This is a genomic window from Vreelandella azerica (genome assembly GCF_013112225.1).
GTDB classification, from domain to species: Bacteria; Pseudomonadota; Gammaproteobacteria; order Pseudomonadales; family Halomonadaceae; genus Vreelandella; species Vreelandella azerica.
In genome coordinates this window covers 747353-804501 of record NZ_JABFHI010000002.1, presented here as the reverse complement: position 1 = coordinate 804501, position 57149 = coordinate 747353, and the positions used below count along the sequence as shown (strand labels likewise).

The 57149-nt window shown below is 53.0% G+C and carries 49 protein-coding genes, 15 pseudogenes and 1 riboswitch (1 of these 65 cut by a window edge); of the genes and pseudogenes, 14 read left to right on the top strand and 50 right to left on the bottom strand.

Annotated features, from left to right (window positions below):
* Positions 1 to 253 precede the first annotated feature (253 nt).
* The 3 genes and pseudogenes from HLB35_RS17850 to HLB35_RS17120 form a co-directional block, all read left to right on the top strand.
* Positions 254 to 505 (top strand): annotated as a pseudogene (locus tag HLB35_RS17850) (AbiEi antitoxin N-terminal domain-containing protein); the annotation flags it as partial.
* A 3-nt stretch (positions 506 to 508) separates the two neighbouring features.
* The gene (locus tag HLB35_RS07850) at positions 509 to 1024 is read left to right on the top strand and encodes a type IV toxin-antitoxin system AbiEi family antitoxin domain-containing protein (RefSeq protein ID WP_268895896.1); all 516 of its coding nucleotides are present in this window, start codon (positions 509 to 511) and stop codon (positions 1022 to 1024) included.
* Positions 1014 to 1523, top strand: coding sequence for a nucleotidyl transferase AbiEii/AbiGii toxin family protein (locus HLB35_RS17120; RefSeq protein ID WP_235937037.1), 510 nt, complete (start codon positions 1014 to 1016; stop codon positions 1521 to 1523). The genes HLB35_RS07850 and HLB35_RS17120 overlap by 11 nt, the downstream gene beginning before the upstream one ends.
* Here the strand turns inward: HLB35_RS17120 and HLB35_RS18830 are convergent.
* Complete coding sequence (locus HLB35_RS18830) at positions 1484 to 1756, bottom strand: RNA-guided endonuclease InsQ/TnpB family protein (protein WP_422822432.1); 273 nt, start codon at positions 1754 to 1756, stop codon at positions 1484 to 1486. The genes HLB35_RS17120 and HLB35_RS18830 overlap by 40 nt on opposite strands.
* A 235-nt stretch (positions 1757 to 1991) precedes the next feature.
* Between HLB35_RS18830 and HLB35_RS07835 the strand changes: the two are divergent.
* Positions 1992 to 2588: pseudogene (locus HLB35_RS07835) on the top strand (AAA family ATPase); the annotation flags it as partial.
* A gap of 123 nt (positions 2589 to 2711) precedes the next feature.
* Here the strand turns inward: HLB35_RS07835 and HLB35_RS07830 are convergent.
* Positions 2712 to 3092 (bottom strand): helix-turn-helix domain-containing protein, encoded by a 381-nt coding sequence (locus HLB35_RS07830; protein WP_171702134.1) that lies wholly within the window; start codon positions 3090 to 3092, stop codon positions 2712 to 2714.
* 4 nt (positions 3093 to 3096) lie between these two features.
* On the bottom strand, positions 3097 to 3399 hold the full coding sequence (locus tag HLB35_RS07825) for a type II toxin-antitoxin system HigB family toxin (protein WP_171702133.1): 303 nt from the start codon (positions 3397 to 3399) through the stop codon (positions 3097 to 3099).
* 234 nt (positions 3400 to 3633) lie between these two features.
* On the opposite strand from HLB35_RS07825, the gene HLB35_RS07820 reads away from it, so the two are divergent.
* The gene (locus HLB35_RS07820) at positions 3634 to 4824 is read left to right on the top strand and encodes an RNA-guided endonuclease TnpB family protein (RefSeq protein WP_216601454.1); all 1191 of its coding nucleotides are present in this window, start codon (positions 3634 to 3636) and stop codon (positions 4822 to 4824) included.
* Between the two features lie 511 nt (positions 4825 to 5335).
* The gene (locus HLB35_RS07815) at positions 5336 to 6901 is read left to right on the top strand and encodes an ATP-binding protein (RefSeq protein WP_171702132.1); all 1566 of its coding nucleotides are present in this window, start codon (positions 5336 to 5338) and stop codon (positions 6899 to 6901) included.
* Here HLB35_RS07815 and HLB35_RS07810 read toward each other — a convergent pair.
* Both HLB35_RS07810 and HLB35_RS07805 read right to left on the bottom strand, forming a co-directional pair.
* Positions 6826 to 7383, bottom strand: coding sequence for a type II toxin-antitoxin system YhaV family toxin (locus HLB35_RS07810; protein ID WP_171702131.1), 558 nt, complete (start codon positions 7381 to 7383; stop codon positions 6826 to 6828). The genes HLB35_RS07815 and HLB35_RS07810 overlap by 76 nt on opposite strands.
* Positions 7380 to 7712 (bottom strand): type II toxin-antitoxin system PrlF family antitoxin, encoded by a 333-nt coding sequence (locus HLB35_RS07805; protein WP_171702130.1) that lies wholly within the window; start codon positions 7710 to 7712, stop codon positions 7380 to 7382. Before HLB35_RS07805 ends, HLB35_RS07810 begins: the two co-directional genes overlap by 4 nt.
* A gap of 260 nt (positions 7713 to 7972) precedes the next feature.
* Between HLB35_RS07805 and HLB35_RS07800 the strand changes: the two are divergent.
* A pseudogene (locus HLB35_RS07800) lies at positions 7973 to 8985 on the top strand (GSU2403 family nucleotidyltransferase fold protein).
* Positions 8986 to 9288: 303 nt separating this feature from the next.
* Here HLB35_RS07800 and HLB35_RS07790 read toward each other — a convergent pair.
* From HLB35_RS07790 to HLB35_RS17115, 4 genes are all read right to left on the bottom strand, one after another.
* Positions 9289 to 10260 carry an ImmA/IrrE family metallo-endopeptidase gene (locus HLB35_RS07790; protein WP_216601434.1) on the bottom strand — a complete coding sequence of 324 codons (972 nt, stop codon included), beginning with the start codon at positions 10258 to 10260 and terminating at the stop codon, positions 9289 to 9291.
* A 73-nt stretch (positions 10261 to 10333) separates the two neighbouring features.
* Complete coding sequence (locus HLB35_RS07785) at positions 10334 to 11218, bottom strand: RNA-guided endonuclease InsQ/TnpB family protein (protein ID WP_235937036.1); 885 nt, start codon at positions 11216 to 11218, stop codon at positions 10334 to 10336.
* 13 nt (positions 11219 to 11231) lie between these two features.
* Positions 11232 to 12034 (bottom strand): IS5 family transposase gene (locus HLB35_RS07780; protein WP_171702127.1). Its coding sequence is split into 2 segments (ribosomal slippage): positions 11232 to 11698 and positions 11698 to 12034, totalling 804 coding nucleotides; the frame shifts between segments, so codons are not numbered across the junction.
* Positions 12035 to 12067: 33 nt separating this feature from the next.
* Positions 12068 to 12460 (bottom strand): hypothetical protein, encoded by a 393-nt coding sequence (locus HLB35_RS17115; RefSeq protein WP_235937035.1) that lies wholly within the window; start codon positions 12458 to 12460, stop codon positions 12068 to 12070.
* A gap of 368 nt (positions 12461 to 12828) precedes the next feature.
* Between HLB35_RS17115 and HLB35_RS07770 the strand changes: the two genes are divergently transcribed.
* Together HLB35_RS07770 and HLB35_RS07765 are read left to right on the top strand one after the other, a co-directional pair.
* Positions 12829 to 13224, top strand: a complete 396-nt coding sequence (locus HLB35_RS07770; protein ID WP_171702126.1) for a hypothetical protein — start codon at positions 12829 to 12831, stop codon at positions 13222 to 13224.
* Positions 13225 to 13235: 11 nt separating this feature from the next.
* On the top strand, positions 13236 to 14237 hold the full coding sequence (locus HLB35_RS07765; protein WP_171702125.1) for a site-specific integrase: 1002 nt from the start codon (positions 13236 to 13238) through the stop codon (positions 14235 to 14237).
* Between the two features lie 171 nt (positions 14238 to 14408).
* On the opposite strand, the gene HLB35_RS07760 is transcribed toward HLB35_RS07765, so the two are convergent.
* From HLB35_RS07760 to HLB35_RS18825, 14 genes and pseudogenes are all read right to left on the bottom strand, one after another.
* Positions 14409 to 15575: a nucleotide sugar dehydrogenase gene (locus HLB35_RS07760; protein WP_171702124.1), complete on the bottom strand. Its 1167-nt coding sequence runs from the start codon at positions 15573 to 15575 to the stop codon at positions 14409 to 14411.
* Positions 15576 to 15596: 21 nt separating this feature from the next.
* Positions 15597 to 16592, bottom strand: a complete 996-nt coding sequence (locus HLB35_RS07755) for an NAD-dependent epimerase (protein WP_171702123.1) — start codon at positions 16590 to 16592, stop codon at positions 15597 to 15599.
* Between the two features lie 25 nt (positions 16593 to 16617).
* A pseudogene (locus HLB35_RS07750) lies at positions 16618 to 17828 on the bottom strand (DegT/DnrJ/EryC1/StrS family aminotransferase).
* A 25-nt stretch (positions 17829 to 17853) separates the two neighbouring features.
* A pseudogene (locus HLB35_RS07745) lies at positions 17854 to 18476 on the bottom strand (acetyltransferase).
* Positions 18424 to 19068 carry a sugar transferase gene (locus HLB35_RS07740; protein WP_328731317.1) on the bottom strand — a complete coding sequence of 215 codons (645 nt, stop codon included), beginning with the start codon at positions 19066 to 19068 and terminating at the stop codon, positions 18424 to 18426. The pseudogene HLB35_RS07745 and the gene HLB35_RS07740 overlap by 53 nt, the downstream one beginning before the upstream one ends.
* Positions 19062 to 19552: pseudogene (locus tag HLB35_RS18305) on the bottom strand (glycosyltransferase). The gene HLB35_RS07740 and the pseudogene HLB35_RS18305 overlap by 7 nt, the downstream one beginning before the upstream one ends.
* Before the next feature lie 146 nt (positions 19553 to 19698).
* Positions 19699 to 20232 carry a glycosyltransferase gene (locus tag HLB35_RS17105; protein ID WP_235937033.1) on the bottom strand — a complete coding sequence of 178 codons (534 nt, stop codon included), beginning with the start codon at positions 20230 to 20232 and terminating at the stop codon, positions 19699 to 19701.
* Positions 20233 to 20387: 155 nt separating this feature from the next.
* Positions 20388 to 21386, bottom strand: a complete 999-nt coding sequence (locus HLB35_RS07730) for an IS5 family transposase (RefSeq protein WP_171702122.1) — start codon at positions 21384 to 21386, stop codon at positions 20388 to 20390.
* Positions 21387 to 21524: 138 nt separating this feature from the next.
* Positions 21525 to 22700: a glycosyltransferase family 4 protein gene (locus tag HLB35_RS07725; protein ID WP_171702121.1), complete on the bottom strand. Its 1176-nt coding sequence runs from the start codon at positions 22698 to 22700 to the stop codon at positions 21525 to 21527.
* 391 nt (positions 22701 to 23091) lie between these two features.
* A pseudogene (tnpC, locus tag HLB35_RS07720) lies at positions 23092 to 24681 on the bottom strand (IS66 family transposase); the annotation flags it as partial.
* A gap of 56 nt (positions 24682 to 24737) precedes the next feature.
* A pseudogene (tnpB, locus tag HLB35_RS07715) lies at positions 24738 to 24944 on the bottom strand (IS66 family insertion sequence element accessory protein TnpB); the annotation flags it as partial.
* Positions 24945 to 25171: 227 nt separating this feature from the next.
* A complete protein-coding gene (gene tnpB / locus HLB35_RS07710) occupies positions 25172 to 25321 on the bottom strand; it encodes an IS66 family insertion sequence element accessory protein TnpB (protein ID WP_171702119.1) in 150 nt (49 codons plus the stop codon).
* A gap of 32 nt (positions 25322 to 25353) precedes the next feature.
* A complete protein-coding gene (tnpA, locus tag HLB35_RS07705; RefSeq protein ID WP_171702118.1) occupies positions 25354 to 25674 on the bottom strand; it encodes an IS66 family insertion sequence element accessory protein TnpA in 321 nt (106 codons plus the stop codon).
* A 356-nt stretch (positions 25675 to 26030) separates the two neighbouring features.
* Positions 26031 to 27145 (bottom strand): annotated as a pseudogene (locus HLB35_RS18825) (ISAs1 family transposase).
* On the opposite strand from HLB35_RS18825, the gene HLB35_RS07685 reads away from it, so the two are divergent.
* Positions 27087 to 28343 carry an ISL3 family transposase gene (locus tag HLB35_RS07685; RefSeq protein WP_171702114.1) on the top strand — a complete coding sequence of 419 codons (1257 nt, stop codon included), beginning with the start codon at positions 27087 to 27089 and terminating at the stop codon, positions 28341 to 28343. The pseudogene HLB35_RS18825 and the gene HLB35_RS07685 sit on opposite strands and share 59 nt — an antisense overlap.
* Positions 28344 to 28559: 216 nt before the next feature.
* On the opposite strand, the pseudogene HLB35_RS07680 reads toward HLB35_RS07685, so the two are convergent.
* Positions 28560 to 29836 (bottom strand): annotated as a pseudogene (locus HLB35_RS07680) (IS1380 family transposase); the annotation flags it as partial.
* Positions 29837 to 29906: 70 nt separating this feature from the next.
* On the opposite strand from HLB35_RS07680, the pseudogene HLB35_RS18820 reads away from it, so the two are divergent.
* Positions 29907 to 30063, top strand: a pseudogene (locus tag HLB35_RS18820) (IS30 family transposase); the annotation flags it as partial.
* Positions 30064 to 30765: 702 nt separating this feature from the next.
* On the opposite strand, the gene HLB35_RS07670 reads toward HLB35_RS18820, so the two are convergent.
* The 24 genes and pseudogenes from HLB35_RS07670 to tnpA (HLB35_RS07565) form a co-directional block, all read right to left on the bottom strand.
* Entirely contained in the window at positions 30766 to 31386 is a 621-nt protein-coding gene (locus HLB35_RS07670; RefSeq protein WP_171702113.1) for an EpsG family protein, read from the bottom strand.
* Positions 31387 to 31545: 159 nt separating this feature from the next.
* Positions 31546 to 32310: a WaaS/CpsH family glycosyltransferase gene (locus HLB35_RS07665; protein ID WP_171702112.1), complete on the bottom strand. Its 765-nt coding sequence runs from the start codon at positions 32308 to 32310 to the stop codon at positions 31546 to 31548.
* Between the two features lie 407 nt (positions 32311 to 32717).
* Positions 32718 to 33731: pseudogene (locus HLB35_RS07660) on the bottom strand (IS630 family transposase).
* Between the two features lie 265 nt (positions 33732 to 33996).
* The gene (locus HLB35_RS07655) at positions 33997 to 34923 is read right to left on the bottom strand and encodes a glycosyltransferase family 2 protein (RefSeq protein WP_171702111.1); all 927 of its coding nucleotides are present in this window, start codon (positions 34921 to 34923) and stop codon (positions 33997 to 33999) included.
* A 234-nt stretch (positions 34924 to 35157) separates the two neighbouring features.
* Positions 35158 to 36675: an O-antigen translocase gene (locus HLB35_RS07650; RefSeq protein ID WP_171702110.1), complete on the bottom strand. Its 1518-nt coding sequence runs from the start codon at positions 36673 to 36675 to the stop codon at positions 35158 to 35160.
* Positions 36675 to 37772: a DegT/DnrJ/EryC1/StrS family aminotransferase gene (locus tag HLB35_RS07645; protein WP_171702109.1), complete on the bottom strand. Its 1098-nt coding sequence runs from the start codon at positions 37770 to 37772 to the stop codon at positions 36675 to 36677. Before HLB35_RS07645 ends, HLB35_RS07650 begins: the two co-directional genes overlap by 1 nt.
* Positions 37769 to 38709: pseudogene (locus tag HLB35_RS07640) on the bottom strand (WxcM-like domain-containing protein). Before HLB35_RS07640 ends, HLB35_RS07645 begins: the two are co-directional and overlap by 4 nt.
* Positions 38710 to 38772: 63 nt before the next feature.
* Positions 38773 to 39318: a dTDP-4-dehydrorhamnose 3,5-epimerase gene (gene rfbC, locus HLB35_RS07635; protein ID WP_171702108.1), complete on the bottom strand. Its 546-nt coding sequence runs from the start codon at positions 39316 to 39318 to the stop codon at positions 38773 to 38775.
* Positions 39319 to 39328: 10 nt separating this feature from the next.
* A complete protein-coding gene (gene rfbA, locus HLB35_RS07630) occupies positions 39329 to 40201 on the bottom strand; it encodes a glucose-1-phosphate thymidylyltransferase RfbA (RefSeq protein WP_171702107.1) in 873 nt (290 codons plus the stop codon).
* Positions 40202 to 41050, bottom strand: coding sequence for a dTDP-4-dehydrorhamnose reductase (gene rfbD / locus HLB35_RS07625; protein ID WP_171702106.1), 849 nt, complete (start codon positions 41048 to 41050; stop codon positions 40202 to 40204).
* Positions 41047 to 42120, bottom strand: coding sequence for a dTDP-glucose 4,6-dehydratase (rfbB, locus tag HLB35_RS07620; RefSeq protein ID WP_171702105.1), 1074 nt, complete (start codon positions 42118 to 42120; stop codon positions 41047 to 41049). Before rfbB ends, rfbD begins: the two co-directional genes overlap by 4 nt.
* A gap of 116 nt (positions 42121 to 42236) precedes the next feature.
* A complete protein-coding gene (locus tag HLB35_RS07615) occupies positions 42237 to 42713 on the bottom strand; it encodes a hypothetical protein (RefSeq protein WP_171702104.1) in 477 nt (158 codons plus the stop codon).
* Positions 42703 to 43014, bottom strand: a complete 312-nt coding sequence (locus tag HLB35_RS07610) for a nucleotidyltransferase domain-containing protein (protein ID WP_171702103.1) — start codon at positions 43012 to 43014, stop codon at positions 42703 to 42705. Before HLB35_RS07610 ends, HLB35_RS07615 begins: the two co-directional genes overlap by 11 nt.
* An 806-nt stretch (positions 43015 to 43820) precedes the next feature.
* Positions 43821 to 44129 (bottom strand): hypothetical protein, encoded by a 309-nt coding sequence (locus HLB35_RS17100; protein ID WP_235937032.1) that lies wholly within the window; start codon positions 44127 to 44129, stop codon positions 43821 to 43823.
* The gene (locus HLB35_RS07605; protein WP_235937031.1) at positions 44129 to 45715 is read right to left on the bottom strand and encodes a GNVR domain-containing protein; all 1587 of its coding nucleotides are present in this window, start codon (positions 45713 to 45715) and stop codon (positions 44129 to 44131) included. Before HLB35_RS07605 ends, HLB35_RS17100 begins: the two co-directional genes overlap by 1 nt.
* On the bottom strand, positions 45703 to 46080 hold the full coding sequence (locus HLB35_RS17095) for a Wzz/FepE/Etk N-terminal domain-containing protein (protein ID WP_235937030.1): 378 nt from the start codon (positions 46078 to 46080) through the stop codon (positions 45703 to 45705). Before HLB35_RS17095 ends, HLB35_RS07605 begins: the two co-directional genes overlap by 13 nt.
* Before the next feature lie 53 nt (positions 46081 to 46133).
* Entirely contained in the window at positions 46134 to 46574 is a 441-nt protein-coding gene (locus tag HLB35_RS07600) for a low molecular weight protein-tyrosine-phosphatase (protein WP_171702102.1), read from the bottom strand.
* Between the two features lie 275 nt (positions 46575 to 46849).
* Positions 46850 to 47583, bottom strand: a pseudogene (locus tag HLB35_RS07595) (MliC family protein).
* 193 nt (positions 47584 to 47776) lie between these two features.
* Positions 47777 to 48139 carry a ribbon-helix-helix domain-containing protein gene (locus HLB35_RS07590; RefSeq protein WP_171702101.1) on the bottom strand — a complete coding sequence of 121 codons (363 nt, stop codon included), beginning with the start codon at positions 48137 to 48139 and terminating at the stop codon, positions 47777 to 47779.
* A 57-nt stretch (positions 48140 to 48196) separates the two neighbouring features.
* Positions 48197 to 48766 (bottom strand): DJ-1/PfpI family protein, encoded by a 570-nt coding sequence (locus HLB35_RS07585; RefSeq protein WP_171702100.1) that lies wholly within the window; start codon positions 48764 to 48766, stop codon positions 48197 to 48199.
* A 204-nt stretch (positions 48767 to 48970) separates the two neighbouring features.
* The gene (locus HLB35_RS07580) at positions 48971 to 50005 is read right to left on the bottom strand and encodes a proline racemase family protein (protein WP_171702099.1); all 1035 of its coding nucleotides are present in this window, start codon (positions 50003 to 50005) and stop codon (positions 48971 to 48973) included.
* 17 nt (positions 50006 to 50022) lie between these two features.
* Entirely contained in the window at positions 50023 to 51204 is a 1182-nt protein-coding gene (locus HLB35_RS07575) for a zinc-binding dehydrogenase (RefSeq protein WP_171702098.1), read from the bottom strand.
* A 175-nt stretch (positions 51205 to 51379) separates the two neighbouring features.
* Positions 51380 to 51613 (bottom strand): type II toxin-antitoxin system Phd/YefM family antitoxin, encoded by a 234-nt coding sequence (locus HLB35_RS07570; RefSeq protein ID WP_171702097.1) that lies wholly within the window; start codon positions 51611 to 51613, stop codon positions 51380 to 51382.
* Between the two features lie 88 nt (positions 51614 to 51701).
* Complete coding sequence (tnpA, locus tag HLB35_RS07565; protein ID WP_171702096.1) at positions 51702 to 52130, bottom strand: IS200/IS605 family transposase; 429 nt, start codon at positions 52128 to 52130, stop codon at positions 51702 to 51704.
* Positions 52131 to 52173: 43 nt separating this feature from the next.
* On the opposite strand from tnpA (HLB35_RS07565), the gene HLB35_RS07560 reads away from it, so the two are divergent.
* The 3 genes from HLB35_RS07560 to HLB35_RS07550 all read left to right on the top strand — a co-directional run bounded on the left by HLB35_RS07560 (position 52174) and on the right by HLB35_RS07550 (position 55251).
* Positions 52174 to 53331: an RNA-guided endonuclease InsQ/TnpB family protein gene (locus tag HLB35_RS07560; RefSeq protein WP_235937029.1), complete on the top strand. Its 1158-nt coding sequence runs from the start codon at positions 52174 to 52176 to the stop codon at positions 53329 to 53331.
* Between the two features lie 105 nt (positions 53332 to 53436).
* Positions 53437 to 53928, top strand: a complete 492-nt coding sequence (locus HLB35_RS07555; protein ID WP_171702095.1) for a methylated-DNA--[protein]-cysteine S-methyltransferase — start codon at positions 53437 to 53439, stop codon at positions 53926 to 53928.
* A 108-nt stretch (positions 53929 to 54036) separates the two neighbouring features.
* A complete protein-coding gene (locus tag HLB35_RS07550; protein ID WP_171702094.1) occupies positions 54037 to 55251 on the top strand; it encodes an MFS transporter in 1215 nt (404 codons plus the stop codon).
* On the opposite strand, the gene HLB35_RS07545 is transcribed toward HLB35_RS07550, so the two are convergent.
* Together HLB35_RS07545 and HLB35_RS07540 are read right to left on the bottom strand one after the other, a co-directional pair.
* On the bottom strand, positions 55223 to 56620 hold the full coding sequence (locus HLB35_RS07545; RefSeq protein ID WP_171702093.1) for an SLC5/6 family protein: 1398 nt from the start codon (positions 56618 to 56620) through the stop codon (positions 55223 to 55225). The genes HLB35_RS07550 and HLB35_RS07545 overlap by 29 nt on opposite strands.
* A riboswitch (TPP riboswitch) is annotated at positions 56610 to 56721 on the bottom strand. (Overlaps the previous gene by 11 nt.)
* A gap of 57 nt (positions 56722 to 56778) precedes the next feature.
* Positions 56779 to 57149 (bottom strand): annotated as a pseudogene (locus HLB35_RS07540) (peroxidase-related enzyme); it runs 213 nt beyond the window's last position.

The window sequence follows — 57149 nt, the reverse complement described above, 5'->3', positions numbered from 1 at the left end:
TTGCGGTTTTTTTGAACCTTTCTGCTTCTTCGCCAACCGGCGCTGCAAGTAGGCCAGCTGCGCTTCGTAGCGTTTCAGGTGACGTGGATTGCCGGATTTTACGCCATCGCTGGTGATGAGCAGATCGCTCAGATCGAGGTCAATACCTACTGTTTTTAGCGTGATCGGGAGTGCTACTGGCGCGAAATCACACAGGCAGCTGATGAAGTAGCGCCCGGCACGGGTGCCGGGTTAAAAGAGTACTCTCGAAGCCGTCCCTCCCGGCTTCATGATTGACTCTGACTGGCTGGAACGCCATGAAATCAGCCGCTTCCTCACGCGCAAATATGTTGATCGGGGCTGGCTGGAGCGCGTGACCCGCGGTGTTTTCCTGCGCCCGGCGCCAGGCACAGGAAAACCCGATACAATCGACTGGAAGATCTGCCTGCTCTCGACACAGCACATCATGGGCTACAATGTCCATATCGGAGGCATGACAGCGCTCGCACAGCAAGGCTATAACCATTATTTGCCACTGGGCGGGAACGCTCCGGTTTGGGTCTATGGCAAAGACATACCGAGCTGGCTGGCCAGGCTACCGCTGAACGCACCTCTAGAAACGCGCACCACGCACCTTTTTTCCGATCCTGCGCTCGGTCTCACCCAGGACGACGCCGCCAGCACTCTGCCCTGGGACTGGCAACTAAGGATGTCATCGCCCGAACGAGCAATCCTGGAAGTCATGGACGAACTGCCCGACCATGAGAGCTTCCACAATCTCGACATGGTGTTTGAAAGCCTGACAACCCTGCGCCCACGCATCCTGACGGCGCTGCTTCACAGTTGCAGGAAGATCAAGGTTACGCGGCTGTTCTTCGTATTTGCTGACCATCACAACCACCAATGGCGCAAACGCCTCGACCCACAGGAGTTCAACCTCGGAAGCGGCGACCGTGCTCTGGTCAAAGGCGGCAGGATACATCCTCGTTACCGCATCATGGTGCCTAAAGAATTTGCGATAACGGAGACAGCCGATGGCGCGTGAAGCTTACGAAGCAAAGATCGCCCTGCTCGTGCACATTCTCCCCTATGTAGCCAAGGAAGACATTTTCGCCCTGAAAGGCGGTACAGCCATCAACCTATTTTACCGCGATCTGCCACGCCTGTCGGTCGATATCGACCTGACCTATATACCGGTCAAAGACCGTACCGAAAGTCTTGCCGAGATCAATGAAGTGATGGACCGCATTGCCACTGCCATCGAGCACGGCATCAGAGGCGCACAGACACAACGCATCAAAGGCGGTGGCGGTGGTGCCACCCGCGTACTAGCAAGGCTTAGAGGTTTGACATCCTCCCATCCCTTCGCGCTGACGCGATTCAGGAAGAGGATTCCCTTTCGGGTGACCACTGGTCGCCCGGTGGTCTGGTTCCTGCTGCTGGCGGCCCTACTGCACCACTCACTTCACAGGCGCTACGGGCGTCGTCCCGCCCTGATCAGGTCTTACTGGTTCGAGGCTTCGAGTAGATCGAGGCCTCGGTGAAGTACGTTGATAGCTCCCACGACATCGGCGTTTTCGGCGTAACCGCAGTGCGTGCAAAGAAAACTCGCCTGAGTCTTGCGGTTGTCTGCCGACTTGTACAAGCAGGCTGGGCAGGTCTGGCTCGTGTGATGCGGTGGCACCGCCACAAACAGGCCCCCGGTCCATGCCATCTTGTACTCAAGCTGGCGCCGAATCTCGTACCAGCCTTGGTCGAGGATCGATGCCTCTGGCATCATTAACGAGACCGGATATACGTGTGCAGTCGTACCTACCGCTCATCGTGCCTAGTGCTTGCAAACGCGGAGGACTCCATATACGTCAACAGACCCTAACCCGGCAACCTTTCAGATGTGAAAAAACGCATGCAAAGGTTTGATCTTAAAAGTATTGCCAGAAGCCTATTTGATTGCCGGATGAATAAGCTAGTATGTATCGAGCCGTTTCCTTCTCTGAGCCTCAGGAAATTCTATGTCCTCGGTCCAACATCGCAAACTGCCTATCGGAATTCAGACCTTTTCGGATATACGTGAAGGGGGCTACTACTATGTCGATAAAACGCCGTTCATAGAGACACTGGTCAACCAGAACAAGTATTACTTTCTCTCCCGCCCGCGCAGGTTTGGCAAGAGCCTGCTGCTCGATACTCTGCGCTGCTTGTTCGAGGGCCGCCAGTCGCTGTTCGAGGGACTCCACATCCACGACGACTGGGATTGGCAACAGACTCACCCAGTGATCCGTCTGAGCTTTGGCGATGGCATGCTCACCAGTCGCGATGCTCTCGACATCCACACCCACGAACTACTCAATGCTCAAGCTGAGGCGCAAGGCGTCTCTCTACGCAACACCTCCATTGCTGGCCGCTTTCGGGAGCTGATTCACCAAACCCACCGGCGCCATGGCCAACGGGCAGTGGTGCTGATCGACGAGTACGACAAACCGATTTTGAATAATATCCTCGATACCGACCGGGCGTGTGAACTGCGCGAGGGGCTGAAAAATCTCTACAGTGTGATCAAGGACGCTGATCCTCACCTGCATCTGGTGCTGATCACTGGGGTCTGTAAGCGCGACGTACAGTGGTCATGTACAAAACCTAGCGTAATATAAATAACCTGTCAAAAAGAGGCGCTACGCGCCTCGCGCTTTCCTTCCTCGCACTGAAAGTACGAGGTTTGACTCGCATTTTGATCAGGCGGAGTGAGTATCGCGTGGAGGCTTGATTAAGCTTTCAGCCGGAATACCGAACATCTCGTGTAGCTTCCAGACCATGATCAGGGTCAGGTTGCGCTTACCGTTGAGTATCTCGTAAACACGGTTGCGCTTGCCGATGGCTGGCTCCAGATCTTTAGCGGTAAGTCCCTCCTGCTCCATGCGGAACTTGATCGCCTCAATGGGATCAGGCAAGTCCACAGGGAATTGCTTTGCTTCGTAAGCTTCGACCAGGGTCAGTAGAATATCGAAGCGGTCGCCGTCCTCGGTGCCGGGTTCGGGCTCGTTGTCGAAATATGTGGATACCTCGCGCAGCACAGCCTTGTAGTCGGCCTCAGTGTGAATCGGGCGAATATTCATAGGATCACTCCACTTCAACTGTCTCGGCGTCCACTTTGTCATAATCAGCGTGGGTGCCGATGAACTTGATATAGACCGCACCGAATCGATAGGCAACGCTCACGATGAGTCGGTAGTCGTTGCCTTTGATGTCGAATACGACGCGCTTATTACCCAATATGCTAGCTTTTGGATATCTCGCCTTGATGTCATGCGAACTTCGCCACTCGGCGTGCTTTACTTCGTCGACCCAGGCCTCCAGCGAGCCTTTGGCGTCAGGATGCTGTTCCCAGAAATCCTTTAGATTTTTTGTCGATATTATTCTCATGTAGCCCCCTATACAGAGGCATACTATCCCAATTTGGGACTAACATCAACCCCGATTTAATCAAGAAACTCCATAGTCTCGTAGTCAGTACGCACCACCAGTGATGGCGGTGCTCTGCTGCTCCGCGGAGCGCTCGACAGCGGACTATATCGGACGTTGATCAAGTGCGCGTCAAACCTCGTACTTTGAGTGCGAGGAAGGATAGCGCGAGGCGCGTAGCGCCTCTTGGTTGACATGCTATATTTACTGCGTTATATCATAAACGTGACAACCGTACATCGCGCCTACCGTTATCGGTTTTATCCCACGTCTGAGCAAGCCGAGCAGCTTGCCCGGACGTTTGGCTGTGTGCGGTACGTTTACAACCACTTCCTCCGCCAGCGCACCAATGCCTGGTTCGAGCGTCAGGAACGCATGAACTATAACGCCACGGCCAAAGCGCTCACTGTTCTCAAGAAACAACCGGAAACGGCGTTTCTGGCCGAAGTATCCAATGTCTGCTTGCAGCAGTCGCTCCGACATCTGGATCGCGCGTTTAGCAACTTCTTTAAAGGCCAGGCGCGCTATCCAACTTTCAAGAAAAAGCAGCGCAAACAGTCCGCGACGTATATGGCCAACGGCTTTCGCTGGCGCGATGGTCAGCTGTGGCTGGCCAAGCACAAAGATCCACTAAGCATTCGTTGGAGCCGGTATTTTTCCGGTCAGCCGACCAGCATTACTGTCAGCTGTGACACTGCTGGCCGTTACCACGTTAGTTTCTTGGTGGAAGAAGCGGCCACACCGCTGCCCGTGACACCGAAGATGGTGGGTATCGACCTGGGGCTGACGCACCGCGTCATCACCAGCGATGGCGATAAAGTCTCCAATCCCCGCTTCCTGCGGCTTACTGAGCGCAAGCTGGCGCGGGCGCAACGAAACCTGTCCCGTAAACAGAAAGGCTCGAATAACCGTGCTAAAGCGCGGCATCGGGTGGCCAAGGCGCATGCCAAATTGGCCGATCAGCGCCGCGATGCCACCCATAAACTTTCTACGCAGCTTATTCACGAGAACCAAGTTATTGCTGCCGAAAGTTTACAGATCAAAAACATGCTGAAAAACCGCAAGCTGGCCAAGGCCATTAGCGACGTGAGCTGGCATCAACTCACGCAACAACTGGCGTACAAGGCTGAGCGGTACGGGCGCGATTTCGTCCAAATCGACAAATGGTATCCCAGCTCAAAACGCTGCTTTCACTGTGGCCATATCGCCGAGAAGATGCCGCTCAACGTGCGTACCTGGGATTGTCCAGGCTGCGGCACCCAAGGTATCGACCGCGACGTGAACGCCGCCTGCAATATTTTGCAATCGGGCAAAGCCATTCTGGCGGGAGCTGACAAGCTCCGCCAGCATGAAAAAAAAACTACCGTGGGGCTCACGGGAGGTTAAGCCTGTGGAGCTTATGTAAGACCGGCGGTGCTATCACCAAGGGCAACGGGCTGTGAAGCAGGAACCTGGAAGGCGACAACCAGGGAATCCCCTTCCTTTCCGCCGTAGGCGGCAGCTTCCTAAGAAGCTGAGGGAGGGGAGGAGGTCAACTCAGCTCTGAGCCGCTGCAGGTGACGCTTCAGCCACCGGGTAATGATCTTGTCGATCCGTTCCTTATTCGGGTCGGCCTGAATAATCGCAACTACCCGATCCACGGCCTGTTGCACCCCTTTTCTATCCGTCGACGCATTCTCGATGCTGAACACACCGCTCAACGGTGTCTGACGTTAGTTCAGTTCTTCATCAGTATAACGTCCCTCATCAACAAAATAGTAACCCGGCAACCTTTCAGATGTGAAAAAACGCATGCAAAGGTTTGATCTTAAAAGTATTGCCAGAAGCCTATTTGATTGCCGGATGAATAAGCTAGTATGTATCGAGCCGTTTCCTTCTCTGAGCCTCAGGAAATCCTATGTCCTCGGTCCAACATCGCAAACTGCCTATCGGAATTCAGACCTTTTCGGATATACGTGAAGGGGGCTACTACTATGTCGATAAAACGCCGTTCATAGAGACACTGGTCAACCAGAACAAGTATTACTTTCTCTCCCGCCCGCGCAGGTTTGGCAAGAGCCTGCTGCTCGACACTCTGCGCTGCTTGTTCGAGGGCCGCCAGTCGCTGTTCGAGGGACTCCACATCCACGACGACTGGGATTGGCAGCAGACTCACCCAGTGATTCGTCTGAGCTTTGGCGATGGCATGCTCACCAGCCGCGATGCTCTCGACATTCACACCCACGAACTACTCAATGCTCAAGCTGAGGCGCAAGGCGTCTCTCTACGCAACACCTCCATTGCTGGCCGCTTTCGGGAGCTGATTCACCAAACCCACCGGCGCCATGGTAAACGGGCAGTGGTGCTGATCGACGAATACGACAAACCGATTCTGGATAATATCCTCGATACCGACCGGGCGTGTGAACTGCGCGAGGGGCTGAAAAATCTCTACAGCGTGATCAAGGACGCTGATCCTCACCTGCATCTGGTGCTGATCACTGGGGTGTCCAAGTTCAGCAAAGTAAGCCTCTTCTCGGGGCTGAACAATCTTAACGACATCACCTTGGATGCCCCCTTCAGCACGATCTGCGGCTATACCGATGCCGACATTGACACGGTATTTGCCCAGGAGCTGCCCGGCCTGGATCGTGACACCATCCGCACCTGGTACAACGGCTACCGCTGGGGCAGTCCTGATGTGACATCGGTCTACAACCCCTTTGATGTGCTGCTGTTGCTGCAAAAGCGTAAGTTCGGTCCCTACTGGTTCGAAAGTGCCACGCCCACTTTCCTGGTGAATATCCTCAAGCAGCGTGGGGTCTTCACGCCTCAGCTGGATCAGTGGGAGACAGAGTACGAGCTCCTCAATCAGTTCGACGTCGATGACATCAGCACCGACGCCCTGCTGTTCCAGACCGGCTACCTGACTATCAAGGATGTTCAGGAGCCTATGCTGGGATACCGTCAGTACACTCTGGGCTTTCCCAACCGTGAGGTAGAGACCAGCCTGAACCACGCCTTGTTGCCGTCATTGGGAATGAAAAACGCTCCTCACCAGCGCCGTACACTATACAAACACTTGCATCGCCATGACCTGGTGGGCCTGGAAGCCCATCTAAGGGCACTCTACGCCGGCTTGCCCCATGATTGGTACCGCAACAACCCGATTGCCAAATATGAAGGCCACTACGCGAGCATCTTCTACAGCCACTTCGCCGCTCTGGGGCTCGCCGTCACCGTAGAGGACGCTAGCCACCACGGCCGGGTGGACATGACCGTCGACTTCGGCGGGCACCTTTACCTGTTCGAGTTCAAGGTGGTAGAGCAGCTGCCCGAAGGAAAAGCGCTTGCGCAGATTAAGGCCAAAGGCTATGCCGATAAGCACCTCGCCAGTGGTAAGCCTCTTCATTTGATCGGCGTTGAGTTTTCCAGCATTGAGCGCCAAATAGTGGCGTTTGACGTGGAAACGCTGCTGCCTTGACTGCTTGAAAAAACTGAACAAATAATTCTGAAATTACTCCGCGATGCATGCCATAGTGAGTCCCAGCTATCGGGTGGGTTGCCAGCGTCCAGCATCTTACGAAAAACGGCGTAAGCGTCCTGTTTGCTGCCATACGCCCGTTTGGTGGATTCATCATTGACCCACGCGTAGATCAGGATTTTACTCGCCGTATCAAACCGAAAAAAAAGCCGGTACTGCTGGTAAAACTTGGCGCGGTACCAGTGAGCTCGGTCACTGCCCAGTGTATTTCCCTGCCGGAACGCTGGGTTAGTGGGGTCCCTTGGAATATCCTCAAGCGCCAGCTTGGTAATCGCTGCCAATCGCTTGGCGGGCGCTTTCTTCTGATACCCGCCAGGGTCTTTGGCTTTCTGCTGCTGAACACGCTCGGTCAAGGCCGCCACTTGTTCCAGAAACAACGGATGGGCAAAGAGCGTCCATCCGTTAATGTTAAGCGGACTCATTCGTCATCATCATCTGGCAGAGCTTCGTCGAGATTTACTACCATGCCCTTGGTCAGCCGTTGAGCTTCAGCAAAGGTGTCCGCGGTCACCGGGCGAATCAGGCCAGGGTTTCTTAGCGTGTCACGCCCCAGAAAGGCCAGAAACTCACTAATCACTGGGTCTTCCGCCCGAGTCTCACCTGCCCTAGTCAGCACTACCTCGCCGTTCTCTCGAACCGAATAATGAATGCGGTCACGCTTACCCAGATTCAGTACACGGCGGATCGAGGCCGGCACGGTGGTTTGGTACCGATCCGTCAGGGTGGAATCATCTTCAATCGCAGGAATCATGTCATCACCTCTCAAAACAATGCACAAAGTAATGCACTTGCATTGTTAGGTCAAGTGTCGCCCGTGACTGCTCCCGCCCGTCGGGCAAGGCTTCCCACGTCTCAGGAGCCTCCGGCTGGGCGATACCGGCACTCTTTAACTAAATCTCCTGGCGTTATTTGATAGATTTAGTTAAATTACCCAGAAGCGCGTCAAACCCCTTCCTGAGTCGCGAAGCGCGAAGCGCGGATGTCAACGCAAAGACACCAGACGGAGGCTATATGGTGTACAGCGCATATCAGCCGGAACAAGCCAAGATCGTGACCAACACCCACCAACTCTTTGGGGCTCTGGAGGCGCTGCGCAGCCAGGCACGCCACGTCGAAGGCTCGATGCACTGGAAGGGCATTGCTGGACGCGAGTACCTATATCGCGCCTACTCCCATGGCAAGAATCACTCCCTCGGCCCACGCTCGGCAGAGACCGAATCCCTCAAGGTGTCGTTCGATGAGCGCAAAGCCACCCATAAGGCCCGAGAAGCCAGTCTCAAAGAGCAACTGTCACTTCATGCGGCTTACGTTCGAGCCAACCGGCTTAACCGCTTCCCTCGGACGGCCGCCCGAGTGATTCGAGCACTACAAGTACAACAGGTGCCCTATCGAATCATCGGTACCAACGCGCTCTATGCCTTTGAAGCCAGGGCTGGTGTCTTAATCGAACCTGAGCACCTGGCTACGGCAGATATTGACGTACTAATGGATGCACGCCAAGGGGTCAGAATTGCTGCACAAGTTAAGCCGGAGGGACTTCTTTCGCTATTAAAACGCACTGACCGGAGTTTTGAGCGGCTCTCGGATGCAGCCTATACCTTCTGCGCTGCCAACCAGAAGGGTTACCGTGTCGACTTCATCACACAGGGCAATAGCGACCCGCTACACATCAACGACTTTGAGCGACTGCTCGACAGTGATGACTTAACGCCGGTCACCATCGAGTCTCTGAAATGGCTGGTGGCCTCCCCCATTTTGAGGCAATCGTCTTCGATGATCGCGGCATGCCGCTACGCTTGGCGACCGTTGACCCGCGCGCATTCGCTCTGCACAAATGGTTTACTAGCCAACGCGCCGATCGCGATCCCGTAAAACGACAGCGGGATGCGGCTCAGGCCCGGCTAGTGGCGTCTCTATTGCACTACAACCTTCGTGACCTAGCGACCACAAAAGCGGTGTCTCGCGCCTTCCCCAATATTGTGCGGCAGGATGCAAGCTCTCAGCTTGATGATTTTGATGTATGAACACCTGCGTTTCTCTATTGTCGTCCTGCACGTCGATAGGCCTCATGGAAGTATGGGCTGTCTCCCCAGGCCTGGACCTGGCAGGGAACCTTGTTGCTACATGTCGTCAAATTTATAGAACAGAAAGCCTGATGCCCGGATAATGGGGTTTCAACACCAACACCATCCGGTCATGGGCTGTCATGGGCTGTCATGGGAATAGTCAATACAGTTTTACACAAGATATCCAGCTTCATCGAGGCTCCTTTTCCTTGGAGTTAAATAGAATCCGTTGTGAAGCCCGCATCACCGTCAGGTTTCTCTTCAGGCCTTGCGCCCAACCTGCCTGTGCAGCCAGCTCTGTTCCCTCTCTAACAGCGTGGTATAAATGTCTGAATTAATAATTTGCCAGCAGATCAGCTCATTACTGACTGTATACATCTCTAGCAAATCAGCAACAGCGTCTTTCAGTACCACGGCGTGCCGCACAGCGTCCGAGGCCACATATCTGGGCAACAAAAGCTCCGCAGCAAATGCTCTTGCTCGTTTTTCCAGACGCTCTGGCGTATTACCATTCAAAACTTCAGCAACAGGCAATGCGCCCTTTCGATCCAAAAGCAAGTGGCAGATTTCATGGGCAAGCGTTGAATTCTCACCATGAACATGAGCCGGTGTGCTTTCAGCAGATTTGTTCACCAAAATTGCGGGGCCATGGAGCCTTCCCCAACAGGCAAGAGCGTCCAGCTTGCTCTCAGGCATTTCAAAGCTCTGGATTTGCACACCCCAGGATTTTAGCAGTTCGGCCGGTTTAACAACGTCACTTTTACCTAGCCCAAGCTGTCGGCGAAGCCAGGCTGCTACCCAATAGCCTTGGTCATAGGGTTTACCAATTTCCATGAAATCCTTAACCAAGGTATTGGCTAACGCGTCCAGTTCATCAGTGGAGTTCTTACTTAGATTACGAATCAAGCCAAAGATCTGAGTTTGCTCCTCTGGAAGAAGCACTCCAACCGTCATCCGAGCGGCTGCAACTAACTCGCTATCTGCGAAAGGCCTACCGGGTTCTTGCTCCCAGAACTGGGCATCGTTTGCAGGATTAAGACACTCCAGAGTTTCAAGAGTTTCAGAAGAAAGCCCTGTTAACAGCGCTGACACTCCCCAATGAAAGGGACTCCTCCCCTCCTGAAGCTTCAACGAGCTACATTGATAGTGAACACATACATCAATGGGAAGAGGGGAAGAGTCATGCATCAGCATACGGTGATTGGGATTGATTTGGCAAAGCGTGTTTTTCAAGTGTGCATCGTCAATACACGTGACTGCTCCCCACCCTAAGCGCTGACGCGCCACGGGCGAGGCTTCCAACTTCTTAGGCAGCAACCGACGCGTGGCCGGATTGACGCATGCCTCCGTTGGCAGGAACCGACAGTCCTTCGGCTCGTAGTTTGATAATGCCCTGCTGGCGAATGTTGATCGCGGCGTTAATGTCACGGTCAATGCCTTTTGTGCCGCAACCAGGGCAATCCCAGGTGCGAATGCTGAGCGGCATCTTATCGACCTTGTGGCCGCAGCCAGCACAGGTCTTGGTGCTGGCAAACCACTGGTCGATTTTGACCAGGTGCTTGCCCTGGGCGTCTGCCTTGTACGCCAGCTTTTGGATCAGGCCGTACCAACTGGCATCGGCAATGTGCTTGGCCAGCTTGCGGTTTTTCAGCATGTTTTTGACTTTCAAGGTCTCCACCACCACCGCTTGGTTATCGTCAATGAGTTGTCGAGACAGCTTGTGCTGGAAGTCAGCACGGGTATTCGCCAGACGCTCGTGCGCCTTGGCGAGCTTGAGCCGTGCTTTCGCACGGCCTTTGCTGCCTTTCTGGCAGCGGGAGAGTGCTTTCTGCTTGCGGCGTAGGTTGGCGCGCGCCTGCTTGAGGAAGCGGGGGTTGGCCGTCTTGTTACCTTCCGAGTCGATGGCCAAGTGTGTCAGCCCCATGTCCACACCCAGTACGGTGCCCACTGTTTGCAGCGATGCTGGGGCTTCCTCTCCGTCATCGACCAGCACCGAGGCGTAGTATTTGCCGGTGGTGGTGCGGGTCAAGGTAATGCTTTTCAGCGTGCCGGTGATGTCACGATGGATACGCGCTTTAATCGGCGTGAGCTTTGGTAGCTTGATCTCGCCCTGACCGAGCTTGATGCCAGTACAGTGATAGCTCGATTGCTTGCCGTGCTTGCGCTTGAACCTCGGATAGCGAGCAGGCAACTTAGAACTCATTTCAAAACTGTCTTTTGAGACGATTAAAACAAATCAGCGAACATCCGATTAACGTGAATGCATAGTGTATATCGGTTCGCCGCTCGTACCGTGTTGCAAGTCGTCTCATCTGCTCCAACCAGGCAAAGGTGCGCTCAACTACCCAGCGATGACGCCCCAAGCGCTGCGTGTCTTCTACACCACGTCTGGCTATACGCGCTTGAATATGCCGTCGGCGACAGGCACGACGACAGCGTGCAAAGTCATAAGCCTTATCGGCGTGAAGCTTGGTGGGCCTTTGACGTGGGCGACCAGATCGACCTGCAACAGGTTTTATCGTATCCAATAGAACAGATAAAGGAATGCTGTCATGCATGTTGGCACCTGATAGAACAACTGCCAAAGGGGTTCCTTGTCGGTCAGTCAGAAGGTGCCGCTTTGTGCCGGGTCGTCCGCGATCCGCTGGGTTTGGCCCAGTGGCAGATCCCCTTTTTTTGCCTTGATGGAAGCACTGTCCATGCAGGCACGGTCCCAGTCGAGTTGTTCGGCTTCCTGTAAATGACTTAGCAACGTCTGGTGAAGCTTTTCCCAGACGCCGGCGTCGTGCCAATCACGCAGTCGTCGCCAACAGGTTACACCGGAACCGCATCCCATTTCCTGTGGCAACATCTCCCAAGGAATGCCTGATTTGAGTACAAACAGAATGCCTGTCAATGCGGCACGATTAGAAATACGTGGCCTACCACCTTCGTGCTTGGGCGGTTCAGGTGGTAAAAGCGGTTCAACAATGTTCCAGAGCTCATCAGGTACGATTTTCTTAGCCATAATGGATCGAGCTTAGGATATTAATGCTTGATTTCAAGGGTTTTGAAATAAGCTCTTAGGGTCAAAGAAGTTCTGGAAAGCCTGATCGAGGTTAATGCAGGCTTGTTGCAAGGCAATCGAGTCAAAATCCTTGAGCCAGTAATACTTGCGGGACTTCTTCGCTACGGCCAGCAGCGGCTTGAGGTCTTTTGTGGCGCGGAGTTTGGTGCCATGCCGCTTGTACTGTGTGCTGATGATATGCAATAGGAACCAGACCACCGGGCGACCGGTGATCACCCGAAAGGGAATCCTCTTCCTGAGTCGCGTCAGCGCGATGGGAGGGGAGGATGTCAAATTGCGTTGGTGGATAATCGTGCGACCGGGTTGACGCATGAGCATCACATCACAGGCCGTAAAGAAGCACGCCAGTATGGCAGCATCGCCCAACTACTCCGGCACCCCGCCGTGCAGTATGCCCGGGTGGTACGCGAACAAGCACCTCAAGACCATATGTTGTCGCTAGGCATCGCGCGGTTAAACGCCCTTCGCCAGGATGATCCAAGTGCGGCGGGATTGGTTGTGGCCTCCAGTATCACTCACGCTGAAGACATCGCACAGCAACTCGAAAGCGCGGGTCACGACGTATGTTTGGTGACCAGCCAAGAGCCGAGTGCTCATGCCCGGCTGGCTGAGTTTCGTGGTGCAACGACGCCGTGGATTGTGTCGGTTGGCATGGTCTCAGAAGGCGTTAACCTTCCCCGACTGCGGGTCTGTTGTTACCTAAGTCACGTCCGCACAGAACAGTTTTTAGACAGGTGCTGGGCCGTATTATGCGTCGCCAGGGCGATGGGGATGCCACCTGCTATTTTTATGCGTTGAATGAAACGCGGTTGCGCCGTTTTGCGCGACGCTTAACCAATGACCTCCCGGATGATCTGGCGAAGGTAATGCCCGTCGGCAACACCGCCAGAGCCACCGACGCGCAAGACACGGCAGCAACAGGCACAAAGGCAACCGCTGATGGCGATGATGACACATCGGCTGACTCACCTGTCGCCACAGGCGATATCGGTGACACGGTGAGTTCAGAGTCTAACGTAGCCATTAGCTTTAATGAGACGACGACGCAACAAGCCGTTGCCATGAGCGCGGATGTCGCCTTTTCTGACGCATTCTTTGAGCGCCTGGTCGCGCTGCAAATAACAGGCTGAGGGAGGTCAATATGCGGAAACGTTCAACGCCACCGTCCACACCGGTATCTCAATCGCATGGCCAAAATACCCAGGGTGAGTTCGCGGTTGATACTGTTGGGCTCTCACGAGATGCGCGACGCTTGCTCTCCGAAAGTGTGTCGCCCAATACCGTGCGGGCGATGCGGGCCGATTTGAAAGTGTATCAGCAAGCTGGGGGCTGTTTACCGGCAACGGAGACAGAGATAGTAAACTACCTGTCGGCGCAAAATGCCCTGGGAAAGGCGCCGGCCACCCTCGTACGCTATGCTAATTCGCTGCACATGTGGCATCGCTATCACGACCTGCCGTCTCCGGTGAAGACCATAGCGGTGCGCAGTGTCATCCGAGGGATCAAGCGCAGCCGCGATATGCGTCAAGCCTCGGCGCCGGCGCTACGACTAAAGGAATTGCATGCGCTGCTGGATAGCCTGGATCGGGAGACGCTGTATGGATTGCGCGATGCCGCCATGTTCGCCCTGGCGTTTTACGGGGCGTGTCGGCGCAGTGAAGTCGTAGCGATCACCGTTGATGATATTGAGTGGCGGCCAGAAGGTATCATCGTGACGGTGCATCACAGCAAAACCAATAAATCGGGCCGTGTGGAAACTAAAAGCATTGTGCGGGCCTCCGAAAAGGCACGCTACTGTCCGGTGCGGCTACTGGAAGCGTGGCTGCAGGCCAGTGACATTCGGCGCGGCGCGATCTTTCGGGCGGTGAGTCTGGCCGGTCGGATAGGCGCGGGACGCTTGTCGGCTCAGAATATCCATGTGCGTATGCAAAAAGCCCTTGAGACAGCCGGGTTGGCGGCCAAAGGCTATAGCCCGCACAGCTTTCGGGCCGGGTTTATTACCGAGGCGCACCTGCGCGGTCGTAGTAATGTGCAAATCAAGCGGGTGTCGGGACATCGCGATCAGCGCACGTTTGAGCAGTATATTCGGATTGCGGATGCCTTCGAAGACAATGCCAACGATTTCTTTTCGTTGGATGAATAGCACCTGACGGCCGGATTCTTTGCTCCGAAACCGAAAATAGGTAGGCGCTAGACACAAAACGGGCCATGCCAATTTTTTCTTGGTATGGCCCGTTCTCGACTCTGGTGAGCTAATGGCTGAACCACTTCATGACATCTTGATAATGTCGTATTTCGCGCGATTATTACCTTTTCAATCGCTTCCGAACAGATCTCGGGTGTAAACCTTGCTCGCGATATCCTCAAGCTCTGGCGCCATACGATTGGAGAGCACCACATCCGCTTCCTGCTTGAAGGCTTCCAGATCGCGCAGCACGCGAGAGCCGAAGAAAGTCTCCTCTTCCAGCGCCGGTTCAAATACGATGACTTCAACGCCCTTGGCTTTGATGCGTTTCATTACCCCTTGCATGGCGCTGGCACGGAAGTTGTCGGAGCCGGTTTTCATGATCAGCCGGTAAACACCCACAATCTTAGGCTGGCGCTTGAGTACCTGCTCGGAAATAAAATCCTTGCGGGTGCGGTTGGCATCCACAATCGCCTGCACCATATTGCTGGGCACATCTTCGTAGTTGGCCAGCAGCTGCTTGGTATCCTTGGGCAGGCAATAACCGCCATAGCCAAAGCTCGGGTTGTTGTAGTGCTTGCCGATGCGCGGGTCCAGCCCTACCCCTTCGATGATCTGGCGAGTATCCAGCCCGTGGGTTTCGGCGTAGGTATCCAGCTCATTGAAGTACGCCACCCGCATGGCCAGGTAAGTATTAGCAAACAGCTTGATGGCCTCTGCCTCAGTGCTGTTAGTAAACAGCACATCAATATCCTGCTTGATGGCGCCCTGCTTCAGCAGTGCCGCAAAGGTTTCCGCCCGATCAGAGCGCTCACCGACAATAATCCGCGATGGGTGGAGGTTATCAAAAAGCGCCTTGCCCTCGCGCAGAAACTCCGGCGAGAAGATCAGGTTGCGGGTGCCAAAGCGCTCGCAGGCCTCAGCGGTATAGCCCACCGGCACGGTGGACTTGATGACCATCACCGCATCAGGATTAATCGCCAACACATCCTCAATCACCGCCTCAACGCTTTGGGTGTTGAAGTAATTGGTTTTAGGATCGTAATCCGTGGGTGTGGCGATAATGACAAAATCAGCATTCTGATAAGCAAGCCGTTTATCCAGCGTCGCAGTAAAACTCAGCTCGCGGTTAGACAGAAAATCACTGATCTCGGTATCTTCAATCGGTGATATACCCTGGTTCAGCAGATCAACCTTCTCCGGCACGATATCCACCGCCACCACGTCATTATGCTGAGCCAGCAACATGGCATTGGAAAGCCCAACGTAGCCGGTGCCGGCAATAGTTACTTTCATCTTGCATCCTTTCATGACAGCTTAAATTTGATAGAAGTTTCGATACCATTCAACAAAGCGAGCGACGCCTTCTTCAATGCCTACCTGTGGCCGATAACCGGTCGCATCAAACAGGGCTTCTGTATCCGCCCAGGTACGTGGCACATCACCTGGCTGCATTCCGCGAAAATCACATTTAGCGTCACAGCCAGTCGCGCGCTCAATCGCCCGGATAAAATCCATCAGTGCTACGGGGCTGCCGTTGCCAATATTATAGAGGGCATAAGGTGCTGTGCTAGTATCTGGCGCCGAAGTACTGTTGCCTGAGGCAGGTATAACGTCGAGGATCCGCACTACTCCCTCGACGATATCATCGATATAGGTAAAGTCGCGTTGCATATCGCCGTGGTTATTTACCTGTATAGGCTTACCTTCCAGTAGCGCTTGAGTAAACTTGAACGGCGCCATATCCGGTCGGCCCCATGGGCCATAAACAGTGAAAAATCGCAGGCCAGTTGTAGGCAGTTCGTACAGGTGCGAATAAGTATGCGCCATCAACTCATTGGCTTTCTTGGTCGCAGCATACAGGCTGATGGGGTGATCGACGGCATCGTGAGTCGCAAAGGGTACCTTTTCGTTCATGCCATAAACCGAACTGGAGGAAGCGTAAACCAAATGCTCAATGCTATGACGACGACACCCCTCTAGGACATTCAGGTGGCCCACCAGGTTAGACTCAGCATAGGCGTGCGGGTTATCCAGTGAGTAACGTACCCCTGCCTGGGCGGCCAAGTGAATAACTCGATCAAATTGTTCAGCTGCAAACAATGCTGACATACCTTCGCTATCTGCAAGATCCAGCTCGATAAAGCGTACATCATCACATTTAATCAGATCGGACAAACGAGCATGCTTCAGTGCTACATCGTAGTAGTCGTTGAGATTATCAATACCTACTAAGTCATGACCCTGACCGGCCAGACGCTTAGCGACAGCATGGCCGATAAAACCAGCCATGCCGGTGACAAGGAGTTTCATACCATTCCCTTTACGAAGCATTAGTTTAGCGTGCAGCATCCTGCATCACGTCTTTTAACACCTGACACATCTTATCAATTTCAGCGTCAGTCAGCGTTGGGTGACATAAGAACATCAGGCTTGTTTCGCCTAGCTCTTGTGCGATGGGTAGCGACTTTCCAGGCCGCCAACCGGTGCCATCAAAGGCTTTTTCGCGATACACCTCAGAACAAGAACCGGAAAAGCACGGCACCCCGCGAGAGACGATTTCATTCATAATACGGTCGCGGCTCCAGCCTTCTGCCAACTGCACGGGTTTGACGAACACATAGCATTTATAAGCCGCATGTTCACAGCCAGATGCATGGGTACAGCCGTTGGCACAGGCAGCGCGGCAACGGAATTCAGGCACATGCAGGCCCGCACATTCACTGGCTGCCTGCCAGATGCGCTGCGCATGCGCCTGGCGGGCGGCCTTCCACTCCGGCATGCGTTTGAGCTGAATACGCCCGATCACGCTCTGCATTTCGGTCATTCGCCAGTTGGTGCCAAAGCTTTCATGCAGCCAACGAAAGCCCGGGGGATGGTCGCGTTCATACACTGCTTCCCAGCTTTTACCGTGATCCTTGTAGGCCCACATGCGCCGCCACAGAGCTTCGTCATTAGTGGTAACCATACCGCCCTCACCGCCGGTGGTCATGATCTTATCCTGGCAAAACGACCAGCAGCCCACATGACCAATGGCCCCCAACGAGCGCCCCTGGTAACGCGCCCCATGGGCCTGAGCGCAGTCTTCTATCACGTAAAGGCCGTGCTCTTCTGCCAAGGCCATAAAGCCCGCCATATTGCAGGGCCAACCGGCCAGATGAACGCAGATAATCGCCTTGGTGCGTGGACTAATCACCGCGCGAACCGTATCTGGGGTAATGTTTTGGCAGTCTCTGCCTACATCGGCAAATACCGGCGTAGCACCCGCAGTCACAACGCTGGAAACCGATGCCAAAAAGTACGAGATGTGACAACCACTTCATCACCTGGGCCAACGCCCAGACCCTTCAGGGCCAGATCCAGCGCGACCGTGCCGTTGGCCAAGGCAATGGCGTAATCCGCCTGCGCAAAATCAGCAAACTCACGTTCAAATTCACGCCCTTGCTGGCCCGTCCAATAATTGACCTTGTTGGAGAGCAGCACATCGCGCACAGCATCAGCTTCTTCCTCAGTAAAGGAAGGCCAGGGAGAAAAAGGTCCGTTCAGCATGTAAAACTCAACTTGATGAGAAGTTTCAGGATTTTAAAGGTCTGGCAGGGTTGCCCACCACAACAGCATTGGCAGGCACATCTTTGATGACTACTGCCCCCATGCCAACGGTGGCATATACACCTACCTTGCATAGCTGCTTTACTGTCGCGCCGGCACCCACCCAAGCAAAGGCATCCACCTGAGCGCCACCGGCTAAAACAGCATTAGGACTAATGTGGGAGAAAGCACCCAACATGCAATCATGCTCGATCACAGCGCCAGTATTGATAATGCAACCATTACCCACTTTAGCGCAGGCATTAACCGCAGCGTTAGGGAACACGACGGTGCCACAACCAATATCAGCGTAAGCACTAACGTCGGCGGAAGGGTGAATAAGGGAAACCAAGGGGGCACCAGCCGACTCAAGCTGGCGGTGTCTTTCAGCGCGTATGCGGTTACTGCCTATTGCTATCACTACCCCGGCGTAATCAGCCAAACAGGATAAAAGCGAATCAGTGTTACCGCATACAGGCCAAGGCCCATTATTTTCACGCGTTGGCCAAGCATCATCAAAAAAACTAGATGCTGCCAGCCTGCTTTTTCTGCCGTATCAGCGACGACCTTGCCATGCCCACTGGCTCCCAGAATCGCTATCGGTTTCATTTATCGTTTCCAGTAAACTTGGACATAGTGACTCCCCCTTCCCCACTGATACCATCCCGCACCACGACTTTTTAACTGTCAGCAGCAGGATCTTGATATCCAACCAGAAAGACTGATGATCAACATACCAGACATCAAGTTTGAATTTTTCATCCCAGCTAAGCGCGTTACGGCCATTAATCTGTGCCCAGCCCGTTACCCCAGGGCGCACCTCGTGGCGGCGATACTGTTCTTTAGAGTACAACGGCAGATACTCCATCAACAGAGGACGTGGGCCGACCAGGCTCATCTCACCCTTCAGTACGTTCCACAACTCTGGCAGCTCGTCCAGACTGGTGGACCGCAAAAAACTACCAAACGGTGTCATCCGTTGGTCGTCGGGAAGCGGATTGCCTTTCTTGTCGAGCGCATCCAGCATCGTGCGGAATTTAATCATTTGGAACGGCTTGCCGTCCTTGCCAGGGCGGGTTTGGCGAAATAATATAGGGAAACCGAGTTTTCGGCGGATCTGGATGGCGACCACGAAAATAACGGGTGACAGCACGAGCAGGCAAAACGCCGCTCCCAGTATATCAAAGCCCCTTTTCAACATTTCGAGCTAATCCCCATTGCTTGCAACATTACCTCGTTAACTTTATGAACATCGTACTTTTCCTCAGCGATTTCACGAGAACGCTTACCCATTTGAGGAATCAGCTCTGGGGCATCAAAAAATTTTTGCATCGCCTGAGACAGTGCCTGTACTGATTTAACTGGGACCAGAAAACCGTTATCACCGTCAACCACAGTTTCACGACAACCAGGAGAGTCCGTGGTAATGATTGCACGCCCCATAGCCATAGCTTCAAGAATTGTGCGGGGGTACCTTCTGGATAATAAGATGGGAGCACATAGACCGATGCACCCTCAATCGCAGGACGAACGTCATCTAGCGAACCCAAATAATCAATAATACCATCCTCTTGCCACTGCTGGACTTCACTCGCACTAACTGAATCCGGGTTATCATCCAAGCCGCCAACCAACCGAAAAATCACCTGCGGATACTTCCCGCGGATTATTTTTGCTGCTTCCACATACTCTCTTACACCTTTTGCACCTAGTAAGCGCGCAATCAAGAGAAAGCTCACTTCGCTTTGAGGTAATGGCACACACTGAAATTTCTCTGTATCAATGCCTGACCCGTTAACAACAACAGTTCGAATATGTCTCGGAATCACATTCAGTTTACGCAACAATGACTCATCATCTGGGTTCTGTAAAAGACAAGTTCAGCACGGCGAAGGGCTACACTATAAAATGAACGCCCTACGCTCTGAATTAGGCGCCCTTTCAGTGAAGAGACCGAGGCAAAAGCGTACCCAAGCCCAGTTATTAAAGCGAAACGGTGAGGCACCCGACTCAACCAAGCGGCGAAGGTTCCGTAAATAACTGGCTTAATAGTATAGCTAAGCACGAAAGTTGGCCGAACTTTAAGCATCAAGCGCACGAGATTGAAAAAGCCTAACAAATCTTTTAATGGATTAAGGCCCGCACGCTGCAGCGGGACATTGTGGGAAACAACACCCCAGGACGATAATTCGTTGACAACGTCTGTATTCGCCAGAAGACATGGCGCTGCAGCATGTACTTCAAGTCCTGAGTTCCGTAGTGCTTTAATTAATGAACCGCGGAAATTAATTAAGGACCTGTCAAGCCCAGCTAAAACCAAAACTTTAGCACGTTTGCCAGTGGAATTAGAAATAAAAGACTGCAAACTATAATCCTCACCTTCTAAGGAAACGCTGAACAATTCGTCGCTGAGCAGCTGATACGCTCAGCGCAGCAAATTCGAGCTCAGCGGTCGATTTCTGACCACCTCAGGTGGTCTATTTTCCCTGGCAGCCGGCTTATCCGGCTACCAGGCCAGATTCAAGACGGACTGGCCCCGTCAACTCGGCCTTTACATCGCTTAGCCAGCACCATATTAGCCAGACTGAATAAGCTGAACAGCTGTGCCTGGTTCTTGGCCAGCCCCTTGTAGCGCACCTTCCGGTAGCCGAAGAGGTTCTTGATGACATGAAACGGATGCTCAACCTTGGCACGGATGCTGGCTTTGGTCTTCTCGAATTCCAGCAGCAGCGTTTTCATGGGGCTGTCGTCCATCTTCTTGATGGTGCCGCGTTTGGCGGCGACACAGCACCGGGAATCCGGAGCATCCTTCTCTTCATCCAGGTAGCCCCACATGCCGGTGTAGCCCGCATCACCGTATACCCGCTTGTCGTCATCGCGGACCAGGTGGCTCGTCATGGTGACATCGGCGACATTGGCCGAGGTGGCGGCAACACTGTGGGTCAGTCCGGTGACCGCATCGACACCGATATGGGCCTTCATGCCGAAAAACCACTGGTTGCCTTTCTTGGTCTGCTTCATTTCCGGGTCACGCTGCTTAGCCTTGTTCTTGGTGGAGGGTGCGGCGGCCACAATGGTGGCGTCGACGATGGTGCCCTCGCGCATGAACAGGCCCTGCTCGGCCAAGTGGGCGTTGATTTCCTCAAAGATTCGTTGGGTCAGGGCATGCTTCTCCAGCAAATGGCGGAAGCGCAGCAGCGTGGTCGCATCCGGCACGCTCTCGACGGCCAGATCGATGCCGATGAAGTCGCGCATGGCTTGGCTGTCGTAGATGGCATCTTCCAACGCCTCATCGGCGAGCGCATACCACTGCTGCAGGAAGTAGATCCGCAGCATGCGCTCCAGGCCAATCGGCGGCCGGCCTCGTTTGCCTGCCGAGTTCGGAAAGTAGGACGGCGCCAGTGCCTCGATCAGCCGCTGCCATGGCACCAGGGCATCCATCTGTGCCAGGAATCGCTCTCGGCGGGTGACCTTCTTCTTGTTCTGGTGCTCAGCCTGGGCGAACGAGATCTGCTTCATCGGATGGCTCTGTCAGACAGTGGCGGGATGGTTAGATTCTACCCTATCGGTGACGATCAGGCAGCTACGGTGGGATTTGTGCAGCGTTTCCCTAACATTCAGGTTTTAATGGGAATTGAGGGCTGGAAAAATCATTTATTAACCAGCATTAGATTCAACAATAATCTGAGAGTATGCGTGGCCCCAGCTCCTAGTTGAGAAATATTTCTCTGCGTAGGTCGATGCAGCAACGCCAATTTTAGTGCAACTTTGGGGCCTCTCCATACAGTACCTAATCTGTTTAGCCCAATTACATGATGAATTCAACGGTAGGACCCATCCCGTTTCTCCATCTACAACAATTTCCGGCATTCCACCATTGTCGCTCACCAACACCGGCAAGCCGAGGTACATGGCTTCCTGTACTGTGTTCGGCACACCTTCGTCCTTTGAGGGCATAACCAGAAGGTCTGCCTCCGCCATCAGAGCATGAACATCCGTGCGCCAGCCACACAGTTCTACCACCGACCCAAGCCCCGTTTCCTGAATACTAGATTTAACCTGCTCCACATAGGCTTGGTCGGAAAGGCCACCAGCCAATAGCACTCGCACTTTGCGAGAAAGGTCTTCAAATGGAAGTTGCTTCAAGGCATCCAGCAGAAACATTTGATTTTTACGATCACAGACTGTTCCCACCTGCAAAATAACAAAGTTATCATCTTCACTTTTACAGCGTTTTTTTCGCATTTTATATGGCGAGGCAAGTGCCAAAAGGTTGATTCCGGGAATTATTGAATGAAACTTATATCGGTAATGGTGAGCCAACTTTTGCCCGAAAATTCCGTCTGGAGCTGCACGGTATTGAAACACTACCGCCTTGGATGCCCACAACCCGAAACGATGCAGCCACCGAACCAGCCCTTGAGACGGAAGCTCGTAATCCACATCCCAAATTAAAGGCCGCCTGGAGAGCATCGCGCCAAAGCCAGCAAAAGCGATACCTTTACTGGCCCGTATCCAAACAACATCAGCGTGAGAGGACCTCACCCTCCAACAGAAAACCAGATTTTGCAGTAGTAAAGAAAACGCCGTAAGCAGCCTGAAAAATAGTCCACCACCAAATAAAGCACTGCCACGGCGCTTCAAAACACCAATCGGCGAAATTTCCTGCACCTCAAACGCCAGTTCTTTTGCTGCGAGAGATAGCTCAGATTCTGCATCGCAGGCAATACAAACACCAAAACCGTGCTCACGCAGAACCTTAGCCAAGTTTAACAGCCTTCTTGGCGCACCGGTCAAACCACCAGGGGTGGGTAGGTATAAAAGGACTTTCATTTATTCACCAGTAATGCTTATAGAAAAGTAACGTAACCGTCACTAAAACGACCCGTGTACCTAACCATATTTAGCCCTGAGGGATCCCCACAAATATTTCAATAAAATTAGCAGGTAATGTTGAAGGAGCCTGCATGAGTCGGCATGTTGTTAATCGCCAAACAAACAATATGCCTAGTACTACAGCCGTAGCTATTGAGCTGATCGTGCAGATAATTTCAGCTGGAGATGCTGCTTCTGACAGTGGTATTGCCACGCTTTGTACTGGTGCTTTCGTCGCCAGTCTGACCAATGAATGGCATGGGACAAGGCTTGAGAGCCCTTCAATAGCCCTTTGTGTATGGTAAGCGCCCTTAAATCGACACACTTGATTTAACGGTGTTCTTTCACTTTTTTCGACAGGCGCCAAGTTCACGTTCCAGGGCAGCAGTGTTTCCAGTGCCTCCAACGTATCAGCGGTGGCGATGTGCTCCAGCACATGATGGATATAGGCAGCAGGCTCCAAGCTATTGGCTTTTGCCGTTTCGATAAGCGAGTAACAGGTGGCACTGGCGTGCGCTCCGCGGGAGGTATCCGCGAACAGCCAAGCTCTTCGACCAACGGCAAACGGACGGATGGCGTTTTCTGCCAGAACGTTACTGATGTTCAGGTCGCCGCGGGCACAGTAGCCGATGAGGAAGTCCCATTGGTTCAGCGTATATTCCATCGCCTGACGCGTCAGGCTGCCTTTCATGACGCGGGTAACATTAGCCTCTAGCCAAGCCTTGAAGGCCTCAAGACGCGGAAGGCTCAGCTCATGGCGGACACAGTAGCGTTCCGCTTCGCTGAGATCCTTGATCTTCCGTTCGATGGCGTAGAGTTTGTTGATATGGCTAAGCCCTACCTCGGCCTTGGCCGGCGTGGCGCTCTTGCCTTTCGCGTTGACCTTGGCTGCCTTAGACGCCTCCACGAACTTGCGTCGCGCATGGTCCCAGCAGCCAATGCGGGTAATGCCGTTGGCACGGCATACCTGGCCGTAACCGGCGTAGCCATCGGCCTGCAGGATCCCTGAAAAGTCGTCGAGTAGGCGCACCGGCACGCTGCCGCCGCGGGACGGGTCGTAGGCAAAGAGCACCGACGGTTGATCCGGTGGGCCACCTCGGGTGACCCACATCCATTTATCTGACTGATCGGTCTTGCCGTCTTCCTTGAGCACTTGCAACCGCGTTTCATCGGCTTGGAGATACGCGCTGCTGTTTTGCACTTCGCGCATCAGCGTGATCAAGGGCGTGAAGACGTCATTCAGGCGGATGATCCAGTTGGCCATCTGCGTGCGGCTAACGGCGTGGCCTAACCGCTTGAACATGCCTTCCAAGCGGTACAGCGGCAAACCGTCGGCGTACTTGGAGGTGATCACGTACGCTAGCAGTGACGTCGACGCCGTGCACTTGCCTAGCGGATGAACCGGACGCTCCGCAGTGAGGAGATGGTCGTTGCCCTCAAGAGGGAACACCGCTTTTTCCTGCCAGTATTCGAGGACTTTCAGCTGCGCGGGGATGAACTGAAGCTCTTCTTTTACCTTGGCGAAGAAGGTCTTGGTCGCCCCGACTTTTTCTTCTTCGCTGAGCGTAAGCTCAATACGCTCACGGACCAGAGTGTCGGAGAAGCCACGTTGGCGACTCTGACGTGAGGGACGCGGCGCGTCTTGCTCTTCGACATCATCGGGTAACTGATCGCGTAGCGCCTCGATGTCAGCTTCCAACTCCGTCTCATCGAACAGATGAGCCTGGTTCGCAGACTTTTCACTGCGCGCGGCGAACTGCTGAATGCGCTGCAAGCGCAGCTTCTCTTCGAGCAATTGAATATAGAGATTACGCTGCTGTAACGCCGTCTGTTGAGCCGTCACCTGTTGCTGAAGCCCCGCCACAAGAGCCACTACCTCAGCGGCGGAGAGGCCACTGAGATCAGGCAGTTGGGAGGAGACTTCGGGGTGCTTTTTCATGGGCCAATGATACCAGATTCGATGTGTTAAAGCACTGAAAATAAGAGCTTTATGGCCTATCCGCCGCTGTCGTAATGCAGTGTTTTATGGCCGCGCATCAGGGTGATATCGTAGCCATCCAACAGCCAGTTGATCTGCTCGCCAGTCAACGCCATAACGTCATCCGAGGGGCCGGGCCACTTGAAGCGCTCCTCGGCCAGCGCCTTGTAGTAGAGCACGAAGCCATTGTCTTCCCACATCAGGCACTTGATTTTATTTCGCTGCCGGTTAGTAAACCTGCCTTATTCATCGAAAATCACAGTCAAAAAATAAAACTATAAAATCAATGTCTTATGCTACTTATAGGCGTTTTATTCGATTCACCCACTGGGTGAGTCCAGCCTTAGACGCTTACTGTATGTAAGCCTATGATTTTTCTCTGGTATGCTTTGATTCATGCTTTGTGCCATGAATTATGTAAGCCTATGATTTTTCTCTGGTATGCTTTGATTCATGCTTTGTGCCATGAATAAGGCAGGGTAAAGGCATACAGCGCCCCGCTAAAGGGGTTGTGTCCCAGTTCTTGCTCCACCAGTAACGCCAGGCCGTTGGCTTGCTTGCGAAAATCGACCGGTGCGCGGTACAGGTAGATCTCGGGCATTTCCCACGCGGGGCGTAAATAGCGCGGCCGCTTCACAGTTGCCTCAGGATATCGCCCAGTAACGCCACGTTGCCCGCGTGCAAGCCCGTGATCGTGATACCGCCGGGCAGTGATACCGCAAGCCCCGTGGAATCTATTTCTTTTGCGGTGCCGGTATTGGGATACGCAACGGTGGCAAAACCGGCGGCTGGTTCTTTTGTTGCCGATGCGCTGGCCAAGAGCTTTTGACGCCAGTAAGAAAACTGATGGTACGTTAGCGCTTGTTGCTTGCAAAACGCCATGCCGGACAAGCCAGAGGCTTGCCATTCGGTTACTTGTTGCTGCCAATATTGCTCACGCTCTTGATGCGTCATGACACCACCTCAAAAAATCTGATGGCATCAGTGTGAGGGGGTAAAAGCGAGAGTGGTAGATGCCGGTTTAAGGGCGCTTACTGTGTATGGACTCCTCCTCTATTGCCAGCACTTTGTTCAATGGCATAAAGGTACGACTGCCTACGTGTATTTGGTCTCGTTAATGATGCTGTTTAACAGACATCGAACCCTGATGGGCTATCCGCGCACTAGTTTCCAATCGCTTACACGAGCTCAAGGCTCTCACCCTTAAAGGGGTTTCCTAGTGCCGGTTCGACCTGTTTGCCATCAATCAAAGTGCCACGCAATCGCGGTGTGGAAGGGCCTCCAAAAACAGGGCAAACGCATGAAAGATTTCAACCAGCCAATATCGTCGCTAAATAGCTTTCATCCAATGCTGCTTTTTTCTGCTTTCGGCGTATACCACCTTTAAAACTTGTCTCCCCCTTGAGGTAATTCAAGGCAATGTGACGAACCCTGGCAAGGTTCTCAGCCGCATAACCTCGATGGATTTTGCAAGCATCTTCTCGTAGGGCGAAATCCAGTGACCAGTGCAACTTATTTTCCACGAACCAATGCTGGCGGGCCGCTTCAGCCAGTTCTTTAGCACTCAATTCTGCTGAACTAATGTAGTAGCGCAACGTTGGCTCTTCTGGCGCCTGACCGGCTTCAGTACGAAATGACATCACCACACCCACTGTTTTCAACCCCGGCCACTCGTAGCTAAGATCTTGAAACTCTTGAGTGAATTCACTGGCAAAGTGATAACGCGTTTACTGACGTCCCCGATTTTTCTCATCGGTCACATAAGCATCACCTTCAAAACTAATCAGCTCATTCATTGGAAATGCCTGTTCGAAGGCTTGCATCAATTTGGGCTGGTTATCTTTGACAGCAAGCAGGTAATCAGCCCCTTTGTGGAGCACTTTTGCAGCTACTTTTTCTGGCAACCCATCGCGTCAATCGTCACCAGGCAGCCTTGTAGATTTAGGAGCTTGAGCAGCTCGGGTATCGCGGCAATCTCATTAGATTTCTGTGCCGTTTTCACTTGCCCTAACACAACGCCATTAGCCGCGCTGAAAGCACTCACCATATGGATCGCGCCCTTCTGCTTTCCTCGGCAATAGGAGCCCCGCAGTGTCTTACCGTCAATGGCCACCACTGCACCCTGAGTTACGTCGTGGCAGGCTTTCATCCATTCGGCAAAGGCTGTCTGAAGCTGTTCTGCATTGATCAGTGCCATGACACGCGCCAACGTATCTTGACTGGGAATACCGCCGCTAAAATCACCGTATTGTCTGAGAAAATCAAGCTTTGAGTGGCAAAAATCTTCTATTTCGTCCCATCCCTCGGAGCCACAAATCACTGCACATAAGCCAGAATATTGCCTCCATATTAGCAGGAGGTACGACATGGACGGCACCCAGATTTTAACACTCGGCCTTGGCCTGGAAGCGCCCTGGATTCTCAAGGATCAGCATCTGGATACCGCTGTGTCGCCTCACCGCTTAGAGCTGTATGTCGAGGCGGAGCGTGGCAGCCTCTATCCCTGTCCAGAGTGCGGCAAGGCCTGCCAAGCCCACGACTTTGCTGACAAAACCTGGCGACATCTGAACTTCTTTCAGCACCATTGTTACTTGCATGCTCGTGTCCCTCGTACAAAGTGTCCTGAACATGGCGTCAAACGCATAAAGGTGCCCTGGGCGCGGCCCGGCAGTGACTTTACCCTGTTGTTCGAGCAGGCGGCCATGTCGCTCGTCAAGGAGATGCCAGTGCTGGCTGTCTCCCGGCAGTTGGAGATTTCCGATAAACGACTATGGCGCATCGTGCATCACTACGTAAACCGCATGCTGGGAGAGCTGGATCTGTCCAATGTGACCATGGTTGGCGTGGACGAAACCGCGTCCCGACGCGGGCATCGTTACGTCACCGTGTTCCTCGATATGCAGCGCAAGCAGGAACCGGTGATTTTCGCTGTTCCAGGCTGCGGCAAGGACACCCTCAAGGCGTTCAGTGCCTTCCTGGCGGCTCATGGTGGCGATGCGGACAATGTGGTCGAGGTTGTCTGTGACATGTCACCCGCTTTCCTTAGTGGCGTCACCGAGTTTCTTCCCAAGGCGGAGGTAACGGTCGACTGGTTCCATATCGTACAGACCTTCACCAAGCGGCTGGACGAGGTGCGCAAGAAAGAACGCCGCGAGCAGAAACACCCCAAGTCGCTGCGCTGGGCACTGTTGAAGAGCCTGGAAAATGAGCACTATACACTTAAACAGATATCGGCACTTCAGGAGCTGGTTGCCGATCAGAGCGCCACGGCCGATGCTTGGGTGATCAAGGAAAAGTTAACCTGGATCCAGAAAGCGTCAACGCCCAGGGCAGCGCGTTGGCGGATCACGAACTACCTAAAAATCATGAAAGCAGCAGTTTCTGAGAAGCCTCTACTGAAGCCGATGGGGAAAGCGCTGGAGACACTTGAGCGACACGCTAAAGCGGTCGTCAGGCGCTGGCACTCGGGGCTGACAAACGCGCGACTAGAAGGAATGAACGGTCTGTTTCAAGCGGCTCGTTCACGTGCACGGGGCTACCGAAATGAAACTAATTTCATTGCTATGATTTATCTGCTTGGAAGTCCGGTGGGCCGCCTGCTTGATCAGGCCAAATCCAGATGAAGCCAAATCACATAAGCTTTGATTCATGCTTTGTGCCATGAATAAGATGACGAAGAGCCATAAAGCAATAAAAGACGTTCACCGATGATAACGTTCCAACACTGCTGCCACTGAGATCAGGCAGGCGCTTGTTCGTCGAGTCGCAGGCAAGCAAGGCCACCATTTATCAGCAGACCAGGCGTATTCGGATCTGACGGGCGTTCACCGTGATAACGGCTGCCCGGTATGCCGTTCCATCAAGCAACGAATACCATGCAGAACCTGGTAGGCCATGAGATTCAACAGCAGATGAACCTGGTTTCGAGCCATGACATCCTCGACTGTTGAAGCGCCTCGATCGGCCGACGATAAATGGAGATCGAGGGCCGACTTGAGTTCCCCCATATGGGCTTCCGCTTTACCGCGCGTTCGGTAAATCGCCAGTACTTTCTCAGGCGGGTGGTGATAGCGACTGAGGTTCGTGACCAGGAAGAAAGTGTTGGGTGACGAGGCATCGGTATTTTCCTGCACCACCAACACCACACACCGTGAAGATTCCCAGCTACCTGCCTGATAATCCAGGTCATGGCACCACTCCCTGGGGCTTTCCGGTGGTCGCCCAGGCGGGCGCCTGAGATAAGGCGCTGCGAACTAGTGTTTGATTGCTTTTCAAGCGGCCAAGGTAGGCAATGTCTCCTGCATCGAGTGCGCTGAGGGTTTCGCCATCGGTAAAGCCCGCATCCAGGCGTACACGGAACTGATCCACGTCTCGGTTCATGCCTTCCATCAAGCGCTGAACAAGATGGGGGATCCAGGTATCCGCATTTTCTGCCGAGCCCGCGTTCCCTTCCCGAAGCAAGCCGCCCACTATGTCGCCGGTTTCAGCGATGGAAGCAATCAGTGGTGAGTAAATGCGAGTACCGGCGTAGCCGTTATAGGCGCTGCCGCCCTGGTGCCCAAAGACCTCAATGGGCAGACCATCAATATCAAGCGTCACGGGGGTATCGTTTGTGTAGGACGTGACGGTGGGCAAGCTGTTTAATCGCCAGATCGCTAATCGTAATAACCCTTCATGCACCGTGTCGAGATTGTCAGGACGGCTCAAGCAGGTAATCAGCCTCGAAAGAGTCGCCTGGGAGGGATGTGCTGTTTCTAGCGGTGTCAGGCCACGTGCATCGCTACACGCCAACCGCCAAAGCGGATCATGGCGTAGCACCTGGGTGTAGGTCAGGTTACTCCACCCCATGGCACGCTGAAGAACGGTGATACGGAGTTGAAGCGCTAACGAGTGACTCACACGCAAAGGATCACGTGAATCGTTCAGATGAGACGTCATGGCGTCGATCACGCCGCTCGTATCAAGGGCTTCCCGGAGGACGAGCCCACCCCGCATCGCTGGTGGTGGCATCACCACTTAACTGCACATGAACAGAGCCATTGCAGGTCGGTTTCCAGGGAGTTAGTCTTTCACCCATGACGAATGGTTCTCTTGAGTCAGGCTCTTGGTGGAACATACTGATTTTTATAGAGAATGCCATTCGCCATCTTCATTTTCAGGCCTGTGCCGTGAATAAGGCAGGCTCAAAGGGCACGGATCTGTCGGTCTACAGCCAGAAAGAACTCGACGAAATCGCCGACTCACTCAATGCAAGGCCACGCAAGACACTGGACTGGCGCACCGCTGGAAGTCTACACCGAGGTGCTCAAGAAATCTGTCGCCGGCCCGAGCATGCTACAATAGTGTTACACTTGGAACTTGAGGCCGCCGTTCGTCAATCTCAACTTCTAACTCTGCTTCAACGACGAACAGCAAGATCTGACTGACCTGGTTTTCACTGCTTACGGCGAACTGCTGGATCTTCTTGCGGCGTAGGAGTTCTTCGAGGATCTCGATGCAAGTGTCCCGACTACGAATGGCTTGTCAAGACGCCTTCCTTGGCTCAAGTTCCAATAGTCTCAGGCATGAAGAATGGGATTATTATGTCATCAATGTGATCTGAGACCACAAACGTAAAATAAGCCCAAATGAAATTTATAGACAAGCCAAAGACCAAGACTCGAAATTTCACACTCCAATTTTTACTAAAACAATTATAGCCCAAAACCAAACCTACTAAAGCCAATAAAAGCAGCCCCCTAGCAAGACGTAAAAACTGAAGATCGACTAGATATAAAGGAAAAAATAAGAAAGACAATAGCACAGAAATAATAAACGCTGACAGCAAATACAAACTAAAATCGAGTTCGAGCGACTCAAATCCAGTGCTAATTCTTAGAGCCCTCTCACGCTTTAAATCTAACTTCAATAAGAACAAAACTAAAAAGCTACACATTGTAAAAAAACAGGATACAAAAAACCAAGGTTAACATCACTTTCACTGTACCTAGAAAGTCTATCTGCGCCACCAGAAAAAAGGCCAAAATATCACCAACCAGAACAAGATCACCACCTACTAAATATAACGCAAAAGTGGAAATTAGTGAAAATAATGAAAGCAAAAAGACGAGAGCGGCCTTTTTCTTTAAAATCAAAACCCCAAAAATAAGATATGCAAGCGCGCTTATATGAATCGTAAATGCCAATAAAACAAAAAAAAACATAAACGTGCAATCTCTTTTCAAAAAGCAAAAATTTCAAAGCATAAACCACTATAGAAAAAGCCAAAAAACTTCTTATTTGGACGGTATCTATAAATATCAAAAAAACACAGTAAAAAAGGTAGAAAAGAAAAACCTTTCGACTTAGCACTTTATTTAAGAATACTGAGATAGCAATCCAGGCAAAAAACACCACCATCAACCGAAACTCTACATAACTTAAACCAAGCGCATTCCCAATTTTTTCAAGTAATAAATAGCCAGGTTCATAAAAACCCAGAAAACTTAAACTTTGCGCCTCTACATAGCCTTTATGATAATAAAAGGTATCTGCTGTGAGCGCGCCACGCCCCATAAGATAAGTAATCAAACATACGATTATAAACTGGAGAAAATAAGATTTAGAGTTGAGTTTTACGCCCACTATGCATACAACTAAAAGAACTATATATATCGCTAGTGTCATGTATCTTATTCCACAAAAAATCTATGTAACCACTTATCAAAATCATATCTCTCTATAGCTAGGTTTTTTCCGGAATTAGGAGCCATAACAAAATCCTGAACCCTTGAAATTGGATCGACACCAATGATAAATATATCATTGGGATTATAAAAATCGCGCTCAACAACACTCTGATCTGTAGTTATAAGCTTTTTTCAAAAAAAAAAGAGACTCCAGAGGGCGTAAAGTCAACCCAGCTTGCTTTTCAGAAACTACATCAACTATCGCTCGAGATTTGGATATATATAACAAAACATCTTCATAGGCCAATTTCGCAACTGGATAATTAATTTTCGATAATTTTTTTTTGGATTTAACAATATGGAAATATGTTTTTACATTATTTTCTTTTAAGAGATTTTCGACACCGATCAAATCAGCATAGCGCCCCTTATCTGACCCCACAAAGAAAGCATCGAACTCAATAGACTCTTTCTCTAAATCAACATCATTAAAGTAATACTGAGTATTATAATTAATTTGATATTTTTTTGCATCTACCTCATCAAAAGTCCAAATCTCACAATATCTTTTGGGAAAACTACTCACTGGAACACATTTAGAAACGGGGTTCCAATACCACACAATAATTCTTATTTTTGGATTTTTCTTAGCAATAAACCTCACTACCACTGGAGTTAATATAGATGCATGAATAATTACAACATCAAATTCGCTTAATCTCTTATTCCAAGATTCAAGCCAAAAACTAATTGGCAGGAAATTTAATTTTATGTAGATTCGACGAAAAGCCTTTAACAATTTTGGAATAGATTTATAAATTGAGCACGTATTAACACCGCGCTTTTTCGATTCTATTGAATGAAACTGACTCTCATCTAGCCATAAAAAAGAATTCTTTTTTTTTTCTTTATCCGTAAGCAAAATATTCTCCTATAAATCATGTAGAACTAACGTGCCAAAAAGCAGCCAATGTTCATCATGCTTTTCTAAAGACGAAAGAGAGGGGATAACAACATCAAACAGCGGAAGATCTGAATGAAAGTCTATTTTCGCTGGCACCTGCTTAATTGAGCAGCCGATTATTGCAGGGCAAACGCATGAAAGATTTCACCCAGCCAATATCGTCGCTAAATAGCTTTCATCCAGTGCTGCCTTTTTCTGCTTTCGGCGTATACCACTTTTAAAACTTGTCTCGCCCTTAAGGTAATTCAAAGCAATGTGACGAACCCTGGCAAGGTTCTCAGCCGCATAATCTCGATAGATTTTGCAAGCATCTCCTCGTAGGACAACATCCAGTGACCAGTGCAATTTATTTTCGACATAAGTGCCTATTCAAAATTAATCGCGTGCAAAACTCCATAGCCGCCGAGTAGGCGATGAACCTCATTGTAGAGGCGGTCAAACGAAAGATAGGCGCTTAACGGCAACAATGCGTACTTCATCTGCTTCCATAAAATCTCAATTAGATTCAGCTCTGGCGAGTAAGCTGATAGGTAGATCAGATGCACACGATGCGACATCCATTCCACTATTTTTGTTCTGAAGGCCATGGAGCGATGCATACTGGCATTGTCGAGCACCACAACGGCGAAGGTGTCAGTATCTTTCTGAGCCGCAAACTTGTCGAAGGCTTCGATGACCGTCTCGGCCGTCACTGATTCCGTCGTGCTATGGTAGACAAGTTTCCCGGTCCGGCTGAGGAACCCTAATACGTTTAGTCTTCGGCTACGAGAGTAGGCGGTCACTTCACAGGGTTGACCGACAGGGCTCCACGCGTATGGCACTGACGATGATTGGGAAAACCCGATTCATCAAAATAGTAAAGCTCGTGCTCGCCTTCGTCTTCCTGCTGCTGAAGCGCCTTAAGGAGGCCCTGAGTATTGCGGAAATTCCTTTCGTTACGCCGAGCCTTCAGTGAACGCCGAATGCGCTTGAAGCTGAGATCATTTTTTCAACGCCCGGCGAAGGGTCACCGTGCTAACTGTCTCGCCAGTCTCTTCCTGAAACCGAGCCTGTAAGGATCGAATCTGATGAGGCTGTTCAACAATCATTTCTTTCAATCGCTGGTAGTCGTGCTCGTCCAGAATAGGTGTCCGACCACTGAGAGGCTTATCGGCGAGCCCGTCAAGCCTCAACGTTTCCCATTGTTTGAGCCATCGAGAGACGGCATCGCGGCGAACCTTCAGAATGTCACTGATCTGGTTGATGGTATGGCCCTGATCACTCAGCAGGATGGCGTGCGCACGTCGACGTAAAGCCCGCTTCTCGCTTTGGTGATAGGCCGTGGTTAGTGCCTGCTGTTCAGACTTTGTGAGAGGATCAATAAAGCGACGCCTTGCCATAGGTTTATCCGTGTCAGTGATTTTAAAATCGATGTTACACGGAAATTTATGATCAGGCACTTACAACCTCCGGTATGGGCAAGCACATATCTAACAACTCGCGTTTGATGCCCGCGCAGAAACCCATGACAAACCCGTTCATGGTAAAGCCCGCTGAAGCACTTAAAGACATTCACCGTCTTTGAACCAGCGTAGGGCAGATTTTTTGAAGTTGTCCATTACGAATCAATTGGCCTAACTGATCCCAAGCGCCTGCAGTAAACTCTTACCCATGCCGTAAATTACGTCTGCCGATTGCAAAAACTTTTCTGGTGACGACAGCTAATGCTTCCGGGTACAGCACAGCTTTTCGCATAAAGAATAGGAGGGTCGCTTTGTCACGTTTTTTTAAGGCAGATAAAATCCCGTTACCAATAAATTTGGATTTAATTTGCCGGGCATTAGTGCAATAGCGTTCGGCAACCTGGCGAACACGCTCATAGTGGACGATCAGATTCCTGGAGGTATTATTTCCGTGGATGTTCCGAATGAAGCACACACTCGACTCGAAATCGAAGTCACCGCCATCCATCACCAAAGCATTGAAAACCTTTATGTTGAAAACCCAATCATCGGCGATTAAATCGACATCAAAAGGTTGAATTAGTTTGAGAAAATCTGCTTTGGCGAGTACACCCTGAATGAACAGAACAGGAACCTGTGAGGTCAAGTGCTTGTGGATACGCTCAGCATCACCACTACTCATCAATTCTACGGTTTCTGTTGAATGGCAACGCTGACCAAGCTCACCGGCCATGCAGTTAATGCCGTCTGAGTAGCTAATTTTGAGGTTTGGATTAGCGGAAAATTTTTCAAGTTGTAACGTGAATCGGTGCTGCGAGAAAAAGTCGTCACCGGCCAGGAATGCGATAAAGTTTCCACTGGCGATATTAATCATCGACAAAAAATTCTTCGCGATTGCTGTCACGCCTTCATGTTTTTTGGCTAAAACCTTTATCGGAACTGGTGAGTTTTCGACAAAACCTTCTATTACATCAACGGTTGCATCTGAGGATCCGTCATCAGTTACTATTACTTCCAAGTCATAATTATTCGATTGCTGTTCGACAACGCTTTGCAGTGCTCGCTCAATGAACTGAGCCTGATTAAAGGTGAGAATGAGCACGCTAATTTTTGGTTTGATTGTCGCCAATTTCGATGTCCTTACTTTATTCTTGAGGCGGCATCCATGCCAGGGAAAATGCACGAAGAACGCCGCAACGGTGATGTCTTCAGCTCTTTACGATATCCATCTGATATGCTCATCTGAGCGTTTCTTCTTTGGATACCCTTTATCCTGGGTTATTCATGGCGCAGGCCTGAAAATAAAAATGGCAAATGATAGTCTCCATAAGATCATATCATAAGCTGCTTAAGAAGATAGATGTTATGATGCGCTTTTAATCGGCCAACCAAGCCGGGCGTAAACCTGATAGCACTTTTCTGGCAGCCGTCCTTCTGGGCCAGTCTTCTGTAACACAATGCGCAAGCCAACAACACCTGTTATAAAAGCAATTATTGGAGATATGGAGATAGCGAGCACTGGAAAAAGTAAGGCAAGTATCAGGAGACTTATTGCTAGTAGCACATGTAACGTAAGCAGTTGCAATGACAATGGCTGCCAACGGAAGCCCCGCAACTTTCGTACCAGTACGTAAACTGTAATGAAGTAAGTGATATAGCCTACCAGAAAAGCAATGCCGGTTATCTTTAAGCCCACTTCAGGCAATAGCCACCAAACTAATGCAAGGAACACAACGTTAAAGCTGAGCTCCATAAAGAAAAATATCTTGGCATGCGCTGCAGCAACAATCGCGAAACTCATTGCCCAACTCGCGATTTTAAAGACATTACCTACTGATTGCCATTGAAGCAGCGTAACGGCGGGGCCAAACTCGCGGGCATACAACAAATTGATCACCCAGGGCGCCATCCCGATTAGCAGAAGTAATACTGGTCCACCAATAGCCAGCCCCAGCTGAGCCTGATCGTTCATCAAACGGTTGGCTGCTTGGCGGTCGTTAATCACTTCAGTAAGACGTGGGTAGTAATCAGCTCCCATGGCGCCAAGCAAGAAACCAACATAAGTTATGGTGATTCCCCAGGCAGCAGCGAAATGGCCAGCGGCTTCCAGCCCCAGCTCCTTTGTTACGATGGTGCGTACCAGTAACAGGGTAACTGTGGTAGCAAGGCCGCCCATCATAAACGCCACGCCCAAACGCGCCATGGGTTTCCAAACGCCCCAAACATCTTTTAGACGTAAGGATACTGCCTTTTCTCGTTGTGGAAGTCTCAGGATAAAAAATCGCGCGGCAAGCAAATTGGCCAAGGGTTGCACCAACAAAAACCATATCAACCCAGACTGGCCTAGTTGCCAGACCGCCAACAAACCTATCAGCGTACCCACTAACGCACCAAAAACGGTAACACGACCCAAATCACCGATGCGGCGAAGCCCTTGAAGCAAAGCCGTATGTGCAGTTGCCAACAGCATTAGCAAAATAGCAACACCTACCAGCCCAACCTCGGTAGCCAGAGCTGTATCGCCAGTGAGCCATTCAGCCAGAGGGTGACGCAGCAGCCACACCGCCACCATAGCCAAACTGCCCTGTACAAGATGCGCCGCCAACAATACTTGCTTGACCCGGTTAAGAGTCTGAGCATCCTCTTTGGCACTTGCAATTTGCCTGACACCGCTGGAGCCCATACCTAGTCCAGCAACATTTCCTACCATCTGCTGTAAATTGTTGTATATGCCTAATAAACCAATACCAGCAGGGCCAAGAAGTACAGCTATCAACTTCATCCTGACAATTGAGATAGCAATCTTAACTACTTGGGCTGAACCAATGATCAGCATGGAGCGGATTAAGCCACGGGAATTAGACGAGTCTGTTTTTTTCATTAAAAACGAGTTACTGCTTCAGTAACTTGGCCTGATGTTTCCGATGTTAAGCACGGCCCCATCGGCAAGCTCAACACTGTTTGATGGATATTTTCAGTAATCGGGTAATGCTCGGCCTGCCAACACGCATAAGCTTTCTGATGATGTGGCGGGATAGGGTAGTGGATCAACGTCTGCACTCCCTGATCCGCTAGATGATGTTGCAAAGCTTCGCGCTGTTGGCAACGGATGACAAACAGGTGCCAAACATGTGTTTCAAGCGCCCCGATTGCAGGTAATTGAATACTTGGGTTATCAATATGCGCCAGGTAGTGCTCTGCCACTTGCCGCCTATTTTGAATTTCTTTATCCAGGTGGCGCAATTTAACCCTTAGCATGGCAGCCTGAATCTCGTCTAAGCGGCTATTGACACCCTGATAGAGGTTTTCATACTTTTTATGGCTACCGTAGTTGCCGAGTGCTCGTATGGTTTTGGCCAGTTCTTCATCATCAGTCGTCACAGCACCTGCATCACCCAGTGCACCGAGATTTTTGCCGGGGTAAAAGCTGAAACCAGCAGCATGCCCCCAACTACCCGCTTTTCTACCGCCTATGCTAGCGCCGTGAGCCTGGGCAGCATCTTCAAGCACCAATAAACCATGCTTTTCAGCCAACCCCATCAGCGCTGGCATCGGTGCCATCTGACCATAGAGATGAACGGCAACAATGGCTTTGGTGTTTGAAGTAATAGCCGCCGCTGTTTTTTCCGGGCAAAGGTTAAAGCTGGCCTCGTCTGGCTCTACAAGCACAGGTTTTAAGCGGTTTTCGGTGATGGCCAGAATACTTGCAATATAGGTGTTAGCGGGCACGATTACTTCATCGCCCTCTTTCAGCTTACCCATCTCTTTCCAGGCTCTTAGGGTAAGCGTCAAGGCATCAAGGCCATCGGCCACACCAATGCAGTGTTGGCTACCGCAATAGTCTGCGAATTCTTCTTCAAACGCTCTTACTTCATTGCCTTGGATGTACCAGCCTGACTCAATTACGCGAGTAGCAGCGGCTACAAGTTCATCTCTATATTGGGTATTAATTGACTTGAGGTCGAGAAATGGGATCATAACCTTCCCTCCGTTAATTCCTTAAATTCCGTGTAATTCCGAATATAGTCTTCATTATCATAATAATCGGAAGCAAAGACCAGTAATAATGCATCTGATGAATACTTATATTGAATTCCCCAAATCATAGGTGGCAAATGGATACCCACATCTGGTCGGTCAAGAATAAACTCTTGGCGGTTAGCACCATCATCAGCAACAACAAGCAACTTCCACGCACACAAATAAGAAATTGGTGGCATTGCTTGTGCGCATGCTCACCTCGTGTTTCGATACTGGGCACATCAAAAACCATAAAATACCGTTTCACAGCAAATGGGATTGATCTCTCAAACTCACCAACTGTTAAGCTACCACGTATATCAGTGACATAATTAAGTTGATATAAATTCACTCCAGGCACTTGTGTATCATGGGCACCTATACCTAGCGACCTGCTTGCTTGTTCTGTAGCTTTGTAGTCATCATAGTCAGCGTCAACATAACCCATAATTCTTGCAGGATTACCAACTACAATAGCATTTGGGGGCACAGAACGAGTCACCACAGCACCCGCAGCAACCATAGCATTGCTGCCTATTCTTACACCTGGAAGAATTACAGCACCAGCTCCTATTGAGGCTCCATTCTCAATTATTGTCTCTAAGAACTTTTCAGGGAATTTCTTACTACGAGGCATGCGATCATTCGTAAAAGTTGCATTAGGCCCGATAAAAACATCATCATGTATGCGTAATCCATCCCAGAGCTGCACACCATTCTTGACGGTCACACGATTACCGATATATACATCATTCTCAATGAAACAGTGCGAACAGATATTAGCATCTGTACCAATCTCAGCGTCTGGTAGAATAATTACGTGTTGCCAGATTTGAGAATTGTTACCGATTTTTTTCGTTTTAACATCTGCAAGAGGATCAATATAAAAACCCATTTTTTTTTCCTTCTCAGCACACCGAACCAAATTAATAAGAAAAATTCTATTAAGTCGCTCAAATTAAAAATATTCGGCATCTAAAAAATTTGAACCTTTTGAGTCTTTTGAAGAAACGATGGGCTTTTCAACGCTTAATAATTGCCAATCTATCGAAAGATGTTCATCTGCCCAGTTAATACAACGCTCATACTCCGGCGCATAGAAGTTCGTGCATTTGTACTGAAAATCCGCAGTGTCACTGGTCACCAGGAAGCCGTGGGCAAAGCCCGGCGGCACCCATAGCATGCGTTGGTTATCTTCAGAAAGTGTTTCGCCTACCCACTCGCCAAAGGTAGATGACCCCTGGCGTAGGTCTACGGCCACATCAAACACTTCTCCACGGGTTACCCGCACCAGCTTGCCCTGCGGCTGTTTGATCTGGTAGTGCAGGCCGCGCAGTGTATTCTTGACTGAGCGGCTGTGGTTGTCCTGTACAAAGGTGTGGTGTATGCCTGCCTCGGCAAAGGCTTTAGCGTTCCAGGTTTCCATAAAGAAACCGCGTTCATCACCAAAGACCTTGGGTTCAATCAGTTTGACATCAGGAATACGGGTGGGTGTGATCAGCATGCTGGCTCGCTTAGGTCGTGGCGTTAAGCAGTTTTTTCAGGTAGGCGCCGTAGCTGTTCTTCTTTAAGAGCTCGGCTTCTGCTGCCAGTTGTTCGGCCTTTATAAAGCCCATGCGGTAGGCGATCTCTTCCAGGCAGGCTATTTTCAAGCCCTGGCGTTTTTCCAGGGTTTCGATAAATCCTGAGGCTTCGTGCAGGGAGTCAAAGGTGCCGGTATCCAGCCAGGCAAAGCCACGGCCGAGCAGTTCAACGTTAAGGTCGCCGCGCTCAAGATAGGCCTGGTTGACACTGGTGATTTCCAGCTCGCCACGGTGTGAAGGCTGTACCTTCTTGGCAATGTCCACTACATCGTTGTCGTAGAAGTAGAGGCCCGTTACCGCGTAGTCGGATTTTGGGTGTGTTGGTTTTTCTTCGATGGAGATGGCGCGCTTTTGGTCGTCAAATTCCACCACGCCAAAGCGCTCGGGGTCTGTTACCTGGTAGCCAAATACTGTCGCGCCGGAGGTGCGCGCAGCGGCGGTTTGTAACATCTTGCTCAGGCCCTGGCCGTAGTAGATATTGTCGCCCAGCACCAGGCATACATTATCGTCGCATATAAATTCTTCACCGATGATAAACGCCTGCGCCAGGCCATCCGGGCTTGGCTGTACGGCATAACTCAGATTGACGCCCCACTGGCTGCCATCATTAAGCAGGCGCTTGAAGCTTTCCTGGTCTTCCGGGGTCGTAATCACCAGGATATCGCGAATACCCGCCAGCATGAGTACCGAAAGCGGGTAATAGATCATCGGCTTGTCATATACCGGCAGCAGCTGCTTGGAGGTGCCACGGGTGATGGGGTACAAGCGGGTGCCGGAGCCACCGGCGAGGATAATCCCTTTCATTTACGTCTCCAGGTATTCATTCAGGGTGAGCGCCAGCTGGCTTTGCCAAGTGGGCAGCTGAATGCTCAAGGCGTTTTCAAGCTTGTTCAGCGCCAGGCGCGAGTTCAGCGGCCGGACAGCGGGCGTTGGGTAGTCGCGGGTAGGAATGGGGTGTGCTGTGACCGTACACCCGGCCTGTTGGAAGATTGCCTGAGCAAACCCTTGCCAGCTGGTTTCGCCTCTGGGCGCCAGATGATAAAGCCCGGCGGTTAGCTGACAGTGAATCGCCAGGGTAGACACCTGGGCAATCAGCCTGGCTGGCGTGGGGGCGCCAACCTGATCAGCAACAATGTTCAACTCACGCTTGCTTTGCGCCAGGCGCAGCATGGTTTTCATAAAGTTATTACCGCGGGCGCTGTAGACCCAGCTGGTACGGAAAATCAGATGGTCGGCGCAACTTTGGGCAATGGCCTGGTCGCCTTCACACTTGGTATGGCCGTAGACCCCTAGCGGCCCGGTGGGGCTATCTTCCTGCCAGGGCTGGCTGCCGCTGCCCGGGTAAACGTAGTCGCTGCTGTAATGCACCAGGCGGGCGTTGTGGGCAGCTGCGTATTCCGCCAGCTGCCTGGGTAAGCCTGCGTTCAGGCGCCAGGCGGCCTGGTGGTTATCTTCCGCGGCATCCACGGCGGTGTAGGCGGCTGCATTGACAATCAGGCCTGGCTGAACCTTGGCCAGGTAACTGGCGACGGCCTGCTCACTGCCAAGATCCAGCGCTTCTCTGCCTGGGGCTGTGATGACCCCCAGCGGGGAAAGCGTGCGATGGAGTTCAAAGCCGACCTGGCCGGTGTTGCCCAGTAACAGGATGTTCATTGCTCGACACCCAGGCGTTCACGCTGATAGCTGCCATCCTGCACCCGCTGGCACCATGCAAGGTTATCCAGGTACCATTGCACTGTCTTGCGGATGCCGCTTTCAAAGGTCTCTTCCGGGCGCCAGCCCAGTTCCCGTTCAATCTTGCTGGCATCAATCGCGTAGCGTCTGTCATGGCCGGGGCGGTCTGCCACGTAGCTGATCAGCTCGCGATAGTGCGCTGCCTTCGGGCGAAGCTGCTGGAGGATATCGCAGATCGTCTGCACCACCTCGATATTCTGCTTCTCGTTATGGCCACCTATGTTATAGGTCTCGCCTACCTGACCTTGTGTGGCCACCTTGTACAGCGCCCGGGCATGGTCTTCCACATAGAGCCAATCGCGAATCTGGTCGCCCTTGCCGTAGACAGGCAGTGATTTGCCTTCCAGGGCGTTAAGAATCACCAGGGGGATCAGCTTCTCAGGGAAGTGATAGGGGCCGTAATTGTTCGAGCAGTTGGTGACAAGCGTGGGGAGGCCGTAGGTACGTCGCCAGGCACGCACCAGGTGATCCGAACTGGCCTTGCTGGCGGAATACGGACTGCTGGGGGCGTAGGCCGTTGTTTCAGTGAAGAGGTGCTGAAGTGCGTTATCTGCCTCGTCAGGATGGGGCAGGTCTCCGTAGACCTCGTCCGTGCTGATATGGTGAAAGCGGAAGGCATCTTTTTGCTCACTTGCCAAGCCTTGCCAATAATGCCGGGCAGCTTCCAGCAGGGTGTAGGTGCCGACGATATTGGTTTCGATAAAGTCTGCTGGGCCATCGATCGAGCGGTCTACATGGCTTTCTGCTGCCAGGTGCATGACGGCATCCGGCTGGTGCTCCCGAAACACCCGATCAAGCTCTACGCGGTTGCAGATATCGACCTGTTCAAAGCTATAACGGTGACTATCACTGATCTCGGCAAGCGATTCCAGGTTACCGGCGTAGGTCAGCTTATCGGCGTTGATCACGCTATCTACGGTATTGCGGATGATATGGCGGATAACCGCAGAGCCGATAAAACCGGCACCGCCGGTGATCAGAAATTTCATATTGATTGCTCTTGATGATTGTTGGCCTATTGCCATACACCGACAAAATGCATTGGTGCTATCGAAAAACTTGGCAAGTGCATCTACATAACACTACATACCATTATTTTTCGTCGTTAGTTATAGTAGCCCCGCTTTTGAGCATCAACTAACATCGCGTTGGCAAAACTAATGATTGTTTCCTGGTAATCGTGAGCCTCATTCAACGCATCGGCCAATAGATGGGCAGACTCGATATATTCATGGACCATCTGATTACGAATCTGGCGGATGGCCAGCCAGCGATCAGCAGGTTCCAGCATTCCCAGCTTTTCTGCCTTATCGAGATTATCGACTACTGCTCCCCGCTTCTCTCCCAACGCCTGCAGCCAGACAGGGAGAAGCTTGTCGCCAACGGTATCTTGCAGTCGGCAGAAACGGCTTGCAAACGCCTCGACCTTTCCAGCGAAAGCTTCATCATTGGCAAGAGTGGCTGCACGTTCAACATCCAGTGGCTGGTTGAACACGCGACCCGAGGAAAACTGAAGGTGCTGAATTTCTTTGCTGACGACCCGGTTCAGAAAGGCAAGGCGCTCTTGATGATTATTCCTCATGAGACAGTATGACTCCCTGCTCTCGAGCGATGCGGTGAATCGGCAGTGCTTCGAGGTTGGGTGCTGACAGTATCACATCCACCTTGCGACCCCGTGTGACACGCATGATCTTGACGCTCAGCCAGGCCGACAGCCGCGCTGGATGCTCAACTGTTTCATCAAGCTCCACCATGAGGTCGATATCGCCACCTTTGGCGGCGTCATCAAGGCGGGAACCGAAGAGCCGGACGACCGCGCCTTCACCGCATACGTCAGTCACCACTGTCTTGATAGCATCAATGTCAGACTGGGATAGACGCATTTTCCCTCACAGCAGTATGCCCTTCTCCCGGGCGGTCTCGTAGATCGTAAAACGCTTTAACCCGGGAGCCTCCAGCAGAACATCGATCTTTTGTTCCCCAAGCCTCATGGTGATAGTCCCTTCAAGACACGCACAAACTCATGCCGGATTATCGACGGGCTGGGTGACGTGACCATCAGATCAATGTCGCCGCCCCTGGCAGCGTCGTCAATGCGGGAGCCGAAGAGCCAGAGCTCGAAGCCGCTTTGATGACATCGATTTCATATGGGGTCAGTCGCATGGTCGACAGGTAGCTTGAAGCATTCTGGCGTTGATAGCAACGGACAAATATTGTAACAAAGATAAGACGGGCTAATGGGCCAGCGTGATTTTCCTGCACGCTTGCAAGAATAAGCGTTCGCTGAACCGCCTGCAAAAGTGCAGACCTTGGCTGCATTTTTGCAGTATTAGCCATTTCGTCGATTGCCCTGCAATTTTGCAGACCCGTGTTGCATTTTTGCCAACCCAACCTATCAAGAAATATCGTAGACCATTGATCTTAAAGGATTATAGCGATAAGTAGGGGTTATCAATATTCTTAAACATCTTCGCAACAAAGCATTCAGACACGCTACCGCCCGGAGGTTGTGTCCGGGCTATCCTCATGCCCTAGTACCCTCATCCTTTTGTTTCTTCCCAAGCCACATTTAGCTTTAACTTACAATTAAATACAATAATACATGAACTAACTTTTTTTAACACCTTTCCTGGGGCAAAAAATTGCTGTTTAAGCATAGGGCCTGTCGGCATCAACAGGCCCGGCTGCCTTACTCAATTGTGGGTTTGTAGCTGTAGTGGTAGTAGCCGTAGCCATAGCCGTAGCTGCTGGCGGCTTTCTTTTCCATGGCGTTTAGAATGGTGCCTTTCACCACTACCCCGGCGCTGGTCAGGCGGCTGGCGGCTTGCTGCACCTCTTTTACCGTGTTGCGCTCAAAGCGCGCAATCAGCAGGGTGGTACCGCACAGGCTGCCCACTACGGCCGGGTCGGTTACGGCCAGTACCGGTGGGGTGTCCACAATCACAAGGTCGTATTCTTGTTCGGCTTCTTCCAGCATTTGCGCAAAGCGCTCGCTCATCAGCAGCTCTGAGGGGTTGGGGGTGCCAAGCCGCGGGCCAGGTAGCTAAAATTTTCTATCGGGGTAGTGCGCAGCTGAGCTTGCCAAGTGCTGCGCCCTGAGAGCACATCTGAAAGGCCATTTTCGCTTTTGCCATTAAAGGCGGTGTGAATATGGCCTTTGCGCATATCGGCATCTATTACCAGCACCTTCTGGCCTGCGTTGGCACACACGGCGCCCAGGTTGATAGTAATAAAACTTTTACCGATATCCGGGCTGGAGCCCGTAATCATGATGCTGCGGTTCTTGGCTTCCATCATAGCAAAGTGCAAGCTAGTGCGCAGCCCGCGTAAGGCTTCAATGGCAAGGTCTGCCGGTTCATGGTGGGCCAACACACCGGTATTCACTTCATGGGCTTTTTTGCTGCCCTTTATTTTTATCTTACGCACTAGCTGCTGCTGGGTAGTAGAGAGCGGTACGCTGGCATATACCGGCAGGCCTATCTGCTCCAGCTGCTCTGGGCCTTCTACTCCACGGCGCAGCAAACCAACCAGCAATACGCCGCCTACCGCCAGCATGCCGCCCAGTAGGGTGGCCAGCACCACAATCAGGGGCTTTTTAGGTTCAATGGCAGCACTGCCGACCAAAGCATCGTCAATAATCCGCACATTGCCCACGGTGCCGGCCTTGGTCATCTGCAGTTCCTGCATCTTGTTCAGCACATTCACATAGATGGCCTGGGTGACTTCCACATCTCGGGTGCGACGGATAATTTCCTGTTGGGCGGCAGGCAGTTCACTTACCCGAGAATCCAGCTCATCAAGGTCATTTTGCACAAAACGTTTCTGGCGCAACAGTGCCTGGTAGCTGGGGTGGCTGGGGGTAAAGCGCTCAGCCAGCTCGGCTTCCTGGAATTCCAGCTCACTCAGGCGTGACTCCAGCTCGATATAGCGGTTGATCGCCGCCTCTGCTTCAGAATCCAACCCCACGTTCTGTGACTCTGAGCGGTATTGATTCAGGCGATTTTCAGCTTCATCCAGCTCGCTGCGAATTTCCGGCGCCTGCTCTTCCAGAAACGCCAGGCTTTGCTCTGCCTGGGCAGATTGGCGTTCTACGTTCTGGGTCAGGAAGGTTTGCGTAACGGCATCCAGTGAGCGGCGAATTTCTTCGCGGTTTTCACCGCTGAGCGTCAGGCGCAGCATACCGGTGCTGCTGCCACGGCCACCACCGCCTACCTCGGCAACCGTCAGGCGTGCTTTCAGGTTTTTGATGGTTTCCGGGCGGGTCAGTTTGGTCAGGGTGAACTCAGCGCCTGGGGCGGCTTCCAGCTCCGCCACGTTGACGATCACATCACCTTGTAGAAACTGGTTTTGCTGGCCAGCCTGGCCGGTGCCCAGGCGTTCATCTTCCAGCCAGAGGGAATATTCCGCTGGCTGGCCGGGTGAGCTGGGTTCTGCTTGCAGGGTAAAGGGCTGGCCCCGGTAGCTGTCGTGAACTTCCAGCCGGGAGACATTGATATCTTCACCGCCCCATACATAGGGGCTTTCCTGCATAAAGCCGGGGCGCTGAATGCCGCGCCGTTGGATGAAATCACCTACCAGCGGCAAGGCACGGGGGTAACTGAGGTATCCAGGGCAATTCTGTCTACCACCTGCCCCAGCACCATGCGTGATTGCAAAATCTGTACTTCGGCAGAGGCGGATGATTCATTGCCCTGCCCTAGCATAGCGTCCAGGTCTTCCAGCGGGTTGATGGAAGAACGTTCCTCAACCTGTACCAGCGCATCGCCCTGGTAAACCGGGGTGGCCAGCATGGCGTAGACCACGCCGATGGCGGCAAATAGCACGGTAATGCCAACAATCAGGTATTTATGGTCTATCAGCAGACCAAACAGCCGGCCCAGGTCAATTTCATCATCCTGTGGGGCGGTGCTTTGCTGGGCGGTGTTTTGCTGAGAAATGACGTCGCTCATGCTTTCTTGGTATCCACGTTTTTGAATCTCGACATTGGGTAGCGGCGGCACTGTCAGCCAAGCTTTCTGGCCCAGGCGCGTGTGGCGTCATCCATTAATCGGTGTACATAATAGAAGACTTCCTGGCTTTTCTGGTAGGGGTCGGGGATGTCCTTGCCCTGACCGTTTTCCAACCATTGGCCGAGGCGCATGGTCTTGCCCAGCATCGCCGGCGACATATCGGCTATCGCGCGGCGTTGGCCATCGCTCATTACCAGTATCAGGTCAGCGGCTTGCAACATGGCCGGGGTCAGCTGGCGGGCCTTGTGGCTGGCCACTTCCAGCCCGGCCTGTTCAGCCAGCTGGCGGGCTTTGGGGTCTACCCCTTCATCCACCACGGCATTCAGCCCGGCTGAGGATAGCTGCTTGCCGGGCAGCTGCTTACGCAGCATGGCCTCTGCCACCGGGCTGCGGCAGATATTACCGATACACACCACCAGAATATGTTGAAACATGCCTTACCCACATCAATGAATTCGCCAGGGGTGCCCTGGCGAATAAAGCCGCCAGCCATAAGTTGCATCTTTAACTTTTATACTATCAAGTATTGCCTTTGTGCTCTAACCCACTGCCTACGCTGGCTTTTGTAGCTTCTGCGTAGGCAGGCAAACCTGACACTGCCGTTATCTTCATTCAATCAGGGGCCTTTTGATATTTACGTTACCTTGAAAAGATTGAGAGTTTTTAACATATTTTTGGTCACAATTGGATGACCATGGGCATTTTATTATTAATTTGTTGGGGCAATACCTTGCCCACAGCCTTTATATTGCTCGCCATCAATGGAGAGGGTAACGCGCGCGGGGAAAGGCTCGCCGCTCATATCGTCAAAGCAGGCGCTGGCTTCAATGCGTACGCGGAAGAAGTCATCGGCCTGGGCATTTTCAATCACCACCCGCCCTGCGTCGTTATCCATCACGCTGACCATATAGGGCAGGGTGCGGGTTTCGCGGCCATAGTTGGAGATCAGGGTCATTTCGGGGTCTGGCTGGAGAGCTTGATCATCCAGCCGGGCTCGTTGCCACGGCCAAGAAACATGACATCGGGGTACTCTGCCCGGGTGAAGGCCTGGCGCTGTTGGGCCAATTGGCATTGCAGCTGGCCCCGCGGGGTTTCTACCTGGGCTTTGTCACCGCGATTCCATAAGCTGATATCGCCTTGCTGGTAGCGCGCGCCGCTGGCTACAATGGCCTGAGGTAATTGCCAGGCGCCGTGCATTGACCAGAGGCGCAGGCTTTCATCATTCACGGCGGTCACCAGGTTCTGGTTGGCAGGCGAACAGCGCCAACCATCAAAGCGCTCTGCATCGCCAGCAAACAGGCTGGAAGGCAGCAAGGGGGCTTTGGCATCCGCCGTGCCTGTGCTGGAAGGTGCCGATGTTGCCGCACAACCGCTGAGCGCCAGGGCTGCCAACCCCGCCACCAGGCCAGTGGTCAGGCGTGTTTCGATGTTGGGTTTACTCATCACAAGCTCCGTTTTATGAAGGGTTACAGCGCTAATATAACAGCTCTGGAAGGATGTGGTGCGGGGGGAAATGGTAAAAACTTGGCCACGGACCCTCACGGAAAACACGGACAAGGTCAAAACCAGACTACCCATAAAAACGAAAGGGGTTTGTCCGTGCCGCCCGTGAGCGTCCGTGGCTAACAAGATCCGGTTAATGCAGTGAGCGGCGGGCTTTGGCCTGTTCGCGTTCGAGGATGGCGTCGGCATCCAGCGAGTTGATGGGCACATCGGGGCTTACGGGAATCTCGCCGCTGGCCAGTAGCGCCTGGTAGCGCAACACACAGACCCGCAGGAAAGAGGTGAAATTCCCCAGGTCGTGCCCGGCGTCTATCGATTCATGATAGAGCCGGGTGATCAACTGGGCGGTGTTCATGGCGTCGCGGCGAGCCATTTCTTCCAGCAGCTGCCAGAAGTAGTTTTCCATGCGTACGCTGGTCACCATACCGTCGATGCGCAGCGAATGGGTCTGGCTTTGCCATAGCGTCGGGTCGGCATTGATAAACAGCCTGCACATAGAGCCTCCTGGTCAGCTGCGATTTATCTGCGTTTACCTGCTCAAGTATAGACCTCTTTAGCGATCCAGCAGCGCCATAAACTGGGCCAACCAGGCCGGGTGTGCGGGCCATGCGGGGGCGGTTACCAGATTACCATCGGTGACTGCATCCGTGACCTCAATATCGGCAAAGTGGCCACCGGCCAGTTCCACTTCTGGCTGGCAGGCCGGATAGGCAGAGCACTGCTTGCCCTTGAGCACGCCTGCCGCCGCTAGCAGCTGGGCGCCGTGGCACACCGCCGCAACCGGTTTATCGTGTTCGAAAAAGTGCCTCACCATGGCCAACACCGCACCGTTGAGGCGCAGGTATTCTGGCGCTCGGCCGCCGGGAATGACCAGGGCGTCGTAGTTGGCCGGGTCGATGTCGGCAAAGGTCGCGGTCAGGGCGAAACGGTGGCCAGGTTTTTCGGTGTAGGTCTGGTCGCCTTCAAAATCGTGGATCGCCGTTGCCACGCTATCACCGGCTTTTTTATCCGGGCAAACGGCATCGACCTGATGTCCCACCGCCATCAGCGCCTGGAAAGGCACCATGGTTTCATAGTCTTCGGTGAAATCACCGGTAATCATCAGAATGCGTTTGGCGCTCATTGTCGTGCTCCTGTTGGAATTGTTCGATGACAGTAGCAACCCCCAAAGCACGACGGGTATTAATGGGGTACTACAGGTGAGTAAAAATGGCCACGGACGCTCACGGACTACACGGACAAGGTCAAAACCAAACTGCCCATAAAAAACGAAAAGGGTTTGTCCGTGCCGTCCGTGAGGGTCCGTGGCGAAAAAGTGGTTAAAAACCTAACGATCAGTGAGGATGTGGTGAAGTTTGCCGCAGTTGACCATGGGGTCGTCGCAGTTGATGACGATTTCCGAGTTGGCGAGTACATAGCTGCGCCCGGTGATGGTGTTTTCGACTACCTGGAAGTTGCCTTGCTGGTGCCTGCCGGTGAAGGTGCCGATAAAGCCGGTTTCCCGCAGCGAGACGGTTTCCAGCTTGTCGCCGATATTCAGGCGCCCTTCATGGTTCATCAGCGCCAGCCGCGCTGAGGTGCCGGTGCCGGTGGTGCTGCGGCAGATCACGCCTGGGTGTACATAGGTGGTGGAACGCGAGCGGATATAGCCATCCGCCACCTGCTCTTCCGGCCCCATAAAGTGTAGAAAAGGCAGCGGCCCGACATCGCCCAGGGTGTAGTGGGAGAATCCGCGCTCCGCCTTGATGGCTTCGACAATCTTGTAAGCAGATTCCGCCAGGGCGCGCTCTTCTTCACGCACCAGCTTGAAGCCGAGCTGCTCTGCGTCTACCAGGGCGTAGAAGCCGCCGCTATAGGCCACGGAATAAGTAACATCACCGATACCGGGTACGTGGATGGAGGCGTGGTAGGTGTCGATGTAGCTGGGCAGACCTTCGCAGGTAATCGGTTCCACGACACCGTCCTTGACCGTGGCTTCAATGTTGACCAGACCAGCCGGGGCTTCAAGCTTGAAATGCTGAACGCCTTCACGCTTTTCAACAATACCGGCTTCGAGTACGGCCGTGGCGGTACACAGGGTATTGGAGCCGGAGTAGATCGGGTAGCCCATCACTTCCATGATGATATAGCCCGCCGCGGCCTCGGGGTTGGTGGCGGGTACGATCAGATCCACCGACATTTCGGGAATGCCGTAGGGTTCAAACAGTAACAGCTCGCGCAGGCCATCGGCGTTGTCGCGCAGGTATTCCATCTGCTCGCGCACTGTCTTGCCGGGTAGCGGGTCAATCCCGCCGGTAACGATACGGCTGACATCCCCACCCGCATGGGTGTCCATTAGCTGGATGCTGTGACGTGTTTTCATGCTGTTGTTCTCCTGGCTCAGCCGTTCAGGCTGAAGGGGGCGCCGTGGATTTGCCACTGGCTATCGGGGACGATGACGATCTTGCCCAGGTAGTTGCTGCCTCGGTTGACGAAGTAACGCTCGGCGTCGTGCAGCTCGGAAAGTTTGAAAGCCGCATGCAGAACGGGCTTGAGGTCGCCACTGCGAATCCAGGCCATCAGCTGCTCGGCCTCTTCGCGGGTGCCGTGGGAGACGCCAAAGATCTGCACCTGATACAGGTAGATGCGGGTCCACATCATTTCGCTGAGATTACCGCCACTGGCGCCAGCAATCGACAGCCGTGGGTAGCTTTTCCGCGCCTGCATGTCATTGATCATGGTGTCGATGAAAAGATTGGTCATCTCACCGCCAACCAGATCCATCACTGCATCAATCGGCGCGCCGCCAGTCGCTGTCAGTACGCGCTCAACAAAGGTGGGCAGGTCGCCGCGGTCGATGACGTCTTCTGCGCCCATGGCTTTCAGCGCATCAGCCTTGTCCAGCTGGCTGACCGCATAGGGAATAGCGCCAACGATACGGCACAGCTGAATCAGCGCTGTGCCCACGCCGCCACTGGCGCCTGTAACCAGCACCCGTTCCCCACGGCTAACATTGGCCGATGTCATCATGTGATACGCCGTCTGGTAGGAGCACATGCCCATACTGGCGAGCTCCGCATCGGCCAGTTCCGGATTGGGAATATGATGGAACTGATCCGCTGGCACGGCGACGTATTCGGCATAGCCGCCATCAGCACCGTGGCCGTAGTAATCCGGCGTCAGGTTGATATCCCGGCGGGCATCGGCGTAGAGGTTGAAATCCAGCAGGCCACGCTCACCTATCCGGCTGGCATCAACGCCCTCTCCTACCGCGGCAATACGCCCGGCAATATCGGCGCCCTGAATGCGCGGAAAGGTGAAGGTCGTCTCACCGCCCATGGCAAAAGAAGTCACATCGCTTTTGTCCTTGGTCGGATAAAGCCCTTCGCGGGCCTTGCGATCAGTGTTGTTCTTGGCGGTGGCGGTCACCTGCACCAGCACTTCCCCCGCCTTAGGTATCGGCACCGGTACATCCTGACGATATTCCAGCTTGTCGATATCACCGTGGCCGGTCAGCACCATGGCGGCCATGGTATCCGGCAGCGTCACGGGCACCTTGGGAGAAGTAGCGGTCTGGGTCATTAAAGGCTCCTGAGGAAAACGTGCGTAATCCGCAGGAAGATAGCAAATTTCGTTCTCGGTGCCAGCGGGGTAGGAGAATTTAATATTTTCTATTTATCTGCCGCCATTGTGCGTACGGGATTAGTAGAATTCGCAAGCCACCAGAGCAGGACATGCGTATCCAGCAGCAGCCGTCTCACAAATCACCTTCAAAGGCACATAGAAGATCATCGGGAGTGGTATCAAAATCATCAGCTATCTTGATTTGTCCCTTTAATCTTCCAGGTTTACGCTGAACCTTGGCACCATGATGAGGAACCAGATCAAGGTAGGGCTTGCCCGCTTTGGCAATAACGACGGACTCTCCTTCCCAGGCTTTTTCGCCGAGTTTAGAGAGCTGTGATTTGGCTTCGTGCATATTGACTTGCATCACACAATCTCCTTTGAACATACTTAGCAAAATCCCGCGTAAACCCTCGCCCAATCGGGGAGATACAAGCGGGAACCGCGCAGCGGTTCTACTCAGGCGTGGCCTGACTCTGAACGTACTCGCGTAGAGTCTCAATAGTCGCTCCTCCGGCGCTACATGCGAAGTATGAGCGTGACCACACCGCCCCACTTTTACTCTGCCGTGCTATGTGCGTGTTGAGTATTCGTATACGGCGTGACGATACAGATTTCAGGTTGTTCACCAGCACACTAACTGCCAGCTTGGGTGGATAACTTACGAGCAAGTGGACGTGATCACCCTCACCATCCATTTCAACCAGATCACACTCCAGCTTCTCGCAGGCCGACTCAAACGCTTCACGCAGTTGCTCGATCATGTAACCGTCAAACAGCTTACGGCGGTACTTCGTGGTGAAGATCAGATGTACAACTAACTTCGTAACGCTGTGACGTTTTCTCAGGTAGTCGTTCAGTGGCGGATGATCTTGTACCCCCATTTAAAATTGCCTTTTTAAAGCCTATAATAACAGTATTTTAGCTATGAGCACTGAAATGTTAAAGGCTACGAAAGTACGCATTTACCCGACACCTGAGCAGGCGGAGTTCCTTAACCGTCAGTTCGGCGCTACGCGGTTCGTGTACAACAAGGCACTGCATATCATCAGTTCACAGTATCGGCGGCATGGCTCGAAACTCCGCGCTAAGAAAGACCTCAAGCCACTGTTGGCAGTGGCGAAAAAGTCCCGCAAGTATCACTGGCTCAAGGATTTTGACTCGATTGCTTTGCAGCAAGCCTGTATCAACCTCGATAAAGCCTTTCAGAATTTTTTCGATCCGAAGCTCTCGGCGCGTTACCCGAAGTTCAAGCGCAAGCACGGGAAGCAGTCCAGTTACCACTGCATGAGCATCAGTGCGGGTGAGAGCTGGATCAAAGCGCGTATCCATCGCGAGATCACAGGCGCTATTAAAAGCATCACCCTGTCACGCACTGTCACAGGGAAATACTACGCCTCGCTGTTGGTCGAGGACAGCATGGAAGCCCCCGCCCCATTGCACACCGTTGATACCGTGCTGGGCGTCGATATGGGGCTGACCCATCTTGCTATCGACTCGGAGGGGAATAAGACTGATAACCCTCGGTTCCTGAAACGCGCTCAGTCGAACCTGCGACGCAAACAGAAAGCCCTTTCGCGCTGCCAGAAGGGCAGCAAAGGCCGTGCGCAGGCACGGCTGAAATTGGCTAAGGCGCACGAGCGTCTAGCGAATACCCGTGCTAATTTCCAGCACAACCTGTCCCGACAACTTATTGACGAAAACCAAGCGGTGATAGTCGAGACACTAAAAGTAAAAAACCTGCTGAAGAATCGGAAGCTATCTAAGCACATCGCAGACGCAAGCTGGTTCAGCCTGATTCAGAAACTGGAATACAAGGCGAAAGAGCAGGGTAAGTATCTGATCAAGATCAACCAGTGGTTCGCCAGCTCCAAAACCTGCTCCTGCTGCGGACACAAGGTAGAGTCCCTGCCGCTGTCGGTGCGCAACTGGAGGTGCCCAGCCTGTCATGCGGAAAGAGACCGCGACATAAACGCCGCAATTAATATCCGCCAGCAGGGTATTATCAAACTACGGGCCGAAGGACTGTCGGTTCCTGCCAATGGAGGCTTGCTTAAATCCGGCCACGCGCCGGTTGCAGCCTAAGAAGTTGGAAGCCTCGCCCGTCAGGGCGGGGAGCAGTCACCTAATACTGGCTAAACCGATATCTTAAATCAAGCATGTTCATCAGCCCTTTCTACGAGACATCGTATGACGACTAGCAGGTTATATTTTCTTAGCTTCACTGCTCCTGCGCCCTTCGGTGTCATTCGCCTTGAGGGCCATGATGAGGGCATCACGTCGATTGACTTGGGTCAGCAAGCCTCGGTGGTTGATGCAGATGTATCTCACCCGCTGCTTGAGCGCTGCCGGGAGCAGTTGGAAGGGTATTTTCAGGGCCAGCGCCAGACGTTTGATGTCCCTTTGGCGGCGGAGGGCACACCTTTTCAGCACCAGGTGTGGGCGGCGCTGCGGGAGATTCCCTTTGGCGAAACCGCAAGCTATGGGGCGATTGCCAGCGCGCTTGGCAAGCCCACTGCTAGCCGTGCGGTGGCCATGGCCAACGGGCGCAACCCGCTGCCGATTATTGTGCCCTGCCATAGAGTGATTGGCGCCAATGGCCAGCTAACCGGCTACTCGGGCGGCCTGGCGTGCAAGCGCTGGCTGCTGGAACATGAGCAAGGTATTAATCGACTAACCTGACTGCCATCTGCTGTGTTTTATCCTTGCGGCTTGCAGCCCGCCTTAAGCCCCTTCAAGCTAGGCGGCTTTTGTATTGATACGTATTTTACTGCTACTGACGAGTTTTGCATGCTGCCCTTTGCCACTGCCTATCACCGCCGTTTGACCTGGCGTTACTTTGCGCTGTTTATTGCCATCGGCATGACCGGTGGTCTGCTTGGCCCTGCCTTGCCGCATCTGGCAGATAGCGTAGGCGCCAGCATGAGCCAAATTGCCATTCTGTTTACCGCCCGCGCGGTAGGCAATATGAGCGGTGCCTTTGTGACAGGCCTGCTGCTGGATCGCTTTGATGGCCACAAGGTACTGTTTGCCATGGGCGCCATCATGGTGACGGGCTTGGCGATTACCCCTTTTAGCCCGCTGCTGATCCTCCTGGCGGGGCTGTTTGGCATACTTGGCTTTGCCGAGGTGGCGCTGAATTCTGGCGGTAACACCCTGCTGGTCTGGCTGCATCGTGATGATGCTGGGCCGAATATCAGCGCCCTGCACTTCTGCTTCAGTTTTGGCAATATGCTCACACCGCTTGTCATGGTGGCGGCGCTTTCCCTCACCGGCCAGTTTCACTGGGCATTCTGGGTCGTCGGCGCCTTTGCCCTGCTCACTCTGTTGCCCTTGCTGCGCTTTGCCAGCCCGCACAAAACGCCTACTCTTGATAGTGACACACCGCCTGCCACCACCCCCAAGCACAGCGATGCTGTTCTGCTAGTGCTCTTCATGCTGATTTTCGCGCTTTATGTGGGTATGGAAATTACCTTTGCCGGCTGGGTGACCTCCTACGGCGTACTGGTGGGGCTGGCCGCCAAGGACGCTGCCATTCTGGCCACCCTGTTCTGGCTGACCCTGTCTGCCGGGCGGCTGTTGGCCATTCCGCTACTGCGGGTGATCTCGCCTTGGTGGGTGCTATGCGGCTGTACGGCCCTTGGGCTGGTGACCGCCTGGGCGCTGCATGCGCTGTGGGTGCCGCTGTCGATTGGTGCCCTGCTGTTCGGGCTGGCGGCTTCGGCCTTTTTCCCGACCCTCTACGCGCTGAGCAACCAGGTAATGGAAATGCGCGGGCGCACCACAGGGGCGATTTTTACCGCCGCTGGCAGCGGCGCCCTAGTGGTGCCCTCGCTGACCGGCCCCCTGCTTGACTGGCTGGGCGCCGGAGCTTTCCCGCTGCTGCTGGCGGGTTTGGTTATATTGATGAGCGCTGGCCTCGGGCTGCTGGCACTCCGGTTACGCGCCCTGGGCCAAGCCACTCACGCTGAAGCCGTCAAGCCGCTGCCACGCGGCGAGCACTAAGCGCCAGCCCCACGCTGACCAATGTGGAAGCCAGCAGCGCCCCGACAAAAGGCGCCAGGGTGGGAATGCTGTTGGGGAAACTGGCTGCCAGCAAGCCAGCGCTGAGGCTACCTTGCATCACCCAGCCGGGCAGGATGGCGCCGAGCATGCCAGCAAGCCCGCCGGCAATGGCCGCGAACGGGGTCATCCGTTGCCACAGGCCGAGCAAGACCGGCACCACGATAGCGGCGCACAACAGGTCGGCGATCAGGAAAAGTCGCAGTACCGAAACGCCCTGTAATGCCACGACCACCACCGGCACCATCAAGGCAACCGTCGCCCAGCGGGCCAGGGGTAGCGAGCCGCCCCGAGTGGAGAACTGTTCGCTGGCCAGTGAAGCAATCGCGCTTTGTAGGGTATCCACACTGGAGGCTACCAAAGTGACCGCCAGCACCAGTGCGGGCAGCGCCAGCCAGGCGGGAGCTTCGGAAAGCAGTGCAAAAAACGGAATCGGCGGCTCGCCAAGGGCCACACCGCTCATGGCAGCAATAATGCCCAGGCCGCCAATCACCATCACCACGACCACGGTAGCGGCGCCGCCGATCCAGGCACCTCGCGCAAGGCTTTGATTATCCTCCGCCGCCCATACCCGCTGCCAATAGCCCTGGTGGAAAAGGTTGGCGGCGGTGACCGCAATCACCAGAGTCAGGGCAACGCTCAGCGCACTGCCCAGCGGCGCCGAGGGCATGGCCGCTTCGCTGGGCAGCTCCGGCAAGGCCGTTAACGCCACGCCGCCGACAATCACCAGCAGAGCAATCAGCAGCCAGGCCTGCCAGCGGTCGGTTGCCAGGCTGGCGCGCAGGCCGCCCACGGCGGTGTAAAGTAGCGTGGTCAGCGCCACGCCCATGATCACCAAGGCAGGCGGCACATCCGAGAGCAGCGCGGTAATCGCCCCGATGGCGGTCAGTTCAGCAGCCAGAAAACACGCCATATAGGCCACCGACACCAGGGACACCCAGTGGCGCACGCCGCGCCCGTAACAAGCCTCGGCAAATTCGGCGATGCTGCGCCCCTGAGGCAAGGCGCGGCGAATTTTTGGGCCATAGAGGCCCAGCACGATAAACGGCAGGGCCGAGCCAATCGCATAACCGGCCAGGGCTACCGGGCCGACAAAGGCGCCGATTTCGGGAGGTGCAAACAGAATCCAGGCGCCCATACCGGAGGCCAGAAAAGACAAACCAATGGTCAGTGAAGACTGGGAATTGCGCGCCGACAGATAATCATCCACGGCATTGGCACCCGTCAGGCTATTCGCCCGACGCGCCCGCAGGCCCAAAAATGCAAAGCAGAAAAGTGCCGCGCCAAGCGCAGCGGCGGTCAGGTATGGCATGTCGCACTTCCTCCGCCGGTATTAACCGGATCAGGTTCCAGGGTCTGCAAGCGCGATACAACGCCTGCCTTCTCAGCCGGTTGGCTCCCCTGGCGACAGTGAATGTAGGTTGTCGGTTTTATTGTTGCGGATTGCGCAAGCTTAGTAAAGCATCAGGCCTAGTCACGCGGCACTCGGCCCATCAGGTAGAACTCAGGATTGGGCGGGGTGCCTGTCAGAGTGACCAGGCGATTGGATAAGCCAAAAAGGCGCTGATGGCGCCAATATCCCAGATATCGTCACGGGTGAACCCGACCGCCGCCAGCCGCGCTTCCCAGTCGTCGGTCAACTCGCCCACTTCCAACCCGCAATACAGGGCAAAATCCAGCATCACTCGGTGGCGTTCGCTGATCGACGCGGTGCGATGGTTGATGGCTACCTGGTCGGCTAACAATGGATCCTTGCTGTAGATACGCACCAGAGCCCCGTGGGCCACCACGCAGTAAAGGCAGCGGTTGCGGGCACTGGTGGCCACCACGATCATTTCTTT

Bases quoted from the DNA above. Each gene is read 5' to 3' on its own strand.
- HLB35_RS07825 (WP_171702133.1), bottom strand. From the start codon at position 3,399: ATGAGAATAATATCGACAAAAAATCTAAAGGATTTCTGGGAACAGCAT.
- HLB35_RS07725 (WP_171702121.1), bottom strand. From the start codon at position 22,700: ATGAAAGTCCTTTTATACCTACCCACCCCTGGTGGTTTGACCGGTGCG.
- HLB35_RS07765 (WP_171702125.1), top strand. From the start codon at position 13,236: ATGCGGAAACGTTCAACGCCACCGTCCACACCGGTATCTCAATCGCAT.
- HLB35_RS07670 (WP_171702113.1), bottom strand. From the start codon at position 31,386: ATGACACTAGCGATATATATAGTTCTTTTAGTTGTATGCATAGTGGGC.
- HLB35_RS07560 (WP_235937029.1), top strand. From the start codon at position 52,174: ATGAGCACTGAAATGTTAAAGGCTACGAAAGTACGCATTTACCCGACA.
- HLB35_RS07805 (WP_171702130.1), bottom strand. From the start codon at position 7,712: ATGATTCCTGCGATTGAAGATGATTCCACCCTGACGGATCGGTACCAA.
- rfbC (WP_171702108.1), bottom strand. From the start codon at position 39,318: ATGCTGATCACACCCACCCGTATTCCTGATGTCAAACTGATTGAACCC.
- HLB35_RS07580 (WP_171702099.1), bottom strand. From the start codon at position 50,005: ATGAAAACACGTCACAGCATCCAGCTAATGGACACCCATGCGGGTGGG.
- HLB35_RS07755 (WP_171702123.1), bottom strand. From the start codon at position 16,592: ATGAAACTCCTTGTCACCGGCATGGCTGGTTTTATCGGCCATGCTGTC.
- HLB35_RS07590 (WP_171702101.1), bottom strand. From the start codon at position 48,139: ATGTGCAGGCTGTTTATCAATGCCGACCCGACGCTATGGCAAAGCCAG.
- HLB35_RS07550 (WP_171702094.1), top strand. From the start codon at position 54,037: ATGCTGCCCTTTGCCACTGCCTATCACCGCCGTTTGACCTGGCGTTAC.
- HLB35_RS07810 (WP_171702131.1), bottom strand. From the start codon at position 7,383: ATGAGTCCGCTTAACATTAACGGATGGACGCTCTTTGCCCATCCGTTG.
- tnpB (WP_171702119.1), bottom strand. From the start codon at position 25,321: ATGCCCGAGATCTACCTGTACCGCGCACCGGTCGATTTTCGCAAGCAA.
- HLB35_RS18830 (WP_422822432.1), bottom strand. From the start codon at position 1,756: ATGCCAGAGGCATCGATCCTCGACCAAGGCTGGTACGAGATTCGGCGC.
- rfbA (WP_171702107.1), bottom strand. From the start codon at position 40,201: ATGAAAGGGATTATCCTCGCCGGTGGCTCCGGCACCCGCTTGTACCCC.
- HLB35_RS07815 (WP_171702132.1), top strand. From the start codon at position 5,336: ATGTCCTCGGTCCAACATCGCAAACTGCCTATCGGAATTCAGACCTTT.
- HLB35_RS07740 (WP_328731317.1), bottom strand. From the start codon at position 19,068: ATGTTGAAAAGGGGCTTTGATATACTGGGAGCGGCGTTTTGCCTGCTC.
- HLB35_RS07645 (WP_171702109.1), bottom strand. From the start codon at position 37,772: ATGATCCCATTTCTCGACCTCAAGTCAATTAATACCCAATATAGAGAT.
- HLB35_RS07615 (WP_171702104.1), bottom strand. From the start codon at position 42,713: ATGAGGAATAATCATCAAGAGCGCCTTGCCTTTCTGAACCGGGTCGTC.
- HLB35_RS07570 (WP_171702097.1), bottom strand. From the start codon at position 51,613: ATGCAAGTCAATATGCACGAAGCCAAATCACAGCTCTCTAAACTCGGC.
- HLB35_RS07610 (WP_171702103.1), bottom strand. From the start codon at position 43,014: ATGCGTCTATCCCAGTCTGACATTGATGCTATCAAGACAGTGGTGACT.
- HLB35_RS17100 (WP_235937032.1), bottom strand. From the start codon at position 44,129: ATGAGCGAGCGCTTTGCGCAAATGCTGGAAGAAGCCGAACAAGAATAC.
- tnpA (WP_171702118.1), bottom strand. From the start codon at position 25,674: ATGACGCATCAAGAGCGTGAGCAATATTGGCAGCAACAAGTAACCGAA.
- HLB35_RS17095 (WP_235937030.1), bottom strand. From the start codon at position 46,080: ATGAGCGACGTCATTTCTCAGCAAAACACCGCCCAGCAAAGCACCGCC.
- HLB35_RS07600 (WP_171702102.1), bottom strand. From the start codon at position 46,574: ATGTTTCAACATATTCTGGTGGTGTGTATCGGTAATATCTGCCGCAGC.
- HLB35_RS07585 (WP_171702100.1), bottom strand. From the start codon at position 48,766: ATGAGCGCCAAACGCATTCTGATGATTACCGGTGATTTCACCGAAGAC.
- HLB35_RS07545 (WP_171702093.1), bottom strand. From the start codon at position 56,620: ATGCCATACCTGACCGCCGCTGCGCTTGGCGCGGCACTTTTCTGCTTT.
- rfbB (WP_171702105.1), bottom strand. From the start codon at position 42,120: ATGAAATTTCTGATCACCGGCGGTGCCGGTTTTATCGGCTCTGCGGTT.
- HLB35_RS07685 (WP_171702114.1), top strand. From the start codon at position 27,087: ATGGACGGCACCCAGATTTTAACACTCGGCCTTGGCCTGGAAGCGCCC.
- HLB35_RS07730 (WP_171702122.1), bottom strand. From the start codon at position 21,386: ATGAAGCAGATCTCGTTCGCCCAGGCTGAGCACCAGAACAAGAAGAAG.
- HLB35_RS07760 (WP_171702124.1), bottom strand. From the start codon at position 15,575: ATGAAAGTAACTATTGCCGGCACCGGCTACGTTGGGCTTTCCAATGCC.
- tnpA (WP_171702096.1), bottom strand. From the start codon at position 52,130: ATGGGGGTACAAGATCATCCGCCACTGAACGACTACCTGAGAAAACGT.
- HLB35_RS07820 (WP_216601454.1), top strand. From the start codon at position 3,634: ATGCTATATTTACTGCGTTATATCATAAACGTGACAACCGTACATCGC.
- HLB35_RS07830 (WP_171702134.1), bottom strand. From the start codon at position 3,092: ATGAATATTCGCCCGATTCACACTGAGGCCGACTACAAGGCTGTGCTG.
- HLB35_RS07555 (WP_171702095.1), top strand. From the start codon at position 53,437: ATGACGACTAGCAGGTTATATTTTCTTAGCTTCACTGCTCCTGCGCCC.
- HLB35_RS17120 (WP_235937037.1), top strand. From the start codon at position 1,014: ATGGCGCGTGAAGCTTACGAAGCAAAGATCGCCCTGCTCGTGCACATT.
- HLB35_RS07650 (WP_171702110.1), bottom strand. From the start codon at position 36,675: ATGAAAAAAACAGACTCGTCTAATTCCCGTGGCTTAATCCGCTCCATG.
- HLB35_RS07575 (WP_171702098.1), bottom strand. From the start codon at position 51,204: ATGACCCAGACCGCTACTTCTCCCAAGGTGCCCGTGACGCTGCCGGAT.
- rfbD (WP_171702106.1), bottom strand. From the start codon at position 41,050: ATGAACATCCTGTTACTGGGCAACACCGGCCAGGTCGGCTTTGAACTC.